Annotated in this window: 33 protein-coding genes and 4 tRNA genes (1 of these 37 only partly in view); 14 read left to right on the forward strand and 23 right to left on the reverse strand. The window is 65.5% G+C overall.

Going from position 1 to position 41,530, the window contains the following annotated elements; genetic code table 11:
* The 4 genes in view from proX to V9K97_RS22465 are tightly spaced (at most 58 nt apart) and all read left to right on the forward strand, a layout consistent with a single transcriptional unit that may run on beyond the window.
* Positions 1-720, forward strand: the 3' portion of a protein-coding gene (gene proX, locus V9K97_RS22450) for a glycine betaine/L-proline ABC transporter substrate-binding protein ProX (RefSeq protein ID WP_157614302.1). Its footprint begins 288 nt before the window's first position; the window shows 720 of its 1,008 coding nt (coding positions 289-1,008); its start codon lies off the left edge, out of view; its stop codon occupies positions 718-720.
* Positions 721-778: 58 nt separating this feature from the next.
* Positions 779-2,332, forward strand: a complete 1,554-nt coding sequence (locus tag V9K97_RS22455; RefSeq protein ID WP_258506846.1) for a fumarate hydratase — start codon at positions 779-781, stop codon at positions 2,330-2,332.
* Complete coding sequence (murI, locus tag V9K97_RS22460; RefSeq protein ID WP_337320823.1) at positions 2,329-3,141, forward strand: glutamate racemase; 813 nt, start codon at positions 2,329-2,331, stop codon at positions 3,139-3,141. The genes V9K97_RS22455 and murI overlap by 4 nt, the downstream gene beginning before the upstream one ends.
* A 10-nt stretch (positions 3,142-3,151) precedes the next feature.
* The gene (locus V9K97_RS22465; RefSeq protein ID WP_337320825.1) at positions 3,152-3,934 is read left to right on the forward strand and encodes a hypothetical protein; all 783 of its coding nucleotides are present in this window, start codon (positions 3,152-3,154) and stop codon (positions 3,932-3,934) included.
* Positions 3,935-3,944: 10 nt separating this feature from the next.
* Here V9K97_RS22465 and V9K97_RS22470 read toward each other — a convergent pair whose 3' ends face one another.
* From V9K97_RS22470 to V9K97_RS22530, 13 genes are all read right to left on the reverse strand, one after another.
* A complete protein-coding gene (locus V9K97_RS22470) occupies positions 3,945-5,246 on the reverse strand; it encodes an MFS transporter (RefSeq protein WP_337320826.1) in 1,302 nt (433 codons plus the stop codon).
* A gap of 46 nt (positions 5,247-5,292) precedes the next feature.
* Positions 5,293-5,925, reverse strand: coding sequence for a DUF6806 family protein (locus V9K97_RS22475; RefSeq protein ID WP_337320828.1), 633 nt, complete (start codon positions 5,923-5,925; stop codon positions 5,293-5,295).
* A 22-nt stretch (positions 5,926-5,947) separates the two neighbouring features.
* Positions 5,948-6,039, reverse strand: a tRNA-Leu gene (locus tag V9K97_RS22480).
* A 105-nt stretch (positions 6,040-6,144) separates the two neighbouring features.
* A tRNA-Cys gene (locus V9K97_RS22485) sits at positions 6,145-6,218 on the reverse strand.
* A 62-nt stretch (positions 6,219-6,280) separates the two neighbouring features.
* A tRNA-Gly gene (locus V9K97_RS22490) sits at positions 6,281-6,356 on the reverse strand.
* A gap of 54 nt (positions 6,357-6,410) precedes the next feature.
* Positions 6,411-8,849, reverse strand: a complete 2,439-nt coding sequence (lon, locus tag V9K97_RS22495) for an endopeptidase La (RefSeq protein WP_258506861.1) — start codon at positions 8,847-8,849, stop codon at positions 6,411-6,413.
* Between the two features lie 130 nt (positions 8,850-8,979).
* Complete coding sequence (clpX, locus tag V9K97_RS22500) at positions 8,980-10,245, reverse strand: ATP-dependent Clp protease ATP-binding subunit ClpX (RefSeq protein ID WP_337320830.1); 1,266 nt, start codon at positions 10,243-10,245, stop codon at positions 8,980-8,982.
* Between the two features lie 121 nt (positions 10,246-10,366).
* The gene (gene clpP / locus V9K97_RS22505) at positions 10,367-10,975 is read right to left on the reverse strand and encodes an ATP-dependent Clp endopeptidase proteolytic subunit ClpP (RefSeq protein ID WP_126749561.1); all 609 of its coding nucleotides are present in this window, start codon (positions 10,973-10,975) and stop codon (positions 10,367-10,369) included.
* Positions 10,976-11,098: 123 nt separating this feature from the next.
* A complete protein-coding gene (gene tig / locus V9K97_RS22510) occupies positions 11,099-12,415 on the reverse strand; it encodes a trigger factor (protein WP_157614310.1) in 1,317 nt (438 codons plus the stop codon).
* Positions 12,416-12,441: 26 nt separating this feature from the next.
* Positions 12,442-12,528 (reverse strand) — tRNA-Leu (locus V9K97_RS22515).
* Positions 12,529-12,650: 122 nt separating this feature from the next.
* Positions 12,651-15,806, reverse strand: coding sequence for an efflux RND transporter permease subunit (locus V9K97_RS22520; protein WP_337320832.1), 3,156 nt, complete (start codon positions 15,804-15,806; stop codon positions 12,651-12,653).
* Positions 15,803-17,002, reverse strand: coding sequence for an efflux RND transporter periplasmic adaptor subunit (locus V9K97_RS22525; RefSeq protein ID WP_258506866.1), 1,200 nt, complete (start codon positions 17,000-17,002; stop codon positions 15,803-15,805). Before V9K97_RS22525 ends, V9K97_RS22520 begins: the two co-directional genes overlap by 4 nt.
* 110 nt (positions 17,003-17,112) lie before the next feature.
* Entirely contained in the window at positions 17,113-19,035 is a 1,923-nt protein-coding gene (locus V9K97_RS22530) for a potassium transporter Kup (RefSeq protein ID WP_443303986.1), read from the reverse strand.
* A 72-nt stretch (positions 19,036-19,107) separates the two neighbouring features.
* Here V9K97_RS22530 and hpnC point away from each other — a divergent pair, with 72 nt between their 5' ends.
* Genes hpnC through V9K97_RS22555 form a run of 5 tightly spaced genes read left to right on the forward strand, consistent with a single transcriptional unit; the run spans position 19,108 to position 22,811 of the window.
* Positions 19,108-20,019 carry a squalene synthase HpnC gene (hpnC, locus tag V9K97_RS22535; protein ID WP_443303988.1) on the forward strand — a complete coding sequence of 304 codons (912 nt, stop codon included), beginning with the start codon at positions 19,108-19,110 and terminating at the stop codon, positions 20,017-20,019.
* On the forward strand, positions 20,016-20,855 hold the full coding sequence (gene hpnD, locus V9K97_RS22540; protein ID WP_337320835.1) for a presqualene diphosphate synthase HpnD: 840 nt from the start codon (positions 20,016-20,018) through the stop codon (positions 20,853-20,855). Before hpnC ends, hpnD begins: the two co-directional genes overlap by 4 nt.
* 50 nt (positions 20,856-20,905) lie before the next feature.
* On the forward strand, positions 20,906-22,165 hold the full coding sequence (hpnE, locus tag V9K97_RS22545; RefSeq protein WP_337320837.1) for a hydroxysqualene dehydroxylase HpnE: 1,260 nt from the start codon (positions 20,906-20,908) through the stop codon (positions 22,163-22,165).
* Positions 22,162-22,464 carry a hypothetical protein gene (locus V9K97_RS22550; protein ID WP_337312099.1) on the forward strand — a complete coding sequence of 101 codons (303 nt, stop codon included), beginning with the start codon at positions 22,162-22,164 and terminating at the stop codon, positions 22,462-22,464. Before hpnE ends, V9K97_RS22550 begins: the two co-directional genes overlap by 4 nt.
* Positions 22,465-22,505: 41 nt before the next feature.
* Positions 22,506-22,811, forward strand: coding sequence for an NIPSNAP family protein (locus V9K97_RS22555; protein ID WP_337297689.1), 306 nt, complete (start codon positions 22,506-22,508; stop codon positions 22,809-22,811).
* Positions 22,812-22,820: 9 nt separating this feature from the next.
* On the opposite strand, the gene V9K97_RS22560 is transcribed toward V9K97_RS22555, so the two are convergent.
* Positions 22,821-23,552, reverse strand: coding sequence for an HAD family hydrolase (locus V9K97_RS22560; RefSeq protein WP_258506880.1), 732 nt, complete (start codon positions 23,550-23,552; stop codon positions 22,821-22,823).
* A 15-nt stretch (positions 23,553-23,567) separates the two neighbouring features.
* Here V9K97_RS22560 and hemH point away from each other — a divergent pair, with 15 nt between their 5' ends.
* Entirely contained in the window at positions 23,568-24,602 is a 1,035-nt protein-coding gene (gene hemH, locus V9K97_RS22565) for a ferrochelatase (RefSeq protein ID WP_337320839.1), read from the forward strand.
* 28 nt (positions 24,603-24,630) lie between these two features.
* On the opposite strand, the gene V9K97_RS22570 is transcribed toward hemH, so the two are convergent.
* The 9 genes from V9K97_RS22570 to V9K97_RS22610 all read right to left on the reverse strand — a co-directional run bounded on the left by V9K97_RS22570 (position 24,631) and on the right by V9K97_RS22610 (position 34,607).
* Positions 24,631-25,137, reverse strand: coding sequence for a DUF1993 domain-containing protein (locus tag V9K97_RS22570; RefSeq protein WP_337320840.1), 507 nt, complete (start codon positions 25,135-25,137; stop codon positions 24,631-24,633).
* Positions 25,138-25,189: 52 nt separating this feature from the next.
* Positions 25,190-26,080, reverse strand: a complete 891-nt coding sequence (locus V9K97_RS22575) for an alpha/beta fold hydrolase (RefSeq protein WP_337320841.1) — start codon at positions 26,078-26,080, stop codon at positions 25,190-25,192.
* Positions 26,077-27,144 (reverse strand): branched-chain amino acid ABC transporter permease, encoded by a 1,068-nt coding sequence (locus V9K97_RS22580; protein ID WP_337320842.1) that lies wholly within the window; start codon positions 27,142-27,144, stop codon positions 26,077-26,079. The genes V9K97_RS22575 and V9K97_RS22580 overlap by 4 nt, the downstream gene beginning before the upstream one ends.
* A 12-nt stretch (positions 27,145-27,156) precedes the next feature.
* Positions 27,157-28,140 carry a branched-chain amino acid ABC transporter permease gene (locus V9K97_RS22585; RefSeq protein WP_337320844.1) on the reverse strand — a complete coding sequence of 328 codons (984 nt, stop codon included), beginning with the start codon at positions 28,138-28,140 and terminating at the stop codon, positions 27,157-27,159.
* A 154-nt stretch (positions 28,141-28,294) separates the two neighbouring features.
* Positions 28,295-29,023 carry an ABC transporter ATP-binding protein gene (locus V9K97_RS22590; RefSeq protein WP_337320846.1) on the reverse strand — a complete coding sequence of 243 codons (729 nt, stop codon included), beginning with the start codon at positions 29,021-29,023 and terminating at the stop codon, positions 28,295-28,297.
* Between the two features lie 136 nt (positions 29,024-29,159).
* Positions 29,160-29,927, reverse strand: a complete 768-nt coding sequence (locus V9K97_RS22595; protein WP_258506908.1) for an ABC transporter ATP-binding protein — start codon at positions 29,925-29,927, stop codon at positions 29,160-29,162.
* A 40-nt stretch (positions 29,928-29,967) separates the two neighbouring features.
* On the reverse strand, positions 29,968-31,425 hold the full coding sequence (locus tag V9K97_RS22600; RefSeq protein ID WP_337297695.1) for an extracellular catalytic domain type 2 short-chain-length polyhydroxyalkanoate depolymerase: 1,458 nt from the start codon (positions 31,423-31,425) through the stop codon (positions 29,968-29,970).
* A gap of 257 nt (positions 31,426-31,682) precedes the next feature.
* On the reverse strand, positions 31,683-32,870 hold the full coding sequence (locus V9K97_RS22605; RefSeq protein WP_337297696.1) for a substrate-binding domain-containing protein: 1,188 nt from the start codon (positions 32,868-32,870) through the stop codon (positions 31,683-31,685).
* Positions 32,871-33,062: 192 nt separating this feature from the next.
* Positions 33,063-34,607, reverse strand: coding sequence for a sigma-54 interaction domain-containing protein (locus V9K97_RS22610; RefSeq protein WP_337297697.1), 1,545 nt, complete (start codon positions 34,605-34,607; stop codon positions 33,063-33,065).
* 157 nt (positions 34,608-34,764) lie between these two features.
* On the opposite strand from V9K97_RS22610, the gene V9K97_RS22615 reads away from it, so the two are divergent.
* The 4 genes from V9K97_RS22615 to V9K97_RS22630 are packed head-to-tail and all read left to right on the forward strand — an operon-like array spanning position 34,765 to position 41,322.
* Positions 34,765-35,487, forward strand: a complete 723-nt coding sequence (locus tag V9K97_RS22615) for a CerR family C-terminal domain-containing protein (protein WP_258506911.1) — start codon at positions 34,765-34,767, stop codon at positions 35,485-35,487.
* Positions 35,484-36,983 carry an efflux transporter outer membrane subunit gene (locus tag V9K97_RS22620; RefSeq protein ID WP_337320848.1) on the forward strand — a complete coding sequence of 500 codons (1,500 nt, stop codon included), beginning with the start codon at positions 35,484-35,486 and terminating at the stop codon, positions 36,981-36,983. Before V9K97_RS22615 ends, V9K97_RS22620 begins: the two co-directional genes overlap by 4 nt.
* The gene (locus tag V9K97_RS22625; protein ID WP_337297700.1) at positions 36,980-38,215 is read left to right on the forward strand and encodes an efflux RND transporter periplasmic adaptor subunit; all 1,236 of its coding nucleotides are present in this window, start codon (positions 36,980-36,982) and stop codon (positions 38,213-38,215) included. Before V9K97_RS22620 ends, V9K97_RS22625 begins: the two co-directional genes overlap by 4 nt.
* Positions 38,212-41,322, forward strand: a complete 3,111-nt coding sequence (locus tag V9K97_RS22630; protein WP_337297701.1) for an efflux RND transporter permease subunit — start codon at positions 38,212-38,214, stop codon at positions 41,320-41,322. The genes V9K97_RS22625 and V9K97_RS22630 overlap by 4 nt, the downstream gene beginning before the upstream one ends.
* Positions 41,323-41,530: the final 208 nt, after the last annotated feature.

Raw genomic sequence — 41,530 nt, forward strand, 5'->3', positions numbered from 1 at the left:
GCGGACTTCTACAAGAACAGCGGCGGCGACGCGAAGCTCTCGCGCACTGGCGTGTACTCCGATGGCGCGGTGCAGGGCTACCTGATCGACCGCAAGACGGCCGAGCAATACAACATCACCAACATCGCGCAGTTGAAGGATCCGGCGATCGCCAGGCTCTTCGATGCGGACGGCGACGGCAAGGCCGACCTGACGGGCTGCAACCCCGGCTGGGGGTGCGAACTGGCCATCGAGAACCACCTTACTGCCTACCAGCTGCGCGACACCGTCACCCACAAGCAGGGCAGCTACGCCGCACTGATGGCCGACACCATTGCCCGCTTCAAGCAGGACAAGCCGGTGCTGTACTACACCTGGACGCCCTACTGGGTCAGCGCCGTGCTGCGCCCGGGTGCGGACGTGGTGTGGCTGCAGGTGCCGTTCTCTTCCTCCCAGGGCGGCGGTGCGGACACGCAGCTTCCCAACGGCAAGAACTACGGCTTCCAGGCCAACCAGGAGCAGATCGTCGCCAACCGGGCTTTCGTCGAGAAGAATCCGGCCGCCGGCAGGCTGTTCGAGGTGATGAAACTGCCGATCGGCGACATCAACGCCCAGAACCTGCGCATGAGCCAGGGTGCCAACACCCAGCAAGACCTGGAGCGCCATACCGACGGCTGGATCCGGGCGCACCGGCCGCTATTCGACGGCTGGATCGAGGAAGCCCGGGCCGCCGCCAGGTAGAACGCGGCGGCTGAGATAATCGGGGGGCGTTTTCACACTCCAAAGAACACCCCCCACCATGACGACCACGATCCAGCAGGCCGACCTGATCGAATCGATCAGCGCCGCGCTGCAGTACATCAGCTACTACCACCCCGCCGACTACATCGCCCACCTGGCCAAGGCCTACGAGCGCGAGCAGAGCCCCGCCGCCAAGGACGCCATTGCGCAGATCCTGACCAACAGCAAGATGAGCGCGACCGGGCACCGCCCGATCTGCCAGGACACCGGCATCGTCAACGTGTTCCTCAAGGTGGGCATGGACGTGCGCTGGGGCGGCTTCACGGGCAGCCTGGAAGACGCCGTCAACGAAGGCGTGCGCCGCGGCTACAACCACCCCGACAACACGCTGCGCGCCTCGGTCGTGGCCGACCCGCAGTTCGACCGCAAGAACACCAAGGACAACACGCCCGCGGTGATCTTCACCGAGATCGTTCCGGGCAACACCGTCGAAGTGACGGTGGCGGCCAAGGGCGGCGGCAGCGAGAACAAGAGCAAGCTGGTCATGCTGAACCCCGGCGACAGCGTGGTCGACTGGGTGCTGAAGACGGTGCCCACAATGGGCGCCGGCTGGTGCCCGCCGGGCATGCTGGGCATCGGCATTGGCGGCACGGCCGAGAAAGCCGCGCTGATGGCCAAGGAAAGCCTGATGGACGACCTCGACATGCACGAGCTGCAGGCCAAGAAGGCATCGGGCGCCGAACTCAGCAAGGTCGAGGCGCTGCGCATCGAGCTGTACGAGAAAGTCAACGCCCTGGGCATCGGCGCGCAGGGCCTGGGCGGCCTGGCCACGGTGCTCGACATCAAGATCAAGATGTACCCGACGCACGCGGCCAGCAAGCCGGTGGCGATGATTCCCAACTGCGCGGCCACCCGCCATGCACACTTCGTGATGGACGGCAGCGGCGCGGTGTACCTCGATCCGCCTTCGCTCGACCTGTGGCCCGACGTGAACTGGGCACCCGACGAAAAGAAGAGCAAGCGCGTCGACCTCGACAAGCTCACGCCCGCCGAAGTGGCGAGCTGGAAGCCCGGCGACACCTTGCTGCTCAACGGCAAGATGCTCACCGGCCGCGACGCCGCGCACAAGCGCATCCAGGACATGCTGGCCAAGGGCGAGAAGCTGCCGGTGGACTTCACCAACCGCGTCATTTACTACGTCGGCCCGGTCGATCCGGTGAAGGGCGAAGCCGTGGGCCCCGCGGGCCCGACCACCGCTACGCGCATGGACGGCTTCACCGAGATGATGCTGGCCAAGACCGGCCTGATCGCGATGATCGGCAAGGCCGAGCGCGGCCCTGTTGCCATCGAAGCCATCAAGAAGCACAAGAGCGCCTACCTCATGGCCGTGGGCGGCGCCGCCTATCTGGTGAGCAAGGCCATCAAGACCGCCAAGGTGGTGGGCTTCGAAGACCTGGGCATGGAAGCGATCTATGAATTCGACGTGGTCGACATGCCCGTGACGGTGGCGGTCGACGCGGGCGGCACCAGCGCGCACATCACCGGCCCGGCCGAGTGGCAGAAGCGCATTGCCAGCGGCGAGTTCAAGACCATCATGATGGAAGAAGCTTGAGCCTGATTGGTGTCTTCGACAGCGGTGTCGGCGGGCTCAGCGTGCTCGCCGCGCTGCGCGCCGAGTTGCCGCACGAACGCTTCGTCTATTTTGCGGACACGGCCTACGCGCCGTACGGCGAGCGCGGCGACACCTATGTGATCGAGCGTTCGCGCAAGGTGACGGAACAACTGATCGCCGAGCACGCCATCAAGGCCCTCGTGGTGGCGTGCAACACCGCCACCACGGCGGCAATACACCTTCTGCGCGCCGAGCATCCGGCGCTGCCCATCGTGGGCCTGGAGCCCGCGCTCAAACCCGCCGTGGCAACGAGCCGCACCGGGCACATCTCGGTAATGGCCACGCGCGGCACGCTGGCCAGTGCCAAGTACGCGGCGCTGCGGGAATCTTTTGCAGGATCAGCGGCCGTTCGCGCCGTGCCTTGCGACGGGCTCGTGAAGGCCATCGAAGGCCTCGACACCGCGGCCATTGCCGCACTGTGCGAACGCTACATGACCGAGGCCGGGCCTTTCGGCCATGCCTCCGGCGAAGTCGACACCGTGGTGCTCGGCTGCACGCACTACCCGCTCGTGAAGAGCGAGCTGCAGCGCCATGCACCGCCTGCGCTGCGCTTCATCGACACCGGCGCACCGGTTGCTCAGCAAACGCGGCGCGTACTGGCTTCGCTCGGCGGGCTTGCGGATAGCGGCGAGGGCGGACTGGTCTTGCAGGGCAGCGGCGACCTGGCCGTGCTCGAAGCGGCCGTCGCGCACTGGCTGCAAAAGCCCCGACAACAAAGTGCGGCAATACCGGCCGCGAGCGCCGTCTGAAGCGTTCGGCATGCGCCTGTTTCTACGCCGCACCCTGCTCCTGCTGTGCCTCTCGGCCGCCGGCCTGAGCCATGCAGCCTGCGAGAGCGGCCTGGCCGAGCGCATGCATGCCAAGCTGTATCCGAATCGAGCGCTCGACGAACGACTGGCCGCATGCAAGCCTTGGCCGGCGTTTCCTGGGCGCAGCATCGTGGTGCTGCCGGTGCCGCGCGAGACCAGCAGCACGGGCGCCAAGGTGTTCGACCTGGAACTGCTGCTCATCCAGCGCCCGGACAACGGCAATACCGAGCGCGACACGGTCATCGGCCGCGTCTTCCAGCCGGAGGCGCTCGACGAAGACAGCGCGACCGCCATTCAGGACATTCGCATCGACACCTCACGCTATGTGCTGTCTTCCGACACGCGCGCATTCGGCCTGCGCGTGCGCTACAGGAGCACGGCGCCCGGCAGCTCGGCCGCGAGCGAAACCATTCGCCTCTACGTGCACCACGGCAGCAAGCTGCGGCAGGTGCTGCAGGAGGTCGAGCTCGACCACGACAGCGGCGAATGGGACAGCACCTGCACCGGCCGCTTCGAGAAGCTGCGCACCATGCTTTCGGTGGGCAAGTCTGCAAGCAACGGCTACGCCGACCTGCAACTCTCGCGCACGCTGGTTCAGAGCCACGCACAAATGCAGGAAGACCAGGGCTGCACCGAGAAGGCCCTGCCCGCGCGGTTCAGCAACGTGACGCTGCGCTACGACGGCGAGCGCTACCGGGTACCGAAGTCACTGCAGCAACAGCAGATGCCCTGACCCGCGGGCTCTACCGGCTGCGCAGAGCGGCTGTGCGGCCACGCGCCATGTCGATGGGCAGCAACAGCAGCAAGCCCGCCACGAACAACACCGCGGTCGAGAGAATGGCAATGCGCTGGTTGCCGCCCGCGGCCCAAGTAATGGCGCCGAACATGAGCGGACCGATGATGCTCGCCAGCCGCGTGGCAAAGGTCCAGAGCCCGAAGAACTCGGCAAGCTGCTGAGGCGGCGCGAGGTAGCCGGTCATCGCGCGTCCGGCCGACTGGCTCGAGCCCATGGCGAGCCCCGCGATGGCCGCGGCCCACCAGAAGGCGCCCTTGGTGGTCGCCATGGCGGCAATCACGCACACGGCAATCCACGCCACCAGCGTAGCGGCCAGCGAGATCTTGTGGCCCACGCGGTCTTGCACATAGCCGAAGCTGAAGGCACCCAGCGCGGCCGCCAGGTTGAGCACGAAAATCAGTACCATGGTCTCGCTCGCAACAAAGCCGATGACCTGCTCTGCGTAGATGGCGGCCAGCGTGATGGCCACCGCCACGCCGCCTTGGTAGAAGACCGTGCAGATCAGCAACTGCATGAAGTCGCGGTACGCGCGAGCTTGCCGGAAGGTTGCGCGGAGTTGCTGCCACGTGCCAACTGCCCTGGTCGCCGCCTGGGGCTGCGCGCGCTCCGGCAGCAATGCAAACGTGGCCGAGGCTGCCGCGCCGTAGATGGCCGCCGTGATCAGCATGGTGACCGGAACGAAATGCGACGCCGGCAGGCCTTTGGCTTGGGCCGAAAGCACATAGGCCAGGCACAGGCCGAGCGCGAGCATTCCGCCGATGTAGCCGAAGCCCCAGCCCCATCCGCTGACCTTGCCCATTCCCTCGGCTGTCGCGAGTTCAGGCAGGAAAGCGCCGGTCAGCGACTCGCCATACGAATAGAAGGTGTTCGAGACGATCACCAATGCCATGGCAATGGCTACGCCTTGGGTGCCCGAAAACCCGGGTGTGAGCGCGAGCGCTGCGGTCGCAACCACGCAGCCCAGCGTCGCCACGGCAAGCACGCGCTTCTTGGCTGCTCGCCGGTCGGCCCAGGCACCGATGGCAGGCATCGAGAGCATGACGATGGCATAGGAGATGCTGAGCGCCGCGGTCCATGCGAAGGCCGCCCAAGGCGCGCCCTTGGCGATGCCACCCACGAAGTAAGCGGCGAACACGGCCGTGATGACGACCGTGGTGTAGCCCGAGTTCGCAAAGTCGTACATCGCCCAGCCGAACACCTCGCGCTTGCGCACGCCGGGGTTCAGGGCTGAGGACGGAAACAGCGCCATGAGGCGTTGTCGATCAGGGCGCCGGGCGTTTCGCGGACGGCGTCAGTCAGTGCAGGTGGCGCGGACGGCGGCCGCCGCCATGCCCGCCGCCGCTGCCACTGCCGCCGGTGCCGCGCGGGCGTTTGCCGATTTCGAGCGAGTTCACGAGCGCATCGAAGCGGTCGCTGAAGAGACGGTCGATTTCGGAAACCACGCCGCCCAGCTCGGCGCCGTCGAAGTGGCGCTCCATGAGGTTGACGACGTCTTCGACCAGCAGGTCGCGCTGCACCTGCATGATCGCGGCCGGATTGGGGCCGACGAACAGCATCAGGAAATCGTCGCGAGACTCTTCCTCGGGGTCGCCCTCTTCTTCGTCGAAGTCGGTGTCGTAGAACGTGACCTCGATGGCCGCGCCGCGCTCCGAGAGCTCGTTCAGCGCCATGCACATCTCGTCGAGCGCCTGACGAAAGTCTTCGTCGCCCGGCACCGTCCAGCACATCTGGAGCATGCGGTCCTTCTGCTCGAAACGAATGCCGGGTTCTTCCTCGTAGGTGCTCGTGGCACCGTCGGCCAGCGACTTGGCGCCCGCATAGGCCCACAGCGGCTTGAGAGCTTCCTGGATCTGGTCGAAGCTGACGTCGGACCGCAGCGGCACGTCGCCGTGCACATGAATTTCAAATGGAGCGTTGTAACGAGGCATTGTGTGCTCCCTTGTCTAGATGTGGTGCCCGGAACGGGGGTCGAACCCGTATGCCCCGATTAAGGAAGCGGCGGATTTTAAGTCCGATGTGTCTACCAATTTCACCATCCGGGCCTCGGGTTGAACATCGACGATAACCCAAACAAAACGAGCCCCGGCAACGCAGGTTGGCGGGGCTCGTTTTCAGTGGAGGGTGGATCGAACTTGATCAGAGAGAGGTGGAGGCGCGACCCGGAGTCGAACCGGGCTAGACGGATTTGCAATCCGTTGCATAACCGCTTTGCTATCGCGCCACGCTGAAAACGAAATCGAACTCGCGAAAAAAAGGGAAGCATTGCTTCCCTTTTTCAAAAACTGGAGCGGGAAAAGAGTCTCGAACTCTCGACCTCAACCTTGGCAAGGTTGCGCTCTACCAACTGAGCTATTCCCGCGTTTCGAGCCTCGAATTATAGAACACTTTTTCGGGGCCCGGCAAGTTTTGCCGATCAATGTTTGACAGAACCTTCTGAAGCCCGGGCTTCGCGCTGCTTGGCCAACTCGGCCACCGCAGCTGCGGAAGCCGCAACTTCTTCGTCGGACAGCGGCTCCGGCATTTTCTCGAGCGCGATTTCCAGGACCTTGTCGATCCACTTCACAGGCACGATCTCGAGGCCGTTCTTCACGTTCTCGGGAATGTCCTGCAGGTCTTTCGCGTTCTCTTCGGGAATGAGCACGGTCTTGATGCCGCCGCGCAATGCCGCCAGCAGCTTTTCCTTCAACCCGCCGATGGCCGTAACCTCGCCTCGCAGCGTGATCTCGCCGGTCATGGCAACGTCCGCACGCACGGGAATGCCCGTGAGCGCCGAGACGAAGGCCGTCGTCATGGCGGCACCCGCACTCGGCCCGTCCTTGGGCGTTGCGCCGTCGGGCACGTGGATGTGGATGTCGCGCTTCTCGAAGATCTCGTCCTTGATGCCCAGGCGGCGCGAGCGGCTGCGCACCACGGTGCGCGCGGCCTCGACCGATTCCTTCATCACGTCGCCGAGCGAACCCGTGCGGCTGATTACGCCCTTGCCCGGCATGGTGACGGCTTCAATGGTGAGCAGGTCGCCGCCGACTTCGGTCCACGCGAGGCCAACCACCTGGCCGACCTGGTTCTGCTTCTCGGCCAAGCCGAAGCTGTACTTGCGCACGCCGAGGAAGTCGTTGAGGTTGGCACCGTCGACCGTGACCTTGGGCGTGAGCTGCTTGAGCAGGAGGCCCTTCACCACCTTGCGGCAGATCTTGGAGAGCTCGCGCTCCAGCGAACGCACGCCGGCTTCACGCGTGTAGTAGCGCACGATGTCGCGCACGGCCTCTTCGGTGACGAGCAGCTCGTCTTCCTTCACGCCGTTGTTCTTCATCTGCTTGGGCAGCAGGTACTTGATCGCGATGTTGGTCTTCTCGTCCTCGGTGTAGCCCGAGAGGCGAATGACTTCCATCCGGTCGAGCAGCGCCGGCGGGATGTTCATCGAGTTCGACGTAGCCACGAACATCACGTCGGAAAGGTCGAAGTCGACCTCGACGTAGTGGTCGCCGAAGGTGTGGTTCTGCTCCGGGTCGAGCACCTCGAGCAATGCGCTCGACGGGTCGCCGCGGAAGTCGGTCCCCAGCTTGTCGATCTCGTCGAGCAGGAACAGCGGGTTGCGCGTGCCGATCTTGCTCAGCCCCTGCAGCACCTTGCCCGGCAGCGCGCCGATGTAGGTGCGGCGGTGGCCGCGAATCTCGGCTTCGTCGCGCATGCCGCCGAGCGCCATGCGGGTGTACTTGCGGCCGGTCGCCTTGGCGATCGACTGCCCGAGCGAGGTCTTGCCCACACCCGGAGGGCCCACCAGGCACAGGATGGGCGCCTTGACCTTGTCGACACGCTGCTGCACCGCGAGATATTCAAGGATGCGGTCCTTGACCTTTTCGAGGCCGTAGTGGTCGGCATTGAGCACCGCCTCGGCGTTGGCCAGGTCGTGCTTGATCTTGGTCTTCTTGCTCCACGGCAAGCCCACCAGTACGTCGATGTAGTTGCGCACCACGGTGGCTTCGGCCGACATGGGCGACATGAGCTTGAGCTTCTTGAGCTCGCCTTCGGCCTTCTTCAGCGCGTCCTTGGGCATCTTGGCGAGCTTGATCTTTTTCTCGATCTCCTCGATGTCCGCGCCCTCTTCGCCTTCGCCGAGCTCCTTCTGGATCGCCTTGACCTGCTCGTTGAGGTAGAAGTCGCGCTGGTTCTTTTCCATCTGGCGCTTCACGCGCCCGCGGATCTTCTTGTCGACGTTGAGGATGTCGACCTCGCGTTCGAGCTGGCCGAACAGGTTTTCGAGACGCGACTTCACGTCGTCCAGGTCGAGCACGGCCTGCTTGTTGTCCAGCTTGAGCGGCAGGTGCGCCGCAATGGTGTCGGCCAGGCGGCCCGGATCGTCGATGCTTGAGATCGAGGTGAGGATCTCGGGTGGAATCTTCTTGTTCAGCTTGACGTACTGGTCGAACTGCTGCATCACGGCGCGGCGCAGTGCCTCGACCTCGGTGCCCTTCTCGCCGCCTTCGGGCGCCTCGACGGGCGTCACGTTGGCCGTGAAGTGGGTTTCACCGTCGTCGATGCGGTTCACGCGTGCACGCTGCTGGCCCTCGACCAGCACCTTCACGGTGCCGTCGGGCAGCTTGAGCATCTGCAAAATGGTGGAGACGCAGCCCACTTCGAACATGTCCTCGACCGAGGGCTCGTCCTTGGCAGCGGCTTTCTGCGCCACCAGCATGATGCGGCGCTCGGCCTCCATGGCCAGCTCGAGCGCCTTGATGCTCTTGGGGCGCCCCACGAACAGCGGGATCACCATGTGGGGGAACACGACGACGTCGCGCAGCGGCAGCAGCGGCAGGTCGATCGCGTCGGCAGGCAGGGGGGTATGACCGGACATGAATATCCTTTGATTGATCAGGCAAAGATGGATGGGTGTTGGGGCATTTCAAGCCCGCGCACCCGGTCTTTGTCGAAGGCGCCGAGAGCTTTGGTGAAAAGAGCCGGCGCCGCGTTCATTCAAGCCTCGCTCAAGCCTTCTTGGCCGCTTCTCGGTACACGAGCAGCGGCGGCTTGTTTTCATCGATTGTGGATTCTTCGACCACAACCTTGTCGACGTTGGTGGCATTCGGGAGTTCGAACATGGTGTCGATGAGCGACTGTTCGAGGATCGAACGCAAGCCCCGTGCCCCGGTCTTGCGCGCCAGCGCCTTGCGGGCAATCGCCTTCAGCGCCGCGGGTCGGATCTCGAGGTCGACACCTTCCATTTGCAGCAGCTTGGTGAACTGCTTGACCACCGCGTTCTTGGGCTCCGTCAGAATCTGCACCAGCGCGTCTTCGCTCAGCTCAGCAAGCGACGCCACCACAGGCATACGGCCGACGAGCTCGGGAATCAGGCCGAACTTGATCAGGTCTTCGGGCTCGACTTCGCGGAACACCTCGGTGATGCTGCGCTGCGCCTTGCTCTTGACCGAAGCGCCGAAGCCGATGCCCGAAGCCTCGGTGCGGTTTTCGATGACCTTCTCGAGGCCGGCAAACGCGCCGCCGCAGATGAACAGGATGTTGGTCGTGTCGATCTGCAGGAAGTCCTGGTTCGGGTGCTTGCGTCCGCCCTGGGGCGGCACGCTGGCCATGGTGCCTTCGATGAGCTTCAGCAGCGCCTGCTGCACGCCCTCGCCCGACACGTCGCGCGTGATCGAAGGGTTGTCAGACTTGCGCGAGATCTTGTCGATTTCGTCGATGTAGACGATGCCGCGCTGGGCGCGCTCGACCTCGTAGTTGCAGCTCTGCAGCAGCTTCTGGATGATGTTCTCGACGTCTTCGCCCACATAGCCCGCTTCCGTGAGCGTGGTGGCGTCGGCCATGACAAAGGGCACGTCGAGCATGCGCGCCAGGGTTTGCGCAAGCAGGGTCTTGCCCGAGCCCGTGGGGCCAATCAACAGGATGTTGCTCTTGCTGAGCTCGACGTCCTCGCCCTTGGCCTTTTCCTTGTGGCGCAGGCGCTTGTAGTGGTTGTAGACCGCCACCGACAGCATGCGCTTGGCCGGCTCCTGGCCGATCACGTAGTTGTCGAGGTTGGTCTTGATCTCCAGCGGCGTGGGCAGGTCGCTGCGCGACTCGCGCGCCTCTTCACCGGCCGGGAGCTCGTCGCGGATGATTTCGTTGCAAAGGTCGATGCACTCGTCGCAAATGAAGACCGAAGGGCCCGCGATCAGCTTTTTGACCTCATGCTGGCTCTTGCCGCAGAACGAGCAATAAAGCGTTTTTTCGCTGGAAGAGCCTTTTTTTTCGGCCATGGACAGGTGCCTCGTTAACGGGGTAGGACAATGATAACTAAACAAAAACGGCGTTTCCCGTGGGGAAAACGCCGTCTTTGCCTTTTTGGCGCCACCGGCGCCGCGGCGCGGGCTGGGTTGATCAGCTGCGCTTTGCGATGACCTGATCGACCAGGCCGTATTCCTTGGCTTCGTCGGCGGTCAGGAAATAGTCGCGTTCGGTGTCCGACTTGACTTTTTCCAGCGGCTGGCCCGTGCGCTCGGCCAGGATGCGGTTCATCTGGTCCTTGGTGCGCAGGATGTCGCGGGCATGAATTTCGATGTCCGTAGCCTGGCCGCGAGCGCCGCCGAGCACCTGGTGGATCATGATCTTCGAATTGGGCAGCGAGAAGCGCTTGCCCTTTTCGCCGGCCGCCAGCAAAAAGGCGCCCATGCTGGCCGCAAAGCCGATGCACATCGTGGAAACGTCGGGCTTGATGAACTGCATGGTGTCGTAAATGGCCATGCCGGCGCTCACGCTGCCGCCCGGAGAATTGATATAGAACGAAATGTCCTTGTCCGGATTCTCGCTCTCGAGGAACAGCAGCTGCGCCACCACGAGGTTGGCGGTCTGGTCGTTCACTTCGCCCACCAGGAAAATGATGCGCTCCTTGAGGAGACGCGAATAAATGTCGTAAGACCGCTCGCCGCGACCCGACTGCTCGATGACCATCGGGATCATGCCGAGGGCCTTAATATCCTGTGCGCTCATTGATTTGCTCTCCGGAAAAGGTTCGTTCGCTGTTCGAATTTAACTGTACGCCTGAGTGAAATGGGGCTCGTGCCGTAAAGCACAAGCCCCATTGGCGTTGCGGGCGGCGGGCAGGCCCGGCGCTCAGCCTTGCTGCTGAGCCATCAACTCGTCGAACGAAACCGACTTTTCGTTGACCTTGGCCTTGCTGAGCACGAATTCAGTCACGTTGTTCTCGATGACGACTGCCTCGACCTCGGCCAGGCGGTTGTTGTCGCTGAAATACCAGCGCACGACGTCAGCCGGCTTTTCGTAGCTGGCAGCCAGCTCGTCGATGTGGGCCTTGATCTGCTCGGGCTTGGCCTGCAGGTTGTTGGCACGCACCAGTTCGGCGACCACCAGGCCCAGGCGCACGCGGCGCTCGGCTTGCGGGCGGAACACTTCCTCGGGAATCGGCGCCTTGTCGGCATCCTTGATGCCGCGCTGCTTGAGCTCGGCGCGGGCGCCTTCGATCATGCGATTCACTTCGGACTGCACGCTGGCGTTGGGCAGGTCGAGCTCGGCGTTGGCCACCAGCGCGTCCATCACGGCGTTCTTGTTGCGGGCCAGCAGGCGGAATTTCACTTCACGCTCGAGGTTCTTCTTGATGTCGGCGCGCAGGCCTTCGACCGTGGCTTCGGCAATGCCGAGCGACTTGGCGAGCTGTTCGTTGACTTCAGGCAGGTGCGAAGCCTCGATCTTCTTCACGGTGACCATGAAGTCGGCTTGTTTGCCGGCCACGTCCTTGCCGTGGTAGTCCGCCGGGAACGACAGCGGGAAGGTGCGGCTGTCGCCGGCCTTCATGCCGCGCACGGCGTCTTCGAATTCCTTCAGCATCTGGCCTTCGCCGACGATGAACTGGAAGTCTTCGGCCTTGCCGCCCTGGAAGGTCTCGCCGTCGATCTTGCCTTCGAAATCGACCGTCACGCGGTCGTTGTCTTGCGCAACGGCGTCTTGTGCGCGCTGGGCGAAGGTGCGGCGCTGCTTGCGCAGGATGTCGAGCGTCTTGTCGATGGCGTCGTCGCCCACTTCGGCCGAGAGCTTCTCGACTTCGGCACCCGACAGGTCCTTGATCTTGACTTCGGGGAACACTTCGAACACCGCGTCGAAGGCGAGTTGGCCTTCGGGCGACTCTTCCTTCTCGGTGATGCGGGGCTGGCCGGCCACGCGCAGCTTGGCCTCGTTGGCGGCTTGCGAGAAGGCTTCACCGACCTTGTCGTTCATGACTTCGTAGTGCACCGAGTAACCGTAGCGCTGGGCCACGACATTCATTGGCACCTTGCCCGGACGGAAGCCATCCATCTTGACGGTGCGCGCGAGCTTCTTGAGGCGCGAATCGACTTCGGACTGGATGGTGCCGACCGGCAGGGTCAGCGTGATCTTGCGTTCGAGCTTCTCGAGAGTTTCAACGGTCACGGTCATGGTGTCTTCCTTGTGAGGGGTGTGGCTGGTGCGCGGGGCCGGACTCGAACCGGCACGTTCTTGCGAACGTCAGGACCTAAACCTGGTGCGTCTACCAATTTCGCCACCCGCGCTTGCCAAATTTTTTCAGGTGAATGCAAAGGCGGACGGCCCTGGTGCCACAGGCATCGATATCGTCGATATCGAATACGCGCCGCCCAAAGACCGTCCGCCTGAAATCGGTCAACCGCGTATTTTAAGCGCTAATCAGACCCTCTTTCGGCTCCCGCTTGACGCGGAATGCAGCGGCGTACATTGCCGGCAGCGCCAGCAGGGTCAATACGGTGGCCACGATCAGCCCGCCCATGATGGCAACCGCCATCGGCCCCCAGAACACGCTTCGCGAGAGCGGAATCATCGCCAGCACCGCCGCCGCCGCGGTCAGCACGATGGGGCGCAGGCGCCGCACCGCCGACTCGACGATGGCGTCCCAGGCGGGCACGCCCGCCGCGCGGTCGCTCTCGATCTGGTCGATCAGGATCACCGCGTTGCGCTGGATCATGCCCATGAGCGCAATCACACCCAGCAGTGCGACGAAGCCGAACGGCCGGTTCAGCAGCAGCAGTGCCCCGGCAACGCCGGCAATGCCCATGGGGCCGGTAATGAACACCAACAGAGAGCGGCTGAAGCTGTGCAGCTGCAGCATCAGCAGCGTGAACACCAGGAACAGCATGATCGGCACGCCCGCCACGATGGAAGCCGAACCCTTGCTGCTTTCCTCCACGGCGCCCGCCACCTCGATGCGGTAGGCGCCCTCGCCCGCTGCATGCCAGCCGGCTTCGAGCTTGCGCAGCTGCGGGAGCAACTGCTCGGTGACCGTGGCGCCCTGCAGCCCTTCGACCACGTCGCCCTGCACCGTAATGGCGTAGTCGCGGTTCTCGCGCCACATCACGCCCGGCTCCCAGGTGAAGACCGGCCGCGCGATCTGCGTGAGCGGAATCGAACGCCCGGAGGTCGTCGGCAGGTAGGCGTTGCCGATGTCCGAAATGGCCTCGCGCTCGTCCGCCGACTGGCGCAGCACGATGTCGATCAGCAGGTCGTTCTCGCGGTATTGGCCCACCGTGGTGCCGGAGAACATCGTCTTGGAAGCCTGGGCAATTGCCTGGCTGGTCACGCCGAGCGCGCGCGCCTTGGCCTGGTCGACCTCAAGGCGAATCACCTTGACCGACTCGTTCCAGTTGTCGTTCACGCCGCGCATGTTGGCGTTCTCACGCAGCACGGCCTTCACCTCGTCGGCATGCGCGCGCAGCTGGGCGGGGTCGGTGCCGATCACGCGGAACTGCACCGGATACGGCACCGGTGGCCCATTGGGCAGCAGCTTCACGCGGCCGCGCACTTCCGGAAACTCCTCCGCCAGCAGCGCAGGCAGCTTGATGCGCAGGCTTTCGCGCACCTTCAGGTCCTTGGCCAGCACGATGAGCTGCGACACGTTGGTCTGCGGAAACACCTGGTCCAGCGGCAGGTAGAAGCGCGGCACGCCGGAGCCGATCCAGGTGCTGACCGTCTTCACGCCCTCTTCCTTCATGATGCGCTGCTCGACGCGCTTGGCGACCTCTTCGTTCGCGGGGAACGAGGTGCCCTCCGGGAACCAGATGTCCACCATGATCTCGGGCCGGCTCGAATCCGGGAAGAACTGCTGCTGCACCTTGCCCATGCCGACGATGCCCAGCGCAAAGATCAGCACCGTGGCGCCGATGGTCAGCCAGCGGTGCTGCACGCACCAGTTCACCGTGCGGCGAAAGCTGTTGTAGAACCGGGTGTCGAACAGCTCATGCGGCGGCGCATCCGGGTCGTGCGGCTTGACCTTGAGCAGCAGCGTGCCCAGGTAAGGCACGAAGTACACTGACACGATCCACGACAGCACCAGCGCAATGACGGTCACCGCGAAGATGGCGAAGGTGTATTCACCCGTCACCGACTTGGCAATGCCGATGGGCAGGAAGCCCGCGGCCGTGATGAGCGTGCCGGTGAGCATGGGCTTGGCGGTGACGTCGTAGGCAAAGGTGGCGGCGCGCACCTTGTCGTAGCCCTCTTCCATCTTCCGCACCATCATCTCGACCGCGATGATCGCGTCGTCCACCAGGAGGCCGAGCGCAATGATCAGCGACCCCAGCGATATCTTGTGCAGCCCGATGCCGAAGTAGTTCATGGCCAGGAACGTGACGGCCAGCACCAGCGGAATGGTGATGGCCACCACCAGCCCCGGGCGGATGTCGATGTACCAGCCGAGGCGCCCGCCCTTGTGCAGGCCGAGCGAAATGATGCTCACGGCCAGCACGATGGCCACGGCCTCGATCAGCACGCCGACGAATTCATTGACCGAGCTGGCCACCGACACCGGCTGGTCCTGCACCTGCGCCAGCTTCACGCCGGCCGGCAGGCGCTGGTCGATCTGCTTGGTGGTGGCGCGCAACGCCTCGCCCAGCGCGATGATGTCGCCGCCCTTGGTCATCGAGACGCCCAGCGCAATGACTTCCTTGCCCTGGTGATGCACCTTTACGGCCGGCGGGTCGACATAACCGCGGCGAATTTCGGCGATGTCGCCGAGCTTCAGCTGGTTGCCCGAACTGCCGCGGATCGGCATTTCGCGCAGCTGCTCCACGCTGGTGAACTGCCCCGCCACACGCACCTGCACCACGTCGAGCGGCGACTGGATCGTGCCCGCGCTTTCCACCGCGTTTTGCGAACCGAGCTGCGCGAGCACGGCGTTGAAGTCGAGCCCCAGCTGCGCCACGCGCTTCTGCGAAATCTCGACGTACACCTTTTCGTCCTGAACGCCGAACTGGTCGACCTTGGCAACGTCTTTCACGCGCAGCAATTGCTGGCGCACTTCGTCGGCCAGCGTCTTGAGCTCGGCGTAGCTGAAGCCTTCGCTCTCCAGCGCGTAGATCACGCCATACACATCGCCGAAGTCGTCATTGAAGAACGGGCCCTGCACGCCCGGCGGCAGCGTGTTGCGCATGTCGCCGATCTTCTTGCGCACCGTGTACCAGACGTTGGCCACGTCGGCGGCCTTGGACGAATCCTTGATCTGGAAAATGATCTGCGACTCGCCCGGCTTCGAATAGCTGCGGATCTTGTCGGCGTAGGGTGCCTCCTGCAGCGTGCGCTCGAGCTTGTCGGTCACCTGCTCGGCCACCTGCTGCGCCGTGGCGCCGGGCCAGTAGGTGCGCACCACCATGGCGCGGAAGGTGAACGGCGGGTCTTCGTCCTGTCCGAGCTCAAAGTAGGCAAAGGCCCCCAGCACCATCAGCACCACCATGAGGTAGCGCGTGAGCGGCCCGTGGTCGAGCGCCCATTTGGAGAGATTGAAGCCTGCGGGCTTGTCGGTGGTTGCTGCGCCTTCCGTCATTTGGAAGCACCTGCAGCGATCTCCTTCTTCGTGGCCGCAACCGGTTCGACGGGCTTCGCCGACTCGTTGGTATTGGCGTTGGCGGCCGCGGCTGCAGCCTCCTTCGACTGGTAGATGGTGACCTTCTGCCCCGGCGAAAGCACATGCACGCCCGCGGCGACGACCATCATGCCGGGAGCAAGTCCGCCGCCGATCACGGCCTCATTGCCGTCGGCCGTGGCAACCTGCACCGGCTGCGAGCGCACCGTCATCGTTGCCTTGTCCAGCACCCACACCGCGGTGCCCTTGCCCTCCTGGCGCAACGCGCTGGTCGGCAGCTTGATGACCGCGCCGCCCGCACGCGCCAGCGCCTGCGGACGCGCATAGACCGTGGCGCCGAGCGCCGGCGAGGTTGCCGCATCGATCGATACCTTGACCGAGTAAGTGCGCGTCACCGCGTCGGCGCTGGCCGCCACTTCACGCACCTGGCCCTGCAGCTCGTTGCCGCCCGACCAGCCGCGCACCATGACCGGCGAGCCCGGCTTGATCAGCGCGGCCCGGTCTTCGGGCACCGCAAACACCACGTCGCGGGCGCCGTCCTGCGCGATGCGAACGACGGGCGTGCCGGCCTGCACCACCTGGCCGGGCTCGGCTTCGATCGCGGTAATGACGCCGGCCACGTCGGCCACCAGGGTGGTGTAGCTCGCCTGGTTACCTTGAGACGAAAGCTGCGCCTGTGCCTGTTCCAGCTGCGCCTGCGCGGCTTTCCAGGTGGACTCGCGGCGCTCGAGTTCGGCGCCGCTGATGAAGTTCTGCGCCCGCAATTCGGTATAGCGCTTGAGATCGGCCGCCGCGAGATCGCGGTTGGTCTGCGCCGCGGCCAACTGGGCGCGCGCCGCTTCGGCTGCGAGCCGGTAGTCCTGCGGATCGAGTTGCGCGAGCACTTGCCCCGCCTGCACGTGCTGGCCCAGTTCCGCCTGGCGCTTGATGATCTTGCCCGCCACGCGAAACCCCAAGCGCGATTCGACACGCGCCCGCACCTCGGCCGAGAATTCGGGCTGGGCGTCGAAGTCGCTGGTGCCGACGGTCACCAGCTTGACCGCGCGCACAGGTTCCTCGGCCGGCTTCGACTGCGAACAGCCGGCCAGGAACAAGGCGGGAAGCAGTAGCCAGGCGGCACCGCGGGCAAGAGGAGAGAGGCCGGAAGAGGCGGTCATGAGACACCCTAGAAAGGTCGAACCGGGTCAATTACTGACCCACCGGTTAGTAATCTAGGGTAAACCTTAAACACTGTCAATCGCGGCGTGACAGTCCGGCCAGCTTCGCCTTAGGTTCGCTGCCCCATTTCCACCAGCCGGTTGCCCGGAATCTCGAAATAGTCGGACGCGCGGCCCGCGTTGCGCTGCAGCCAACCGAAAAGCGCGCGCCGTACCGGGTTCATGCCTGGCAGGTTTTCTTCTCCGACCGAAGCGCGCGAAACGAAATAGGAGGTCTTCATCGAGTCGATGGCCAATGCCTTCTGGTAGGCGAGGATGCGGATGAATTCGGGCACGTCGGGTCGCTCCATGAAGCCGTGGCGCGCCGTCACCACCCAGATGCCTTCCATCAGGGATTCAGCCTCGATGCGCATGCGTGCCTCCACGCGAGGCGTGTCGCAGGCCAAGACCCGCAGCACGATCACCTGCTCGTGCAGCACCTGGTTGTGCTTGAGGTTGTGAAGCAAGGCATGCGGCACTGAAGTCGCATCGGCATTCAGGAACACCGCCGTGCCGCTCACTCGGTGCGGCATGTGCAGCGCCAGCGACTCGAAGAACGGCTTGAGCGGCAGGCTTTCGGCCGCTGCGGCTTCCAGCCCCAGACGGCGCCCCTTGGCCCAGGTGGTGAAAAGCACCATCACCCCGACCGCCACCGCCAGCGTGAGCCAGCCGCCCTCGGCCACCTTGAGGCTGTTGGCCACCACGAAGGTCAGGTCGACCGCCGCAAAAGCCACAACGCCAAGCACGACCGCCACCCGGTTCCAGCGCCATAGCCCCCAGGCCACGATGCCGGCCAAGAGCGTGGTGGTCACCATCGTGATCGACACCGCAATGCCGTAGGCCGCCGACAACGCGCCCGAACTGCGAAAGCCCAGCACCAGCAACAGCACCCCCACCATCAGCAGCCAGTTGACCGTCGGCACATAGATCTGGCCGATGGCGGAGCCCGAGGTCTGCACCACCCGCATGCGCGGCAGGTAGCCCATGCGCATGGCGTGCGCCGTGAGGGAAAAGGCGCCCGAGATGACGGCCTGGGAGGCAATCACTGTCGCCATCGCGGCAAGCACCACCATCGGCACCACGCCCCACGAAGGAAAGAGCCGGAAGAACGGGTTGTCGACGGCCGCGGGGTTTGCCAGCACCAGCGCGCCCTGCCCGAAATAGTTCAGCACCAGGCCCGGCAGCGCGATGAAAAGCCACGCGAGACGGATCGGCCTGGCCCCGAAGTGCCCCATGTCCGCATACAGCGCCTCGCCACCTGTGAAGGCAAGAAATACGGCGCCCAGAACCGCCAGCGACTGGACGCGATGCTCGACCAGGAAGCCCACGGCCCGCCCCGGGTGAAGCGCCGCCAGCACCTGCGGGTTCTGCAGCACCTGCCAGCCCCCGGCGAGCGCCAGCACCAGAAACCACAGCAGCATGACAGGCCCGAACACCTTGCCCACCACGCCGGTGCCTTTGCGCTGCACTGCGAAGAGCCCGACCAGGATGACGATGGTGATCGGAATCACCGCCCGCTGCAGAACCGGCGCCTGCACCTCCAGCCCCTCGACCGCCGACAGCACCGAGATGGCCGGTGTGATCAGGGTGTCGCCATAGAACATGGCCGCTCCCACCAGGCCGAACACCCCGATCGCGTTCCACACCCACGGTCGGGCGCGGGGACCCGCCGTCGCGCTGCGCGCAAGCGCCTGCAGCGCGAGGATGCCGCCCTCGCCGTCGTGGTCGGCGCGCAGCACAAACACCACGTACTTGAGCGTCACCACGAACATCAGCCCCCAGAAGATGAGCGAGAGCAGCCCCAGCACCGCATCGGGCGTGAACGCCACGCCGTGCTCGGGGTTCAGCGTTTCCTTGAAGGCATAGAGCGGCGAAGTGCCGATGTCGCCGAACACCACGCCCAGCGCGGCAATCATCAGGCCGGGCCCTGCCGGATGAGGCGCCTCGCCGGGCGCTGGTGTCGGGGCAGAGGGAGCCGGTGCCGATGGATTCATGAAAGCAGGAACTTGGTGATGGCGACATCACGAGCATAGTCCGCGGCCTCGGTCGTCGCGGACAATCGCCGCGTGTCCGCACCATCCCATATTGCCGCCCCGCCGGCGCACTACGAAAACTTTCCCGTGGCCTCATGGCTGTGCCCGCCGCACCTGCGCGCGCCGATTGCCGCCATCTACCACTTCGCCCGGACCGCCGACGACATCGCCGACGAAGGCGACGCTTCGCCCGGCGAGCGGCTGGCCGACCTGCGCGCCTACCGCGAAGAACTCCGCGCCGCCGCGCTCGGCATTGTGCCGCCCTCTTCTCGCTGGCCCGAGGTGTTCGGACCGCTCGCCTACAGCATCGCGCAGTTCGCATTGCCCGAAGACTTGCTGGCCGACCTGCTGAGCGCCTTCATCCAGGACATCGAGAAAACCCGCGACGGCGGAACCTACGCCGATCGCGCCGAACTGCTCGACTACTGCCGCCGCTCCGCCAACCCCGTCGGCCGCCTGCTGCTGCATCTGTATGGCGTAAACGATGCCGAAGCGCTGGCGCAGAGCGACGCCATTTGCAGCGCGCTGCAACTCATCAATTTCTGGCAGGACCCGAGCGTGGACCTGCCACGCCGCCGCTTTTACTTTCCGCTCACCGATTGCGCCCGGCGCGGCTTCACGCGCGAGAGCTTCAAGGTCTTCGCGCCCCTGGCCGACTCGCCGCCTCCGCAGGAAGCCATCAACCTCATCGCCGTCGAAAGCGCATGGGCGCGCGAACTGATGACCCAGGGCGCGCCGCTGGTCCACCGGCTGCCGGGCCGCGCCGGCTGGGAGCTGCGCTTCGTCGTGCAAGGCGGCCTGCGCATTCTCGACAAGATCGAAGACCTGGGCTTCGACACCTTTTCGCAGCGCCCCAAGATCGGCAAGACCGATGCCCCGCTGCTGGTCTGGCGGGCCCTGCGGATGCGGAGACAATTGCCGCCCATGAAAGCGCTCCCCCGATGACTCCCGAGCAATACGTACAAGACAAAGCCGCCGCTTCGGGCAGCAGTTTCTATTACGCCTTCCTGTTCCTGCCCAAGCAAAGGCGCGCGGCCATCACGGCGTTCTATGCCTTCTGCCGCGAGATCGACGACGTGGTCGACGAGGTCAGCGACCCCGGCGTGGCCGCGACCAAGCTCGCCTGGTGGCGCACCGAGGTGGCGCAATCTTTCTCCGGCCTGCCGCGGCACCCGGTGATGCAGGCGCTGGTGCCGCATGCCGCCGCCTACGGCATCGAGCCGCGGCAACTCAACGAAGTGATCGACGGCTGCCAGATGGACCTCGACCAAACCCGCTATCTCGACTTTCCGGGCCTGGCGCGCTACTGCCACCTGGTGGCCGGCGTGGTCGGCGAGGTGGCCGCGCGCATCTTCGGCCAGACCGATCCGCAGACCACCGCCTATGCGCACAAGCTCGGCCTGGCGCTGCAGCTCACCAACATCATTCGCGACGTGGGCGAAGACGCGCTGCGCGGGCGCATCTACCTGCCCGTGAACGAACTGCAGAAGTTCGACGTGAAGGCGCACGAAATTCTCAACCGCGTGCATTCGGAGCGCTTCGTCGCGCTGATGAAGTTCCAGGCCGAACGCGCCCATGCGGCGTACGACGAAGCCCTCGCCCTCCTCCCCGCCGCGGACCGCCGCGCCCAGAAACCGGGCCTCATGATGGCCAGCATCTACCGCACCCTGCTGCGCGAAATAGAGCGCGACAACTTCCAGGTGCTGAACCAGCGCGTGAGCCTGACACCGGTGCGCAAGTTCTGGCTGGCGTGGAAGGTTCAGGCGCTGGGGAGGATATGACGAGCCCCCAGTCGACCAAGCTAGGCAGCTTGGCACCAGGGCGCTGACAAGTGAAGATCGCCGTCATCGGCGCCGGCTGGGCCGGCCTCGCCTGCGCCGTCGAAGCCACCCGCCTCGGCCATGCCGTCACGCTCTACGAAGCCGCGCACATGGCGGGCGGCCGCGCGCGGCGGGTTGACAACATGCATGGGATGGCGCTCGACAACGGGCAGCACATCCTCATCGGCGCCTACACCGCAACGCTGAAGCTCATGTGCGATGTGGGCGTCGATGCAAGCACTGCGCTGCTGCGCATGCCGCTTTCGCTGCGTTTTGCCGACGGCGGCGGCTTGAAGCTGCCGCGGCTGCCAGCGCCGCTCGACCTGCTGACTGGCATCTTCAGCGCGCGCGGCTGGACATGGCGCGACAAATCCACCTTGCTGCGCACCGCCGTGCAGTGGCGCCTCGGCGGATTCCGCTGCGCGCCCGGCACTACCGTTGGCGCGCTCTGCACCGGCCTTACGCCGCGCGTGATGCAGGAGCTGATCGAGCCGCTTTGCGTATCCGCCCTCAACACGCCGGTCGATCAATCGAGCGGAGAAGTGTTCCTGCGCGTGCTGCGCGACGCACTTTTCAGCGGCAGCGGCGGCGCCGACCTGCTGATTCCGCGTGTGGACCTGGGTGCGCTTTTTCCTGACGCGGCCTTGACGTGGCTCGCACAACACGGCGCCGCGCTGCGCATCGGCACGCGCGTGCGCGCCATCTCGCGCCAAGGCGAGCAATGGCGCGTGGACGATGAGGGCTTCGACCAAGTCGTGCTCGCCTGCGCGCCGTGGGACGCGGCCCGGCTGGTGCGCGCATCCGGACTACCGGCAGAGCGCTGGTGCGAAACCACCGAGGCCTTGCGCTTCGAAGCCATTGCCACTGTTTATGTGCGCGGCGCAACACCCCTTGCAGAGCCGATGCTTGCGCTGCGCAGCCATCCCGCCACAGCACCGGCGCAGTTCGTGTTCGATCGCACGCAACTCGGCGGCCCGGAGGGCGTGCTTGCCATGGTCGTGAGCGCGAATGAAACTCCGCGTGAAGCGCTGGAGCATCAGGTGATGGCCCAGGCAGCCGCGCAGTTGGGACAGACCTCGCTGCAGCTCGTGCAGACCGTCGTCGAGAAACGCGCCACCTTCGCGTGCACGCCGGCGCTCGCTCGGCCGCCTGCGAAAATCGCCCCCGGCCTGCAGGCCTGCGGCGACTACACCGAAGGGCCCTATCCCGCCACGCTCGAAGGCGCGGTACTCAGCGGGCTCGCCGCCGCCAACGCTCTTAACACACCATGAACCACCTGCGTTATCTCGATTTCGACTACAGCGAAGACACCGAAGGCCACGGCACTTTCGATGCAATGGCCACGACGGTGCCCGCCAATACGCGCGAGGTGCTTGCGGAGGTTGCGCAGGTGCTGGCCTGGGCCAACGCCACCTTCCCCAATGCGCAAGGCGCGCTGGAAGACGGAGCCGCCTGGGACTTCGACCTGCAGCAGACGAGCGAAGCGCCGGAGCTCGACACGGTGACCTTCTCGCTCAGCGGCACCGCCGACTTCTGCGCGGCGCTGCGCGAGCAATTCAAGCTGGACTGAAAAGTCCGATCGCCGACCTCAACCAGTTCACGGAAAGAACCATGGTCACCTGCTATCTCCGCTACATCGTCGATCCCTACAAGCTCAAGGAATTCGAGCACTACGGCAAGCTGTGGATTCCGCTGGTCGAGAAGTTCGGCGGTCAGCACCATGGCTACTTCCTGCCGTCGGAAGGCACCAACAATGTGGCGCTGGCGATGTTCAGCTTTCCGAGTCTGGCGGCCTACGAGCAGTACCGGGCCGATTCGATGCAAGACCCCGAATGCCAGGCCGCATTCAGGTACGCCGAAGATACGCGCTGCATCGTGAGCTACGAGCGCAGCTTCTTCCGACCCGTGTTTTCGTAAAGCGGGAGTTCAGGCGCCGAGCGCCACGCACAAGGCGTGCAGGTTCGGCACGATCAGCTGCGGCCGTGCACCGTGCACCCACGGGCGCTCGTCGCGCACCAGCCAGGCCGCCTGCATGCCGGCGTTGAGCGCGCCCACCACGTCCAGCTCCGCGTCGTCGCCCACGTGAAGCACGTCTTTCGGCAGCAGGCCGACCGACGCGGCCGCGGCGCGGAAGATCGGAGCATGCGGCTTGCCGCTGCCGAACGCGCGCGCGTTGAAGGCGGTGCGAAACCAGCGGCCGACACCGGTCAGGTGGATGTCGGCGTTGCCGTTCGACACCGCCACCAGCGGGTAGCGTTCGCTCAGCCACTTGAGGGCGGGCAGCGCGTCTTCGTACAGCGTCACGCGCTGCCTTTCGGCAAAGAAGGCGTCGAAGGCCGGGTCGGCCAGCGCCGGGTCTTCGCCCGAGCGCTTCAGCGCCGTGCGAATCGATTCGCGGCGCAGCGCGCTCAGGTCGTGCGCCAGGTCTGAACGCTCCTTGGCGGTGGCTTCGCGCAGTTCACGCAAGATGCCTGGCGTCAGCAGCAGCGAGGCGGTCTTGGGTGCCTCGCGCAACAGCCACTCCTGCAGCACGGTCTCGGCGCGCTCGATGGTCGGCCAGATCGGCCACAGGGTGTCATCCAGGTCGAGCGAGATCGCGGCGATGCGCTTGATATCGAGGGGCGCGGCGTTCGCTAGCGCCGTGGAAGCGGAGGTCATGCCCGAGAATATCGCATGCCTCAAGACAACACGAACGACAGTTCCATCGCCGGGCGCACCGCCGTCCTCTGGTGCAACCTGGGCTCACCCGACGCGCCCACCGCGGCCGCCGTTCGGCCCTACCTTGCGGAGTTTCTCGGCGATCCGCGCGTGGTCGAGGTTCCAAGGCTGGTGTGGGCGTTGATCCTGCACGGCATCATCCTTCGCGTGCGGCCCGCCAAGTCGGCCGCCAAGTACGCGAGCATCTGGATGCCCGAAGGCTCGCCGCTGAAGGTATGGACACAAAGGCAGGCCACGTTGCTTGCCGGCTGGCTCGGTGAACGCGGCCACCGTGTGACGGTGCGCGACGCCATGCGATACGCCAGCCCGTCTATCGCCTCGCGACTCGATGCGCTGCAGGCCGAAGGCGTCACGCGTGTCTTGGTGCTGCAGGCCTATCCGCAGTATTCGGCCACCACCACGGCCAGCGTGATCGATGCGGTGAACGACTGGAGCCGCCGCCAGCGGCGCATTCCGGAGTTCCGCTTCGTCAACCAGTACCACGACGACCCGGCCTACATCGAGGCGCTTGCACTAAGTATCGAGCAGCACTGGAAGAAAGAGGGCCGCGGCGAAGTCTTGCTGATGAGCTTCCATGGCATTCCGGCGCGCAACATCGAACTCGGCGACCCCTACCAGGCGCAGTGCCTCGAAACCGCGCGCCTGCTTGCGGCACGGCTCGGCCTCTCCGCGGCCAAGCATCGCGTGACCTTCCAGTCGCGCTTCGGGCGCGCCAAATGGCTCGAGCCCTACACCGAGCCGACGTTGCGCGAGCTCGGCGCGAGCGGCGTGAAGCGCGTCGATGTGGTGTGCCCGGGCTTTCCGGCCGACTGCCTCGAAACGCTGGAAGAAATTGCCATGGAGGGCCGCGAAGCCTTCATGCATGCAGGCGGCGAGGCCTTCAGCTACATCCCGTGCCTGAACGACAGCCCCGCGTGGATCACCGCGCTGGCGGGTATTGCCGAACGCAACCTGGCGGGCTGGCCGACGCAGCGGCCCGCCGGCATCTGAGAACGCCAGAACTCAGGAAGGCCCGCGCCTAGAACTTGCCCAGGTAGTCCATCTTGCCGATCGGCATGCCCGTGTGGCGCAGCACGCCATAGGCCGTGGTCACGTGGAAGAAGAAGTCGGGCAGTGCGAACTGGAGCAGGTAGCGCTGAGCGGTGAAATGCGCTTCGCCTTCGCGGGCCTTGATGGTCACGGGGCGTTCTTCGTGGCCGTCGATCAGCGCGCGGTCTACGCTTGCGAGAAAGTCCTGCGTCTTCACGATGCGCGCCAGCAGCTCGTCGTAAGTCTTTTCCTCATCGGGAAAGCTCGGTGCCGTGATGCCGGCGATGCGGGCCACGCCGAGCTTCGAGGCATCGCTCGCGCGCTGGATCTGGCCGGCCAGCGTGAGCATGTCCGGCGCGAGCCTGGCATCCACCAGCGTTGCGGGATCGATGTCGTTGGTCTTGGCATGCGCCAGGCTCTTTTCGAGCAGATGGGTGAGCTGGCCGAGCCCGCGGGAGAAGACCGGCACGGAGAGGTCGTACATCGAAAGCGCCATGGCGTTAGTCCTTGTGGTTGGAATCGGCGGCGATTGTCTCGCCGACTCGCCACTAGCGACCGGCGGCTCGAATAAACCCTTCGATGAGCTCCAGTTGTTCCGGCACGTTGAGCGCGGGCGCGTGGCCGCACCCCTGGATTTCGACCACTTGCAGCCGGCCCGAAATGCCCGGCCCTCTTTGCTGCATCTGCTGCGTGACCTCGGGCAGCACCAGGTCCGACTCGGCGCCGCGAAGGCACAGCACCGATATGTCGATGACGTCGTAGTGCGGCCAGATCAGGTAGTCGTTGTCGTGTGCGCTGAACTGCCGGACCATTGCCGGGTCGTAGTGCGGCGTCACGCGGCCGTCGGGCAGGCGGCGAGTAGAGCTCTCGGCAAGGCGGCGCCACTGCGCATCGCTGAGCCAGCCGAACGGCTTGTAGACGGTGCGAAAGAAAAGCTCGAGCTCGGCCACCGTGTCGAATGCGGGCGGCTCGCCGGCATAGGCACGGATGCGCTCGATGGCCGCCTGTGCAAGCTGAGGCGCGTTGTCGTTGAGCACCAGGCTCGCAATGCGCCCCCTCATCCGCGGCTCGAACAGGCCTGAAGCGCACACCGTGCCGATGGCGCCGCCCATGGAGGTGCCGACCCAGTGCACCCGGCCCAGGCGCAGCTCGTCGCACAGCGCGCCGGCAAGGCGCGCGTAGAACGAGAGCTGGTATTCCTCGTCCGGCAGCGGGCTCCATTGGCTCAGGCCCCGGCCGATGGTGTCGGGGCAGATCACGCGGAAGCCGCGCGCGGCAAAGTGCCGGGCCAGCTCGTCCATGTCGCGGCAGGTGCGTGCCAGGCCGTGCCACGCAATGATCACCGGCGCATCGGGCGCGCCCCAATCGAGCCAATGAATCTCGCGGCCCGCGAGCTGCGCATAGCGGGAGACGACCGGAACCGAAAGATCGTTGCTCATCGCGCAGCCCTCGCCCTGAGCTTGCCGACGATGCCGGTCGGAAAGTAATACACCGAGAGCACGAACAGCACGCCCAGCCACAGCAGCCAGCGGTCGGGCGACAGCAGCGCCGCAAGCCACGGCATTCCGCTCGCCGCCTCGCTGCCGACACGCAGCAGGTCCTGCAGGTAGCTTTGCGCCAGCACGAACAGCACCGCGCCGATGGCCGCGCCATACATGGTGCCCATGCCGCCGATCACCACGATCAGCAGCACGTCGATCATGATCTCGAAGCTCAGCGACGTGTCTGGCCCGTTGTAGCGCAGCCAGATGGCGAGCATCGCTCCGGCAAGTGTCGCGAAAAGCGCCGACAACACGGCCGCCGTGGTGCGATAGACCACCACGCGGTAGCCGATGGCCTCGGCACGAAACTCGTTCTCGCGAATGGCCTGCAGCACGCGGCCGAACGGGGAGTTCACGATTCGCAGCAATGCCAGCAGCAGCACCACCGCGGCCACGAACAGCAGGTAGTAGCACAGCAGCCGGCCATCGAGCGAAACGCCGAGAAAGGGCTCTTCGGAGAACTCGAAGCTCGGCGAAATGAGCTCGGGCAGCTTGAAGGTCAGGCCGTCTTCGCCGCCCGTAAAGTCAGACAGCTGCGACGCCAGCGTCTGGAAGGCCGAGGCCACCGCCAGCGTGATCATCGCGAAGAAAATGGCGCGCACCCGGAGCGAGAACAACCCGATGGCGAACGAGAGCACCAGCGAGATCGCGAGTGCGGCCCCAAGCCCGAGCAGCACCGCACCCCAACTGGGCCCGAGCCGCGACGCCGAAATGGCGATGCCGTAGGCGCCGATGCCGAAGAACATGGTGTGCGCAAAGCTCACGATGCCGGTGTAGCCCAGCAGCAAGTCGAAGCTGGCCACCAGCACCACAAACACCAGGATCTTGGCCGCGACGCTGAGCGCCTTCACACCCGGAAAGATGAACGGCGCAAAAGCCAGTGCGATGAACAGTGCCACCAGCAGCAGCGCCAGCATGCGGCTCCGGGGCATGTCGTTGGAGAGAAGTCTTTTCAGGAACATGGCGTCTTCTTTTCAACGATTGGCCACGGGGTAGACCCCCTGCGGCCGCCACAGCAGCACCGCCACCATCAGCAAGATGCTTGCAAACTGCGTGAGCGTGGGCAGCAGGAAGCCGATGTAGTTGGTCATGAGGCCCACCAGCAGCGCGCCGATGAGCGCCCCGCCGGTCGAGCCGAGTCCGCCGATGATGATCACGATGAAGATCAGCACGTTGACCTGTGCGCCCATCTGCGGCACCAGGTTCTGCTGGAAGAGCCCCCACATCACGCCGCCCAGGCCGGCCAGCGCGCTGCCCACCACGAACACGCCGACGAACAGCCGGCCGATGCGGTAGCCGAGCGACTCGACCATTTCGCGGTCTTGCACGCCAGCACGGATCAACAGGCCGATCTTGGTGCGGCCGAGCGTCCATGCGAGCAGGCCGAACACCACCACGCCCACCGCCACCGCGAGCAGCCGGTACTTGCTGATGGCCGCATCGCCGATCAGCAGCGAGCCGCGCAAGGCTTCGGGCAATGGCAGCGGCACCTGCGCAGGGCCCCAGATCACCTTGATGAGCTCCTCCCCGATGATCATGCCGCCCATCGTGATGAGGATCTGCTTCAGGTGCTGGCCGTACACGGGCCGCACGATGAAGCGCTCGAAGGCCAGCCCCACCGCGCCGGCCACCGCCATGGCCACCAGCATGGCGGGGAACACCGCGACGAGGTTGCGCCACAGTTCCTGCGAACCGGTCCAGTCGCCCATCAGGCCGAGCACGCTGCTCGCCACGAAGGCGCCGAGCGCAATGAACACGCCGTGGCCGAAGTTGAGAACATCCATCAGCCCGAACACCAGCGTGAGGCCCGAGGCGATGATGAAGATGATCATGCCCATCGCCAAGCCCGCCACCGTGAGCGTGAGCCAGGTCGAGAACGAGCCGGTGAGCGGCAGCGCCACCGCCGCGAGGACGGGGGCGAGAAGCAACGGCTTCCAGTCGAAGTCGATCGTTTTCATTGTTGCGCCCCCCTCTCTTGCTCCCTCTCCCGCTTGCGGGAGAGGGTTGGGGTGAGGGCCTGCAGTGCCGATACGAAAGCATAGCCATCGCACAGGCCGTCTGCCCTCACCCTAGCCCTCTCCCAGAGGGAGAGGGGACAAGACATCAAGTACGTCATAGCGCGAGACCCAAAAGAGATTGCTGCAGTTGCGCGTCCGCGGAAAACGCCGCCATCGAGCCGCTGTGCACTACACGGCCGTTGTCCATCACCGCGACCGTGTCGCCCAGCCGCTGGGCGAAGTTGATGTTCTGCTCCACCAGCAGAATCGTCACGCCGCTGCGCTTGAGCTCACCGAACGCGTCGATCATGTTGTTGATGATGGCCGGTGCGAGCCCCTTGCTGGGCTCGTCGACGATGAGCAGTTCGCGCGGTTCCACGATGGCGCGCGACACGGCCAGCATCTGCTTCTGCCCGCCCGAGAGCTTGCCGGCCGGATGGTTCCAGAACTTCTCGACCGCCGGAAAGAGCTTGAAGATCCACTTCAGGCGCGTGTCGTCCATCTGCTCGGCGTTCTTCGCACCGCGCGCGGCGAGCAGCATGTTCTCCTTCACCGTGAGGTCGGAGAAGATACCCATGTTCTCGGGCACATAGGCAATGCCGAGCTCCGCGATCTGCGGCGTGTGCATGGCCGTGATGTCCTTGTCACCGAAGCGCACCCTGCCCTCCGACGCGTGCCACAGGCCCATGATGGTTCGCAGCGTCGTCGTCTTGCCCGCGCCGTTGCGGCCCAGCAGCATGGTGAGCTGGCCTTTGGGCACTGCAAGGTCGACGCCGTGCAGGATGTGATAAGCCCCGATGTGCGTCTGCACGCCTTCGAGGGTCAACAGGTTCTGAGTTGTCATCGGTCTTGCTCCTTCCCCTTCCGGGGGAAGGTTGGGATGGGGGCATGCGGCGCTTGAAAGGCCGCGTCGGTTCGAAGGCCGCGAGCCCCGATCCCCGCCCTCCCCCAGCCGGGGAGGGAGAAATTCATCGACGCCTTCATGCAACCGCCTCCTTCGCAATGCCCAGGTAGGCCTCTTGCACCACCGGCGAGGCAATCACCTCGGCCGGTTCTCCATCGGCCACCAGCGTGCCGTTGTGCAGCACGATGATGCGGTCCGCGAGCTCGCGCACCACGTCCATCTTGTGCTCGACCAAAAGAATGGTCTTGCTCTTGTCCTGCTTCAGCTTGCGGATCAGGTCGAGAATGACCGGCGCCTCGGCCGCGTTCATGCCGGCGGTTGGCTCGTCGAACATGAAGACCTTGGGTTCGAGCGCCATCAAGAGCGCCACCTCCAGCTTGCGCTGGTCGCCATGCGGCAGGCTCGCCACGGTGGCGTGCTCGCGAGATTTCAGCGCCACGTCGGCCAGGATCTGGTCCGCGCGTTCAGTCAGCGCCTTGTGGTCGCTCCAGATGCTCCACAGGTTGAGCCCGCGCCGGTGCGCGCCTTCGCGCGTGGCCTGCACCGCAAGGCGCACGTTCTCCAGCACCGTGAGATTGGGGAACAGGTTGGTGAGCTGAAAGGCTCGCCCCAACCCCGCGTGCGTGCGTGCCGAAGGCGACAGCCCCGAGAGCAGTTGCCCATCGAGCGACACCGTGCCCGCGCTCGCCTTGAGCTGGCCCGAAATCAGGTTGAAATAGGTGGTCTTGCCCGCGCCGTTGGGGCCGACGATGGCCGTCAACGTGCCCGGCGAGAAGGCGCAGCTCACGTTATTGACGGCCACGTGCCCGCCGAAGCGGATGGTCAGGTCTCGGGTCTCAAGCATCGTTGGTCTATTGCAAATAAAAGTCGCGGACCGCTCGGTCTCAACAGGTGCCGATCACGTAGTAGTTGGGGCCGGTCTGCTTCAGCGTCGTGGTCACGTAGATGTTCCACAGCCCCATGGCTTGCGCCGAGCCATAGGCATACGTGAGGCCCCACAGCGCATAGGCGCGCCCGGCCACGGTATGCGCATAGTTGCTGGCGGTGTAGCAGGTGCCGCCACCACCGCTGCCGGCCAGCGTGGTGCCCGTGGCCGCGCCCGACATCGCACCCTGCGCGTTGTTGGCGTCCAGCGCCGCCACGGTCCAGCTGTAGGTGGTAGATGCCGCCAGCCCGGTGTCCGTGTAGCTGGTGCCCGTCACGGGTGCGGCGTTGACCTTGCTGCCGCCGCGGTACACGTTGTAGCCGCTCGCGCCCGAAACGCCGGCCCAGCCAATCACCATGCTGCTGCTGGTCGCGCCCGAGGTGCCCACGCCAGTGGGCGCCGGCAGAGACGAGCCGCCGCCAGAGCCGGTCACGCGATCGACCATCGCCTTGAGCGCCGCCATCTGCGGGCCCGACTTCTTTGCGTAGTTCGCGTTGTCGTAGCCCCACCAGTCCCAGCAGCTGTTGGTGGCCGCGGTGCTGGTCTGCGGATAGATCAGCACGATGTTGTTCGTGTCGGCCCAGCGGTTGTAGCCGGTCTTGCGCACATACTGGTCGCCCACGTCGGTGTAGTTCTGCTTGCAACCGTGCAGCACCATGTGCACGCGGCACGAAGCTGTGGTGCAGGCCTGCGGCACGTAGATCCACCCCGTCGCGGCCACGCCGTGGCCGGTGATGAATTCGGACTGGTTGAACTCGGTGAACGTGCCTCCCAGCGTGCCGTTGTTGCGCGGGTTCAGCGGGCCGTAGAGATGCTGCAGGATGTCGCCCGCAAGATCGAAGCCGCAGTTGTTGATGTAGGGCGCGGCGGTAGTGCTGCAGGCGCCGCCGTAGTCGTCGGTCACCATGGCGTGGCCGGCGCCGATGTTGTTCTTGTAGACCGTGTTGGCGGCGGGCACAAAGCTCTGGTAGTAGGTCTTCAGGTCGTTCATCACCGCCGGCTTCACGGTGTTGTCCGACGTGCCGGAGAAAAGGTACACCTTCGAAGCGGTCATGTTCGACACCGGGTCGATCGCGCCGCTGGCGGCCCAGCTGTTGGTGGTGCTCACGAGCGTCGACACCGGGATGCTGGTGCTGTGCGTCATGCAGCGCCCGGTGGCGTTGAGCACCGAGCCCTCGGCACAGTAGTACGGCCCGCCGGCCACCACGCCGGCACCGCGCTTGAAGGTGGCCGAATAGGCCACGTGCAATTGCACCGCCATGAAGCCGCCCGCCGAGAGGCCGGACACGCTCACCTCCGCCGGGTTCGCGCCCAGCGACGGCAGCGGCACCGCCGCGGTTGCCGTACAGGCATGCGCGCCAAACGCCATTGCCGCAGCCGCGGCCAATCCCTTCCAGTTCCATCGCATCGCTGCCATCGCTGTCTCCTTTTGTAGGTTTGTCGAACGCTTGCTTGATTGCTGACGAATCGGCCGTTGGTGACGCCGCGCCCGCGCCGCAAGGCGCAAGCTGGCGCTTCGCCCGGCGGCCACCCGGGGCGAAAAGTTAGCGGCGTGTCCCTGGGCCCTGAACATTCAAGGAACACCGCGGAACCGGCTTTGCCGGGCCGCTGGTGTTGCCCCCGGTAGGGGGTTGGCGAAGCGACACGAAGTGCGCGCAGACTGGGGGCGAGCCCTTATCTCTTGTTCTTGATGGGGATGTCCATCTCTTCAGGCTTGATCTCGCGCACCAGCTCGGGCACGCCCCAGGCAAACGCCGGATCGACCTTGATCTTGAAGTGGTACATCGACTGCATCGCCTGGTGGTCTTCCTTGCGGAAGGTCATCTTGCCCTTGGGCGTGTCGAAGCTCATGCCTTCCATGGCGCCGATGAGCTTGTTGGTGTTGGTGTCGCCGCCCGTCTTCTTGAGCGCCGTGACCACCGCCATCGCAGCGGAGAACCCGCCCGCCGTGAAGAAGTCCGGCGGCGTCTTGAATTCCTTGTAGTGCGCCGACACCAGCGCCTCGTTGACCGGGTTCTTCGGAATGCCGAAGTAGTAGTACGCCGCGCCTTCCATGCCCGGCAGGTTCTTGTAGGCCGCCATGGCCGGCAGGATGTTGCCGCCGGTGGCAATCTCGATGCCGTAGCGCTTCAGGTCCAGATCGACAATCTTGAACGGGTTGCCCGCGCCAGCCCACACGATCCAGATGATCTTGCGGCCAGGCTGGTCCTTGAGCTTGTCGATCAGGCGCTGTGCGCCGGCCGTGAAATCCGTGGTGGCGGGCGGCAGGTATTCCTCGTGCACCAGCTTCGCCTTCTTGAGCGCGGCACCGAAGGCCTTGACGCCATCGCGGCCGAAGGCGTTGTCCTGCGCGAGCGTGGCAACGGTCACGCCCTGCTTGTCGATGGCCACTGCATTGGAAATGGCGTCTTGGCTCGAGTTGCGGCCGGTGCGGAAGATGTACTTGTTCCACTTGTCGCCGGTGATCGAATCGGCCACCGCGGGCTCGACGATGAGGATCTTCTTGTACTCCTCGGCCACCGGCAACATGGCCAGTGCCACGCCCGAAGCCGTGGGGCCCACCGCCAGCGCGGCCTTGTCGTCGGAGTAGGCGGCCGCCAGAAGCGACTTGCCGAGGTCGGGCTTGCCCTGGTCGTCCTTCTCGATAACCACGAGCTTCTTGCCGTTGACGGTCATCGTGCCGCCGGTGGCGTAGTCCAGGCCCATGGTGAAGCCGGTCTGCGTCTGCTTGCCGTAGGCCTCGAGCGGGCCGGTCTTGCTGTAGATGTGCGCGATGCGGATTTCGTTGGACTGGGCCCAGGCGGGTGCGGCGGCGGCGCAGGCGGCGAGTGCGGCCAAGGCAACGAGGTGGCGACGGTTCATTCTTTGTCTCCTTTGGTAGGTGACTGAATATTGCACACTTCGTGCCAGCGGTTAACTCATTGATAACAAACGCTTCTTCATTTGGAAGAAGCGCTATTCGACTGAATTCAGAACAACTGTCGTGTCTGAATTTTGATCACATGTCTGCCAATCAGTCAGGGTTTTTGCGGAGCAGGCCAGGTCGTTTGCGCTTTACGCCTGCCGCTCCTGGCTCGTCATCCGCTCATACAGGGTTGCACGGGAAATACCGAGCAAGCGCGCGGTCGCCAGCTTGTTGCCGCCGGTGGTCGCCAGCGCCGCTGCAATTGCCTTGCGCTCGAGTTCGGCCACCTGTTGCGCAAGCGGCCGGAGCAGCGCCGCCTGCTCGTCGGCATCGTGCGCACTCTGCAGCGTGGCCGGCAACTCGATCTGCTCCAGCCCCGCCTCGCGCAGGATGCGTTCGAGCTGCGCGGCGTCGATGCGCTGCGAATCGCTGCGCATGGTCACCTGCTCCAGCACATTGCGCAGCTCGCGGATGTTGCCGCGCCAATGCTGGCCTGCGAGCAGCGCCAGCGCATCGGGTGTGAGCTCGGGCGGCGCCTCGCCGCTGCGCAGCGCCATGTCCTCGCCCAGGGCTTCGACCAACGCCGGTATGTCGCTGCGCCGCTCGCGTAGCGGCGGCACGCGCAATGGCAGCACGTTGAGGCGGTAGTACAGGTCTTCGCGAAACTGGCCGCGGCGCACCAGCTCGGGCAGATCGCGCGAGGTGGCGGCGATCACGCGCGCATCGAAGGGCACGAGCTTGTTGGAGCCGAGCGGCTCGATCTCGCCCTCTTGCAGCGCGCGCAGCAGCTTGGCCTGCAGGCCGAGCGGCATGTCGCCAATCTCGTCGAGAAACAGGCTGCCGCCATCGGCCAGCTTGAACTTGCCTTCGCGCCCACGCCTGTCGGCGCCGGTGAATGCGCCGGGCGCAAAGCCGAAGAACTCGGCCTCCAGCAGCGTGTCGGGCACGGCCGCGATATTGACGCTGACGAACTGCCCCTTGGCCCGCGCCGATGCCGCATGGATCGCATGCGCGAGCAGTTCCTTGCCGGTGCCGGTTTCGCCGAGCAGCAGCACCGGGCTGGTCGACTGCGCGGCGCGCCGTGCATGGCGCTTTACCTCTACCGCCGCGGGGCTGCTGCCGATGAAACTCGCAAAGGTGTATTTCGAGCGCCGCTGGCCGTCGGCCGCATGCAGGTACAGCGGGTTGTTGCGCTGGGTTGCCAGCTCGCGCCGCGCATCGTCGAGGTCGCGCTGCAGCAGCGCAAACTTGCTGATGAGCGGCTGCAGCGTGGTTTCGGGCTGGTCGAACAGCACGATGCCGATGGCGCCGATGACCTCTCCCGCCCTACCCTCGCGACCGTCGTGCTCGGCGCGCAGCGGGATGCGGCTGACGACGAAAGTACCCGCTTTATTGGTGAGCAGGTCGACCAATATCGGCTCGCCGGTCTCGAGCACGCGCCGCATCTGCGTGTTGGGAATCACGTCTTCGACCATGTGCCCCAGGAACTGGTCGATCGAAGAAAAGCCCAGTGCAGGCAAGAAGCGCCGGTAGCCTTCGTTCACCCACACGATGCGGCCGCTGCGGTCGACCAGGAACATGCCCTGGCTGATGCTCGAGAACAGATGGAACATCGAGCGCGCGGCCAACGCGAGGATGCCCTCGGCATCAAGGGGCAATGCGGAAGATGCGGTGACGGGCGGAGCGGCGGACATGGGCGGATCGTAGCGTGCATCAATCCGCAACAAATCGGACATCAATGCGGCACTGGAATTGTCCAGAATTCACATTCAACCGACGAGTGCGACTAAAGCCCTCATCCGGTCTTAAGTAAATCAATCGTTTGATTACTCGCATGGTCTAATCGCGGGCATGAGCGCCTCCGCCCTTCAAGCCATTACCGCCCGCGCGCCTCGAAGCGACGGCGTTGAAGCGCGCCAGCGCCTTCTCTACGCCGCACTCGCGCTCTTTGCCGCCAACGGCTACGCCAAGACTTCCACACGCGAAATTGCGCGCAACGCCGGTGTCAACATCTCTGCCATCAGCTACTACTTCGGCGACAAGGCCGGTTTGTATGCCGCCACCTTCGGCGAGCCGATGGGCGGCAATGCCGGAGACTTCGTGCAGCTTTACGACGCACCCGACATGCCGATCGAAGAGGCGCTGCGCATCTTCTTCACCCACATGATCGAGCCGCTGAAGCAAGGCGAGATCGTGCGGCAGTGCATCCAGCTGCATCTGCGCGAAATGCTCGAGCCCACCAGCCAGTGGGCCGAAGAAATGGAACGCGACATCAAGGCGCCGCACAAGGCCATTGCGGGCATTCTGTGCCGCCGGCTCGGCCTTTCGCGGCCCGACGACGACGTGCATCGCCTGACCTTCGCCATCACCGGCCTGGCCATGCAGCTCTTCGTGAGCCAGGACCTCGTCGAAGCCATACGCCCCTCTTTGCTGAACACGCCGCGCAGCGTCGACACCTGGGCCCAGCGCCTCACCAGCTACGCGCTTGCGCTGGTCGAGGCCGAAGCCTTGCGCCGCCAGGCCGCCGCCAAGCCCGCGGCCGCACAAGTCCGATCCGGGAGAAAGAAGACATGAGAAGACTTCGATTGATTTACACGCTATGCCTGCCGCTCGGCATCGGGCTCGGGCTCGGTGGTTGCGGGTTCATGAGGCCGCTCGCCGCGGTGGAAGCGCCGATGCCCGCGCAGTGGCACGCGCCGCTGCCGCACGGCGGCTCGCTCGCGTCGCTGGCCGACTGGTGGCGCCAGCTCGACGACCCGCTGCTGGTCGAACTCATTGCCGCGGCCGAAGCGGCGAGCCCTAACGTTGCGAGCGCTGCGGCGCGCGTGGCCGAGGCGCGCTCCACCCGCATTGCGGCCGGTGCGGCGCTGCTGCCCAACTTGGACGGCACGCTTTCGGCCAGCCGCGGCGTCTCGGGCTCTTCGCTCGGATCGGGCGCTTCAGGCGCCTCGTCCGGCAGCGGTGGCGCCACCGCGCTTGCACCGGTGACCACGCTGCAGGCGGGACTTCAATCGCAATGGGAAATCGACCTGTTCGGCCGGCTGCGCGCCGACCGCGATGCCGCGCGCAACCGGCAGGAAAGTGCCGATGCCAAGTGGCACGACGCACGCGTTGCCGTAGCGGCCGAGACCGCGAACGCCTATTTCGCCGAGCGCGCCTGCCAGCAGCAGTTGCGCGTGTCTGAATCCGATGCCCGCTCCCGCAGCGAAACCGCGCGGCTTACCGACCTTTCGGCGCGCGCAGGATTTACCGCGCCGGCAGATGCCGCGCTCGCACGCGCCAGCGCATCCGATGCTTCCGGCCGCCTGACCCAGCAACGCGCACTGTGCGCAGTGCAGCGCAAGGCGCTGGTGGCGCTCAGCGGCATCGACGAGACAACGCTGGAGCAAAAGCTCGCAGCCTCGCCGGCACAGCGCGCCCTGCCGGCGGTGGGCAGCATTGCCAGCGTGCCGGCACAGGCCATCTCGCAGCGGCCAGACGTGTATTCCGCCGAACTGGGCGTTGCCGCAGCAAGCGCCGACGTGGGTTCGGCCGAGGCCGCGCGCTATCCACGCCTGTCGCTTTCGGGTTCCATCGGCCGCATGCAGATTCGCACCAGTGGCTTCCGCGAATCGCTCGACACCTGGACCGTGGGGCCTGTGTCGCTCACCGTGCCCCTGTTCGACGGCGGCACGCGCGCCGCCAACGCCGAAGCGGCGAAGGCGCGCTACACCGAAGCCGTCTCGCTCTACCGGGCCAACGTGCGCCAGGCCGTGCGAGAGGTGGAAGAAGCCCTGGTCAACCTCGACAGCACGAACGCGCGCGCCACCGATGCCGACACGGCCGTGCAGAACTACCAGGCCTCGTTCGACGCCACCCAGGCCCGCTACCAGAGCGGCCTGGCCAGCCTGTTCGAACTCGAGGATTCGCGCCGCACGCTCTATGCAGCGCAAACCGCACGCGTCTCGCTGCAACGCGAACGCACCGAAGCCTGGGTTGCGCTCTACCGCTCGATGGGCGGCGGATGGGCCCGCCCCGAATCGCCCTCTATGACCTCCAACCCGACCGCCAAGGTCGCGACGTCGCCATGAAAAGAATCAAACGCTCTACCCTCGTCATCGCGCTGCTGGCGCTCGTCATCGTGGTTGCCGCGGCCTTGTGGCTGACGCGCAGCAAGCCGGCGGGCGAGCCCGGCGCCGCGCCCGCGGCCGCCAAGGGCAAGGACGGCGCACCGCCGCCCCGGCCCACGTTGACGGTGACCGTCGCCAAACCCGAGCCCACCGAGCTGACGCTCACGCTGGCGGCCAACGGCAACGTGGCAGCGTGGCAAGAGGCCAGCGTGGGCTCCGAATCGAGCGGCCTCAAGCTGGCAGAGGTTCGCGTGAACGTGGGCGATGTGGTGAAGAAGGGCCAGGTGCTGGCCGTGTTCTCGCCGGAAACTGTGCGGGCCGACATCGCTCAATCGCGCGCCTCGCTCGCCGAAGCCAGGGCCACGGCGGCCGATGCCGCGGGCAACGCGGCGCGCGCCCGCACGCTGCAAGCCACGGGCGCGCTGAGCCAGCAGCAGATCAACCAGTACCAGACGGCCGAGCAAACTGCCAAGGCACGCGTCGAAGCGGCCGAAGCCGTGCTGGCCGCGCAGGAAGTGCGCGGCCGCAACACGCAGGTGCTGGCGCCCGACGACGGCGTGATCTCTTCGCGCACCGCCACGGTCGGCAGCGTGGTGGCTGCGGGCACCGAGCTGTTCCGGCTGATCCGCCAGGGCCGGCTCGAATGGCGTGCCGAGGTGACCTCGGCCGAGCTCAGCCGCATCGCAGTGGGCACCACGGCCTTCGTGGTCAGCGCAAGCGGCGCGCAGGTGCGCGGCAAGGTGCGCAGCATTGCGCCCACGGTCGATCCGCAAACGCGCGCGGCGCTGGTCTATGTCGACCTGCCGAACGTGCAGCAGAACACCGGCATCAAGGCCGGCATGTTCGCGCGCGGCGACTTCGAACTCGGCCGCAGCTCGGCGCCCACCGTGCCGCAGAGCTCCATCGTTCCGCGCGACGGCTTCAACAACGTCTTCATGCTGCTGCCCGACAACCGCGTGGCGCAGCTCAAGGTGCAGACCGGCCGCCGCGTCGGTGAACGCGTCGAAATCACCAGTGCGCTGCCGGAGGGCGCGCAGATCGTGGTGCAGGGCGCGGGCTTCCTGAATGATGGCGACCTGGTGCGCGTTGTGGCGGCACCCGCACCCGCGGCGGCCGGAGCCCAGCCTGCCGCATCCGCCGCATCGGCGCCCGTGGGCAACCCCGGCGCCAACGAAACAAAGGCACGCCCATGAACGTTTCCGCATGGTCCATCCGCAACCCGATTCCGGCGGTGATGCTGTTCGTGCTGCTCACCTTCGGTGGGCTGCTGTCGTTCAACGCGATGAAGGTGCAGAACTTTCCGGACATCGACCTGCCGACCGTGACGGTCTCGGCATCGCTGCCCGGCGCCGCGCCTTCGCAGCTGGAAACCGACGTTGCGCGCAAGCTCGAGAACTCCATTGCCACGGTGCAGGGCCTGAAGCACATCACCACCAAGGTGCAGGACGGCGCCGCGACGCTCATCGTCGAGTTCCGCCTCGAGAAGCCGGTGCAAGAGGCCGTGGATGACGTGCGCTCCGCGGTGCAGCGCGTGCGCGCCGACCTGCCGGCCGACGTGCGCGACCCGGTCGTCACCAAGCTCGACTTCGCGGCCCAGCCGGTGCTGGCCTTCACCATCGCCTCGCCACGCATGGACAGCGAGGCGTTGAGCTGGTTCGTCGACAACGACATCACCAAGAAGCTGCTCGCGCTGCCCGGCGTAGGCGCGGTCAACCGCGTGGGCGGCGTCACGCGCCAGGTGCATGTCGATCTCGATCCGGCCAAGCTGCAGGCACTGGGCGCCTCGGCGGCCGACATCTCGCGCCAGTTGCGCCAGGTGCAAACCGAAAGCGCGGGCGGCCGCATCGACCTGGGCGGTAGCGAGCAGCCGGTGCGCACGCTGGCCACCGTGCAGTCGGCCGACCAGCTCGCGGACATGCAGATCGCCCTTTCCGATGGCCGCCGCATCCGGCTCGACCAGGTGGCGCGCATCAGCGACACCATCGCCGAGCCGCGCGCCGCGGCGCTGCTCAACGGCAAGCCGGTGGTCGGCTTCGAAGTGGCGCGCAGCCGCGGTGCCAGCGAAGTGGAAGTGGGCCGCGCCATCCAGAAGGCGTTGGCCGACCTGCGCGTGCAGCGCCCCGACATCGAACTGACCGAGGCCTTCAACTTCGTCGACCCGGTGGAAGAAGAGTACGACGGCTCGCTGCACCTCCTGTACGAAGGCGCCATCCTGGCTGTGATCGTGGTGTGGCTGTTCCTGCGCGACTGGCGCGCCACTTTCGTCTCGGCCGTGGCACTGCCCATGTCCGTGATTCCGGCCTTCATCGGCATGCACCTGCTGGGCTTCTCGGTCAACGTGATCTCCCTGCTCGCGCTCTCGCTGGTGGTCGGCATATTGGTGGACGACGCCATCGTGGAGGTCGAAAACATCGTGCGCCACCTGCGCATGGGCAAGTCGCCATATGAAGCGGCCATGGAGGCGGCCGACGAAATCGGCCTGGCGGTGATTGCCACCACCTTCACGCTGATTGCGGTGTTTCTGCCCACGGCCTTCATGAGTGGCGTGGCGGGCAAGTTCTTCAAGCAGTTCGGCTGGACGGCTTCGCTGGCGGTGTTTGCGTCGCTGGTGGTGGCGCGGGTGCTCACGCCGATGATGGCTGCCTACATCCTGAAGCCGGTGGTCGGCGCCGAGAAAGAGCCGCGCTGGCTCACGGTCTACATGCGCGCGGTGGAGTGGAGCACGCACCACCGCTTCAAGACGATGGTGTTCGCCACCCTCTTCTTCTTCGGCTCGCTGGCGATGATTCCGCTGCTGAAGACCGGCTTCATTCCGCCGGACGACAACTCGCAGACGCAGATCTATCTCTCGCTGGCGCCCGGCTCCACGCTCGCGCAGACCACCGCCGCCGCGGAAGAAACGCGAAACCGCGTGATGAAGATTGCGCACGTGAAGAGCGTCTACACCACGGTGGCGGGCGGCAGCGCAGGCGGCGACCCGTTCGCCAACTTCGGCACGCCCGAAACGCGCAAGGCCACGCTCACCATCAAGCTGGACGACCGCGGCGACCGGCCGCGCAAGCAGGTGATCGAAAACCAGATTCGCGCCGCGCTCGAAACGCTGCCCGGCGTGCGCAGCACCGTGGGCCTTGGCGGCTCAGGCGAAAAATACATTCTTGCCCTAACGGGCGAAGACCCTGCGGCCTTGGCGAGTGCGGCCAGTGCGGTCGAAAAAGACCTGCGCACCGTGCCCGGCCTGGGCAACATCACTTCCACCGCGAGCCTGATTCGGCCCGAGATCGCGGTGCGGCCTGACTTCGCACGCGCCGCCGATCTTGGCGTGACCAGCTCGGCCATTGCCGAGACCTTGCGCGTGGCCACGCTGGGCGACTACGACCAGGCGCTGGCCAAGCTCAACCTCGCGCAACGGCAGGTGCCCATCGTGGTGAAGCTCGAAGATTCGGCGCGGAAGAACCTGGATCTGCTCGGCCGTCTTTCGGTGCCGGGTACACGCGGCCCGGTCATGCTGAGCCAGGTGGCGTCATTGACGATGGAAGGCGGCCCAGCCGTCATCGACCGCTACGACCGCTCGCGGAACGTGAACTTCGAAATCGAGCTCTCGGGCGTGGGCCTGGGAGATGCCAAGACAGCGGTGACATCGCTGCCATCGATCCAGAAGCTGCCGCCCGGCGTGCGCGTGACCGAGATCGGCGATGCGGAGGTGATGACCGAACTGTTCGCGAGCTTCGGCCTCGCGATGCTCACGGGCGTGCTGTGCATCTACATCGTGCTGGTGCTGCTGTTCAAGGACTTCCTGCATCCGGTGACGATTCTTTGCGCATTGCCTTTGGCACTGGGCGGGGCGTTCGTCGGTTTGCTGATCGGGCAGAAAGCGCTTTCGATGCCATCGCTGATCGGGTTGATCATGCTGATGGGCATCGCGACCAAGAACTCGATCCTGCTGGTCGAATACGCCATCGTGGCGCGGCGCGACCATGGCATGAGCCGCTGGGATGCGCTGCGCGACGCCTGCCACAAGCGTGCACGGCCCATCATCATGACCACACTGGCCATGGGCGCGGGCATGTTGCCGATTGCGGTGGGTCTTGGTACGGCGGACTCAAGCTTCCGCTCGCCGATGGCAATGGCGGTGATCGGGGGGCTCATTACCTCTACCGTGTTGAGTCTCTTGGTGGTGCCGGCTGTGTTCACGTATGTGGACGACATCGAGCACTGGATTCGGCGAACTGTGCGCAAGCTGCGGGGACAGCCGGCTGATCCGCACATCGACGACGACCTGGTCGAGGCACCACGGACTTGAATGTGCTGCGCCCTCTCCTGCTGACTGCGGGGAGGGCGCCGGCTTTTACGCCGTTGCTTGCGGGGTTTTTGTTTGGGGCGTCGCTGTTTTGGCGCCGCTGTTCAGGGCGAGTGCAAAGGCCACCGGGTACTCCCCTCCGCGAATGTCCCCCGGGGCTGCGCCCCTCCTCCTTTATTTCGCTGCGTGGAGCACCCGATGCCCTGTGCAC

The organism is Variovorax sp. CCNWLW186 (assembly GCF_037203865.1).
In the GTDB taxonomy this organism is placed as follows: domain Bacteria; phylum Pseudomonadota; class Gammaproteobacteria; order Burkholderiales; family Burkholderiaceae_C; genus Variovorax.

Bases quoted from the DNA above. Each gene is read 5' to 3' on its own strand.
- V9K97_RS22455 (WP_258506846.1), top strand. From the start codon at position 779: ATGACGACCACGATCCAGCAGGCCGACCTGATCGAATCGATCAGCGCC.
- V9K97_RS22465 (WP_337320825.1), top strand. From the start codon at position 3,152: ATGCGCCTGTTTCTACGCCGCACCCTGCTCCTGCTGTGCCTCTCGGCC.
- V9K97_RS22470 (WP_337320826.1), bottom strand. From the start codon at position 5,246: ATGGCGCTGTTTCCGTCCTCAGCCCTGAACCCCGGCGTGCGCAAGCGC.
- V9K97_RS22475 (WP_337320828.1), bottom strand. From the start codon at position 5,925: ATGCCTCGTTACAACGCTCCATTTGAAATTCATGTGCACGGCGACGTG.
- lon (WP_258506861.1), bottom strand. From the start codon at position 8,849: ATGTCCGGTCATACCCCCCTGCCTGCCGACGCGATCGACCTGCCGCTG.
- clpX (WP_337320830.1), bottom strand. From the start codon at position 10,245: ATGGCCGAAAAAAAAGGCTCTTCCAGCGAAAAAACGCTTTATTGCTCG.
- clpP (WP_126749561.1), bottom strand. From the start codon at position 10,975: ATGAGCGCACAGGATATTAAGGCCCTCGGCATGATCCCGATGGTCATC.
- tig (WP_157614310.1), bottom strand. From the start codon at position 12,415: ATGACCGTGACCGTTGAAACTCTCGAGAAGCTCGAACGCAAGATCACG.
- V9K97_RS22520 (WP_337320832.1), bottom strand. From the start codon at position 15,806: ATGACGGAAGGCGCAGCAACCACCGACAAGCCCGCAGGCTTCAATCTC.
- V9K97_RS22525 (WP_258506866.1), bottom strand. From the start codon at position 17,002: ATGACCGCCTCTTCCGGCCTCTCTCCTCTTGCCCGCGGTGCCGCCTGG.
- V9K97_RS22530 (WP_443303986.1), bottom strand. From the start codon at position 19,035: ATGAATCCATCGGCACCGGCTCCCTCTGCCCCGACACCAGCGCCCGGC.
- hpnD (WP_337320835.1), top strand. From the start codon at position 20,016: ATGACTCCCGAGCAATACGTACAAGACAAAGCCGCCGCTTCGGGCAGC.
- V9K97_RS22550 (WP_337312099.1), top strand. From the start codon at position 22,162: ATGAACCACCTGCGTTATCTCGATTTCGACTACAGCGAAGACACCGAA.
- V9K97_RS22555 (WP_337297689.1), top strand. From the start codon at position 22,506: ATGGTCACCTGCTATCTCCGCTACATCGTCGATCCCTACAAGCTCAAG.
- V9K97_RS22560 (WP_258506880.1), bottom strand. From the start codon at position 23,552: ATGACCTCCGCTTCCACGGCGCTAGCGAACGCCGCGCCCCTCGATATC.
- hemH (WP_337320839.1), top strand. From the start codon at position 23,568: ATGCCTCAAGACAACACGAACGACAGTTCCATCGCCGGGCGCACCGCC.
- V9K97_RS22570 (WP_337320840.1), bottom strand. From the start codon at position 25,137: ATGGCGCTTTCGATGTACGACCTCTCCGTGCCGGTCTTCTCCCGCGGG.
- V9K97_RS22575 (WP_337320841.1), bottom strand. From the start codon at position 26,080: ATGAGCAACGATCTTTCGGTTCCGGTCGTCTCCCGCTATGCGCAGCTC.
- V9K97_RS22580 (WP_337320842.1), bottom strand. From the start codon at position 27,144: ATGTTCCTGAAAAGACTTCTCTCCAACGACATGCCCCGGAGCCGCATG.
- V9K97_RS22585 (WP_337320844.1), bottom strand. From the start codon at position 28,140: ATGAAAACGATCGACTTCGACTGGAAGCCGTTGCTTCTCGCCCCCGTC.
- V9K97_RS22590 (WP_337320846.1), bottom strand. From the start codon at position 29,023: ATGACAACTCAGAACCTGTTGACCCTCGAAGGCGTGCAGACGCACATC.
- V9K97_RS22595 (WP_258506908.1), bottom strand. From the start codon at position 29,927: ATGCTTGAGACCCGAGACCTGACCATCCGCTTCGGCGGGCACGTGGCC.
- V9K97_RS22600 (WP_337297695.1), bottom strand. From the start codon at position 31,425: ATGGCAGCGATGCGATGGAACTGGAAGGGATTGGCCGCGGCTGCGGCA.
- V9K97_RS22605 (WP_337297696.1), bottom strand. From the start codon at position 32,870: ATGAACCGTCGCCACCTCGTTGCCTTGGCCGCACTCGCCGCCTGCGCC.
- V9K97_RS22610 (WP_337297697.1), bottom strand. From the start codon at position 34,607: ATGTCCGCCGCTCCGCCCGTCACCGCATCTTCCGCATTGCCCCTTGAT.
- V9K97_RS22615 (WP_258506911.1), top strand. From the start codon at position 34,765: ATGAGCGCCTCCGCCCTTCAAGCCATTACCGCCCGCGCGCCTCGAAGC.
- V9K97_RS22620 (WP_337320848.1), top strand. From the start codon at position 35,484: ATGAGAAGACTTCGATTGATTTACACGCTATGCCTGCCGCTCGGCATC.
- V9K97_RS22625 (WP_337297700.1), top strand. From the start codon at position 36,980: ATGAAAAGAATCAAACGCTCTACCCTCGTCATCGCGCTGCTGGCGCTC.
- V9K97_RS22630 (WP_337297701.1), top strand. From the start codon at position 38,212: ATGAACGTTTCCGCATGGTCCATCCGCAACCCGATTCCGGCGGTGATG.